The sequence below is a fragment of the Paenibacillus sp. J2R1T-4 genome (genome assembly GCF_059692235.1).
The window spans coordinates 632,991-690,661 of the sequence record NZ_JCAUBA010000001.1; the positions used below are offsets into that span (position 1 = coordinate 632,991).

General features: G+C 47.9%; 43 protein-coding genes (1 of these 43 only partly in view). 14 read left to right on the top strand and 29 right to left on the bottom strand.

Features of this window, described 5'->3' with window-relative positions:
* Positions 1 to 106 precede the first annotated feature (106 nt).
* Both AC58QD_RS03110 and AC58QD_RS03115 read right to left on the bottom strand, forming a co-directional pair.
* The gene (locus AC58QD_RS03110; protein ID WP_497329872.1) at positions 107 to 544 is read right to left on the bottom strand and encodes a hypothetical protein; all 438 of its coding nucleotides are present in this window, start codon (positions 542 to 544) and stop codon (positions 107 to 109) included.
* 213 nt (positions 545 to 757) lie between these two features.
* Positions 758 to 1,018 (bottom strand): YlbG family protein, encoded by a 261-nt coding sequence (locus tag AC58QD_RS03115; protein WP_497329874.1) that lies wholly within the window; start codon positions 1,016 to 1,018, stop codon positions 758 to 760.
* Between the two features lie 59 nt (positions 1,019 to 1,077).
* On the opposite strand from AC58QD_RS03115, the gene AC58QD_RS03120 reads away from it, so the two are divergent.
* On the top strand, positions 1,078 to 2,106 hold the full coding sequence (locus tag AC58QD_RS03120; RefSeq protein WP_497329876.1) for an asparaginase: 1,029 nt from the start codon (positions 1,078 to 1,080) through the stop codon (positions 2,104 to 2,106).
* A gap of 95 nt (positions 2,107 to 2,201) precedes the next feature.
* Here the strand turns inward: AC58QD_RS03120 and AC58QD_RS03125 are convergent, their stop codons facing one another.
* Genes AC58QD_RS03125 through AC58QD_RS03135 form a run of 3 tightly spaced genes read right to left on the bottom strand, consistent with a single transcriptional unit; the run spans position 2,202 to position 6,255 of the window.
* Positions 2,202 to 2,645 (bottom strand): YlbF/YmcA family competence regulator, encoded by a 444-nt coding sequence (locus AC58QD_RS03125; protein WP_497329878.1) that lies wholly within the window; start codon positions 2,643 to 2,645, stop codon positions 2,202 to 2,204.
* Between the two features lie 38 nt (positions 2,646 to 2,683).
* The gene (locus tag AC58QD_RS03130) at positions 2,684 to 4,495 is read right to left on the bottom strand and encodes a helicase-associated domain-containing protein (protein ID WP_497329880.1); all 1,812 of its coding nucleotides are present in this window, start codon (positions 4,493 to 4,495) and stop codon (positions 2,684 to 2,686) included.
* Positions 4,492 to 6,255, bottom strand: a complete 1,764-nt coding sequence (locus tag AC58QD_RS03135; protein ID WP_497329882.1) for a DNA repair helicase XPB — start codon at positions 6,253 to 6,255, stop codon at positions 4,492 to 4,494. The genes AC58QD_RS03130 and AC58QD_RS03135 overlap by 4 nt, the downstream gene beginning before the upstream one ends.
* Positions 6,256 to 6,393: 138 nt before the next feature.
* On the opposite strand from AC58QD_RS03135, the gene AC58QD_RS03140 reads away from it, so the two are divergent.
* On the top strand, positions 6,394 to 7,116 hold the full coding sequence (locus AC58QD_RS03140; RefSeq protein ID WP_497329884.1) for a thermonuclease family protein: 723 nt from the start codon (positions 6,394 to 6,396) through the stop codon (positions 7,114 to 7,116).
* Positions 7,117 to 7,224: 108 nt separating this feature from the next.
* Here AC58QD_RS03140 and AC58QD_RS03145 read toward each other — a convergent pair whose 3' ends face one another.
* Positions 7,225 to 7,662: a CBS domain-containing protein gene (locus AC58QD_RS03145; protein ID WP_497329886.1), complete on the bottom strand. Its 438-nt coding sequence runs from the start codon at positions 7,660 to 7,662 to the stop codon at positions 7,225 to 7,227.
* Between the two features lie 199 nt (positions 7,663 to 7,861).
* Between AC58QD_RS03145 and AC58QD_RS03150 the strand changes: the two genes are divergently transcribed.
* From AC58QD_RS03150 to AC58QD_RS03160, 3 genes are read left to right on the top strand one after another with little or no spacing between them, the layout of a single operon-like run.
* Positions 7,862 to 8,203: a YugN family protein gene (locus AC58QD_RS03150; RefSeq protein ID WP_497329888.1), complete on the top strand. Its 342-nt coding sequence runs from the start codon at positions 7,862 to 7,864 to the stop codon at positions 8,201 to 8,203.
* Between the two features lie 13 nt (positions 8,204 to 8,216).
* Entirely contained in the window at positions 8,217 to 9,401 is a 1,185-nt protein-coding gene (gene ftsW, locus AC58QD_RS03155) for a putative lipid II flippase FtsW (RefSeq protein WP_497329890.1), read from the top strand.
* Positions 9,402 to 9,414: 13 nt separating this feature from the next.
* On the top strand, positions 9,415 to 9,915 hold the full coding sequence (locus AC58QD_RS03160; protein ID WP_497329892.1) for a GNAT family N-acetyltransferase: 501 nt from the start codon (positions 9,415 to 9,417) through the stop codon (positions 9,913 to 9,915).
* A gap of 147 nt (positions 9,916 to 10,062) precedes the next feature.
* Here the strand turns inward: AC58QD_RS03160 and AC58QD_RS03165 are convergent, their stop codons facing one another.
* Entirely contained in the window at positions 10,063 to 10,443 is a 381-nt protein-coding gene (locus AC58QD_RS03165) for an Asp23/Gls24 family envelope stress response protein (protein ID WP_497329894.1), read from the bottom strand.
* 180 nt (positions 10,444 to 10,623) lie between these two features.
* Between AC58QD_RS03165 and cax the strand changes: the two genes are divergently transcribed.
* A complete protein-coding gene (gene cax, locus AC58QD_RS03170; RefSeq protein ID WP_497329896.1) occupies positions 10,624 to 11,673 on the top strand; it encodes a calcium/proton exchanger in 1,050 nt (349 codons plus the stop codon).
* A gap of 35 nt (positions 11,674 to 11,708) precedes the next feature.
* Here cax and AC58QD_RS03175 read toward each other — a convergent pair whose 3' ends face one another.
* The 5 genes from AC58QD_RS03175 to AC58QD_RS03195 all read right to left on the bottom strand — a co-directional run bounded on the left by AC58QD_RS03175 (position 11,709) and on the right by AC58QD_RS03195 (position 16,642).
* A complete protein-coding gene (locus tag AC58QD_RS03175; protein ID WP_497329898.1) occupies positions 11,709 to 12,002 on the bottom strand; it encodes an Fpa/YlaN family protein in 294 nt (97 codons plus the stop codon).
* Positions 12,003 to 12,237: 235 nt separating this feature from the next.
* Complete coding sequence (locus AC58QD_RS03180) at positions 12,238 to 12,486, bottom strand: HPr family phosphocarrier protein (RefSeq protein ID WP_497329900.1); 249 nt, start codon at positions 12,484 to 12,486, stop codon at positions 12,238 to 12,240.
* 99 nt (positions 12,487 to 12,585) lie between these two features.
* Positions 12,586 to 13,701, bottom strand: coding sequence for an aminopeptidase (locus tag AC58QD_RS03185; protein WP_497329902.1), 1,116 nt, complete (start codon positions 13,699 to 13,701; stop codon positions 12,586 to 12,588).
* A 118-nt stretch (positions 13,702 to 13,819) separates the two neighbouring features.
* Complete coding sequence (locus AC58QD_RS03190) at positions 13,820 to 14,698, bottom strand: hypothetical protein (RefSeq protein ID WP_497329904.1); 879 nt, start codon at positions 14,696 to 14,698, stop codon at positions 13,820 to 13,822.
* A 66-nt stretch (positions 14,699 to 14,764) separates the two neighbouring features.
* The gene (locus tag AC58QD_RS03195; RefSeq protein WP_497329906.1) at positions 14,765 to 16,642 is read right to left on the bottom strand and encodes a diguanylate cyclase; all 1,878 of its coding nucleotides are present in this window, start codon (positions 16,640 to 16,642) and stop codon (positions 14,765 to 14,767) included.
* A 397-nt stretch (positions 16,643 to 17,039) separates the two neighbouring features.
* On the opposite strand from AC58QD_RS03195, the gene rpsD reads away from it, so the two are divergent.
* The gene (gene rpsD / locus AC58QD_RS03200; protein ID WP_497329908.1) at positions 17,040 to 17,639 is read left to right on the top strand and encodes a 30S ribosomal protein S4; all 600 of its coding nucleotides are present in this window, start codon (positions 17,040 to 17,042) and stop codon (positions 17,637 to 17,639) included.
* Positions 17,640 to 17,705: 66 nt separating this feature from the next.
* Here the strand turns inward: rpsD and nagA are convergent, their stop codons facing one another.
* The 3 genes from nagA to AC58QD_RS03215 all read right to left on the bottom strand — a co-directional run bounded on the left by nagA (position 17,706) and on the right by AC58QD_RS03215 (position 34,883).
* Positions 17,706 to 18,881 (bottom strand): N-acetylglucosamine-6-phosphate deacetylase, encoded by a 1,176-nt coding sequence (gene nagA, locus AC58QD_RS03205; protein WP_497329910.1) that lies wholly within the window; start codon positions 18,879 to 18,881, stop codon positions 17,706 to 17,708.
* 235 nt (positions 18,882 to 19,116) lie between these two features.
* Positions 19,117 to 26,886: a fibronectin type III domain-containing protein gene (locus tag AC58QD_RS03210; RefSeq protein WP_497329912.1), complete on the bottom strand. Its 7,770-nt coding sequence runs from the start codon at positions 26,884 to 26,886 to the stop codon at positions 19,117 to 19,119.
* Between the two features lie 392 nt (positions 26,887 to 27,278).
* A complete protein-coding gene (locus AC58QD_RS03215) occupies positions 27,279 to 34,883 on the bottom strand; it encodes a fibronectin type III domain-containing protein (RefSeq protein ID WP_497329914.1) in 7,605 nt (2,534 codons plus the stop codon).
* A gap of 447 nt (positions 34,884 to 35,330) precedes the next feature.
* Between AC58QD_RS03215 and AC58QD_RS03220 the strand changes: the two genes are divergently transcribed.
* Complete coding sequence (locus AC58QD_RS03220) at positions 35,331 to 38,492, top strand: transglycosylase domain-containing protein (RefSeq protein WP_497329916.1); 3,162 nt, start codon at positions 35,331 to 35,333, stop codon at positions 38,490 to 38,492.
* Between the two features lie 64 nt (positions 38,493 to 38,556).
* Here AC58QD_RS03220 and acsA read toward each other — a convergent pair whose 3' ends face one another.
* Complete coding sequence (gene acsA / locus AC58QD_RS03225; RefSeq protein ID WP_497329918.1) at positions 38,557 to 40,284, bottom strand: acetate--CoA ligase; 1,728 nt, start codon at positions 40,282 to 40,284, stop codon at positions 38,557 to 38,559.
* Positions 40,285 to 40,535: 251 nt separating this feature from the next.
* Between acsA and AC58QD_RS03230 the strand changes: the two genes are divergently transcribed.
* On the top strand, positions 40,536 to 41,168 hold the full coding sequence (locus AC58QD_RS03230; RefSeq protein WP_497329920.1) for a GNAT family N-acetyltransferase: 633 nt from the start codon (positions 40,536 to 40,538) through the stop codon (positions 41,166 to 41,168).
* A 40-nt stretch (positions 41,169 to 41,208) separates the two neighbouring features.
* Positions 41,209 to 42,393 carry an acetoin utilization protein AcuC gene (locus AC58QD_RS03235; RefSeq protein WP_497329922.1) on the top strand — a complete coding sequence of 395 codons (1,185 nt, stop codon included), beginning with the start codon at positions 41,209 to 41,211 and terminating at the stop codon, positions 42,391 to 42,393.
* Between the two features lie 27 nt (positions 42,394 to 42,420).
* On the opposite strand, the gene AC58QD_RS03240 is transcribed toward AC58QD_RS03235, so the two are convergent.
* The 5 genes from AC58QD_RS03240 to AC58QD_RS03260 form a co-directional block, all read right to left on the bottom strand.
* Positions 42,421 to 43,122: a 5'-methylthioadenosine/adenosylhomocysteine nucleosidase gene (locus AC58QD_RS03240; protein WP_497329924.1), complete on the bottom strand. Its 702-nt coding sequence runs from the start codon at positions 43,120 to 43,122 to the stop codon at positions 42,421 to 42,423.
* 54 nt (positions 43,123 to 43,176) lie between these two features.
* Positions 43,177 to 44,181, bottom strand: coding sequence for a catabolite control protein A (ccpA, locus tag AC58QD_RS03245; protein ID WP_497329926.1), 1,005 nt, complete (start codon positions 44,179 to 44,181; stop codon positions 43,177 to 43,179).
* Positions 44,182 to 44,364: 183 nt separating this feature from the next.
* On the bottom strand, positions 44,365 to 44,709 hold the full coding sequence (ytxJ, locus tag AC58QD_RS03250; protein WP_497329928.1) for a bacillithiol system redox-active protein YtxJ: 345 nt from the start codon (positions 44,707 to 44,709) through the stop codon (positions 44,365 to 44,367).
* A gap of 118 nt (positions 44,710 to 44,827) precedes the next feature.
* Positions 44,828 to 45,247, bottom strand: coding sequence for a hypothetical protein (locus AC58QD_RS03255; protein ID WP_497329930.1), 420 nt, complete (start codon positions 45,245 to 45,247; stop codon positions 44,828 to 44,830).
* 110 nt (positions 45,248 to 45,357) lie between these two features.
* Positions 45,358 to 45,762, bottom strand: coding sequence for a VanZ family protein (locus AC58QD_RS03260; protein ID WP_497329932.1), 405 nt, complete (start codon positions 45,760 to 45,762; stop codon positions 45,358 to 45,360).
* A 145-nt stretch (positions 45,763 to 45,907) separates the two neighbouring features.
* Between AC58QD_RS03260 and AC58QD_RS03265 the strand changes: the two genes are divergently transcribed.
* A complete protein-coding gene (locus AC58QD_RS03265) occupies positions 45,908 to 46,432 on the top strand; it encodes a type 1 glutamine amidotransferase domain-containing protein (RefSeq protein ID WP_497329934.1) in 525 nt (174 codons plus the stop codon).
* A gap of 348 nt (positions 46,433 to 46,780) precedes the next feature.
* On the opposite strand, the gene AC58QD_RS03270 is transcribed toward AC58QD_RS03265, so the two are convergent.
* Genes AC58QD_RS03270 through AC58QD_RS03300 form a run of 7 tightly spaced genes read right to left on the bottom strand, consistent with a single transcriptional unit; the run spans position 46,781 to position 52,906 of the window.
* Positions 46,781 to 47,245, bottom strand: coding sequence for a DUF1905 domain-containing protein (locus AC58QD_RS03270; protein ID WP_497329936.1), 465 nt, complete (start codon positions 47,243 to 47,245; stop codon positions 46,781 to 46,783).
* A gap of 46 nt (positions 47,246 to 47,291) precedes the next feature.
* Positions 47,292 to 48,065, bottom strand: coding sequence for a DeoR/GlpR family DNA-binding transcription regulator (locus tag AC58QD_RS03275; RefSeq protein WP_497329938.1), 774 nt, complete (start codon positions 48,063 to 48,065; stop codon positions 47,292 to 47,294).
* A 4-nt stretch (positions 48,066 to 48,069) separates the two neighbouring features.
* Positions 48,070 to 49,110, bottom strand: coding sequence for an aldose 1-epimerase family protein (locus AC58QD_RS03280; protein ID WP_497329940.1), 1,041 nt, complete (start codon positions 49,108 to 49,110; stop codon positions 48,070 to 48,072).
* A gap of 15 nt (positions 49,111 to 49,125) precedes the next feature.
* Positions 49,126 to 49,659, bottom strand: coding sequence for a D-lyxose/D-mannose family sugar isomerase (locus AC58QD_RS03285; RefSeq protein ID WP_497329942.1), 534 nt, complete (start codon positions 49,657 to 49,659; stop codon positions 49,126 to 49,128).
* A gap of 9 nt (positions 49,660 to 49,668) precedes the next feature.
* On the bottom strand, positions 49,669 to 50,889 hold the full coding sequence (locus AC58QD_RS03290) for a carbohydrate kinase family protein (RefSeq protein ID WP_497329944.1): 1,221 nt from the start codon (positions 50,887 to 50,889) through the stop codon (positions 49,669 to 49,671).
* Positions 50,886 to 52,067, bottom strand: a complete 1,182-nt coding sequence (locus tag AC58QD_RS03295; protein ID WP_497329946.1) for a Gfo/Idh/MocA family protein — start codon at positions 52,065 to 52,067, stop codon at positions 50,886 to 50,888. The genes AC58QD_RS03290 and AC58QD_RS03295 overlap by 4 nt, the downstream gene beginning before the upstream one ends.
* A complete protein-coding gene (locus AC58QD_RS03300; protein WP_497329948.1) occupies positions 52,067 to 52,906 on the bottom strand; it encodes a class I fructose-bisphosphate aldolase in 840 nt (279 codons plus the stop codon). The genes AC58QD_RS03295 and AC58QD_RS03300 overlap by 1 nt, the downstream gene beginning before the upstream one ends.
* 121 nt (positions 52,907 to 53,027) lie before the next feature.
* Between AC58QD_RS03300 and AC58QD_RS03305 the strand changes: the two genes are divergently transcribed.
* Genes AC58QD_RS03305 through AC58QD_RS03315 form a run of 3 tightly spaced genes read left to right on the top strand, consistent with a single transcriptional unit; the run spans position 53,028 to position 57,144 of the window.
* Positions 53,028 to 54,191, top strand: coding sequence for a trans-sulfuration enzyme family protein (locus AC58QD_RS03305; RefSeq protein ID WP_497329950.1), 1,164 nt, complete (start codon positions 53,028 to 53,030; stop codon positions 54,189 to 54,191).
* A gap of 19 nt (positions 54,192 to 54,210) precedes the next feature.
* Positions 54,211 to 56,043, top strand: coding sequence for a cache domain-containing sensor histidine kinase (locus AC58QD_RS03310; protein WP_497329952.1), 1,833 nt, complete (start codon positions 54,211 to 54,213; stop codon positions 56,041 to 56,043).
* Between the two features lie 33 nt (positions 56,044 to 56,076).
* Positions 56,077 to 57,144 carry a response regulator transcription factor gene (locus tag AC58QD_RS03315; protein WP_497329954.1) on the top strand — a complete coding sequence of 356 codons (1,068 nt, stop codon included), beginning with the start codon at positions 56,077 to 56,079 and terminating at the stop codon, positions 57,142 to 57,144.
* Between the two features lie 83 nt (positions 57,145 to 57,227).
* On the opposite strand, the gene AC58QD_RS03320 is transcribed toward AC58QD_RS03315, so the two are convergent.
* Positions 57,228 to 57,671, bottom strand: partial view of a hypothetical protein gene (locus AC58QD_RS03320; protein WP_497329956.1) — the end only. 2,070 nt of this gene lie beyond the right edge of the window; 444 of the gene's 2,514 nt are visible here — the last part of the coding sequence; its start codon lies beyond the right edge, outside the window; the stop codon is at positions 57,228 to 57,230.

The window sequence follows — 57,671 nt, forward strand, 5'->3', positions numbered from 1 at the left end:
CGCCTATTAACCCCACAAAGTGACGTGGAGCCTGCTTCATCGTATTCCGAAAAACAAACTAAAAAAGACATGCATCAATATCTGCATGCCTTGGACCTCAGCAGTCTTACTTGCGTTTCCTGCTGTTCTTGATTAATGTCATTCTGCGTGAGTGTCTTAGCCAAGAATAATATGATTTCAAATCCCGCAATTCGATAACTTCAGACATTCGTCCGAGAAAGGTTACAACAATCATTTTGTGAAGCGGATTACCAGCAATATCGAATTCATTCTCGAGCACTGAGAATTCAGCTACCATGACCAAATCTTCATCTATAACAAATACATCCTTCTCATTTTTATAATACGGATGCACTTCTTCTTTTTTGAGTCGATCCCATAAAAAACTGCAAATATCTTCAAATCCTGTCTTTTCCGATTCCACACGATCGGCCCAGCGAACACGGGCGTGATTCGTGATGATAATGTCAGCCACTTTTTTGTCGCCTAATACGACATAAAATGGTTCATAAGTACTCCACCTATCCATCATTTTATCTTTCATTACTACCATCCCCCTTCTTGAAGATAGGTCCCTATCCCTATGTACAACTAAGTTAGTTTTATTTTACTCGATTTTTAATTATTTTCCAATTGTTAAATGCACCATTTTTTTATTATTATATAATATTGTGAATTGCGCGACTTTTAGAAGTATTTTCATAAAAAACAACCCCCGATCCGTTTGCATCGGGGGTGAGCAATTCGGTATACTTTCTTAGGTGTAAAGTTTCGACTTATCCGGAACATTACTATTATATTCTGTAGGAATCTCGTTGCGCATGGAACGCTCTACTTTTTTGACAAATGGGTATTTCTGTATCGCTTTTGTAGCTTCTTCTGCTTTATCAGCATTCATGTATATGACGACGTAATGCATTCTTTTAGAAGTATAGTGGATGGAACCGAATCGTTCCAAATGTTTGACTGATTTCAAATCGTTAACCCAAATAATAAGGCCGGTGCGTTCAGGGAACATCTTTACCCCTCCTATTCCTATTCATCGTACCGAGCAACGAGCCCAGGAGTGAGACTTCTATGTCAGACTGCGAATCCGCAAATCTCGTCCGCGTTACAAGAGGCGACTTAACTGAATCGACCCATCGCGGTCATATAGCGGTCGTCGACCGTCTCGGACAAATCGTGGTAGCTGCGGGAGACCCTGCAACTAAGACGTTTGCCCGTTCTTCCGCCAAACCATTACAAGCCATCCCAATTGTAGAGTCAGGCGCCGTAGAAGCGTTCGGGCTTGTCCCGGAAGATATTGCAATAATGTGCGCTTCTCATAACGGAGAAATGATTCATACCGAGACGATAGAGCGCTTTCTAGAAAAGCTTGGGTTAACCGAGGAAAGCCTTCTCTGTGGTCCCCATTATCCTTATTATGAGCCCATGGCCGATAAAATGAAAAAAAATGGTCAAAATCCTACAGCCATTCACAACAATTGCTCCGGCAAACATTCGGGTATGCTTGCATTAGCTCTGCGAATGGGAGCTGCCACAGCAAATTATATGTCGCCAGAGCATCCAGTCCAGCGATATATGCTCGAAGTAATCAGCACAATGAGCGGCGTGCCAATCGAGCGAATATCACTCGGAACAGATGGCTGCGGTGTGCCCGTATTCGGTCTTCCGCTCGCCTCTCTTGCGCGTGCTTACGCCGTTTTCGGCCAGCCTGAAGGCTTGTTGCCTGAAGCGCGAGCGTTAGCTTGCAGGACGGTGCTCGAAGCAATCCGCCGCGCACCGTTCTTCATTGCCGGCACCGGACGATTCGACACTCGTCTCCTTGAAGTAACCGGCGGCCGCCTCGTAGGCAAAATGGGTGCAGAAGGCGTATTCGCTGTCGCTTCACCAGAGCAGGGCTCAGCCCTTGCAGTAAAGATAGAAGACGGATCCATGCGCGCCCTCTATCCAACGGTTACAGAGGCATTACGCCAGCTTAATTGGTTAACTAGAAGTGAATTCGATCAACTTCGAGAATTCCACAAACCATTCGTGCGTAACTGGTCTGGTCACGAAGTTGGCACGATCATCCCCGAGTTCCAGTTAGCGGCAATCCATCACTAATTCATTTAATCCTAGCTTAAGGATGAACCTCACGGGAATCATTCTTAAGTTAGGATTTTTTACTCGCGTGCATCGCTTGCTTTCTTCCACAATTCTTACCCGCAGCTGCTGCAGCCACCAGACCCGCACCCTGATTTCGTAGGCAATGGGTTGTTGCTAGGCACCTTGATCGCTTCAGAAACAGAGTGAGCAATCGTCTCCGAGACACTGAACAGCAGCTCGTCTAATTTCGCTTCAGCAGCCTTGAATTGTCGAACCGCTTCAAATTCGTCCAGTTGGACTTCTGCTTCCTTCACTTTATCCAACGCAGCATGATAATCAGGATGGAAATGCCCGAAACGTTCCGTTTCTTCAAACTTCTCTTTCAGCTTGGCAAATTGCCTTACAGCAGATTGAATATCCTTATTTGATTCGACTTGCTGCTTCCAGTATGCATAATCTGCCGCTTCCGCGGAGCTGTTAATCATATCGCCTACTTCATAAGCTTGTGAGAGAAGTTCAGCTACATCGAGCGTTCCAACTTCAGTCAACGTTACCATTTGTATATCCTCCTTTAGCATTCCGAGGTAAATGCCCCTCAGCTTTCATCGTTTATCCCGGGAAGAACAAGCTGCATCTCCTCCCATTGATTGGGTGCCAGCATAATTTCGCCAGCCGGATTGAATCCGCAGACCAACCAACTATCCGACGTTCCTTCTATGCGCTCAGGCACCAGCAACCGAACTTCGCCTGCCTGTCTTATTCGTACGCATGCGCTCCACTCCAGCGCTTTGCGAATCATATCTATACGAGTAGCTGCATGGTAAGACCTTAATTCTTTGAGCCACATGTTGGGCACTTCTGCAAGTCCCGGATACAAATCCTCGGTTCGCGGAATAGACCGCTCAATATCATAATACTGCACAGACTCTCTAGAGTAAATAAGCCCTTGCGTAACATCTTCTCCTTCTTGTTGCTTCGGGACATCCCCACACTCGCTTATTGATGCTGGATCCCGATCAGATCTCGGTGGATTGCATTTATTTTTTCCATCGTTTTCCCATTGTGCGATCCATTGTCTCAAGCTATATTCGACTAACTCGGGCAACCCGAATTTGGCATGCTTCCTTAATAAAGCAATCATCTCTTCTCCGCACCAGCCGGCATCAAGCGACTGTTGAACCCGTTCCTTTGACAACCGATAACGGCTCACTGTACCTGCTTGCTCCAGTTCTCCTAGATGCTCCAACAGCCATAACACTTGATAAGGAACACCCGGTGGGACAATAATCTCAAAATCCGGTTGAACGAAAATTGTCTCCTCTTGCAGTGAATATAAGGAAGCTTGTAGGTGTGCCTCGGAAGAAGTCATTGGAGCACAGTATCTAGTCAGCAGTTGTCCATTACGATCATGACCTAGCTCCATGTACCCCAACAAAGATAAGGGTTCCAGCCATTCGGCAACGATTCGTTCCTGCTGCACTAGCTCCTTCCCCATACCTAGCTGAGTATTCACACTATTAATAATACCCATTACCGAGAACCATTGACCTGGCGCAATCTCTTCGGAAAATGTGATCCAGTGACGCATACCTGGTATAGCCGGCATGAGCGATGTGATTAATTGATCATATAGAACACGGTTCATCTCCGACTCCGCCAAAGATAACCAGTCGTGAAGCTTATGTTTATTAAGTACATATCCTTCTTTGCGAAGCTCTAACAGTCCCTGTCGCAAACTCCCATCGAGTACAGCAGCAAAAGAAAAAGAATAAGTATCATCCCAAGTATATCGGACATGAAGTAACCGGATCTCGTTCTCTTCTATATGCAGCAGTCGATTCAGTTTTATCAGGTTCCTTTTGACTATGACTCCCTTCCTTGTAACCGGTAAGCCCTCTCGATCACAATAGGCGAGCAAGGTTAACAAGCGCGCGGAGGGAAGCGATCTTTCAAGTGTCAATGATTTAACTTCAAATGTATCCAGCTCATTGTTTTGTTCCAAGCACTCAGGAAATAACAGCTTGAGCCAGATCTTATAGGTATCCGTTGGCAGCATATACAACTGCTCGCCCCAGGACTTCCTTAGCGAGAATACGATCCCTTTACGGCAAAGTCTCATAAGGCCTACCTTAAGAGCCGCACCGGATAATTGCAGCCGGCCTTGTTTCAGAAGCTTGGTATCATCGAAAGGCTCACTGGCAAAAGCAGCAGCTATTAGGCATAATGTATGCCGTTCTGTATCCCGCAATGTCACAAGTATGGCCTGTAATCCCTCAGGAGAACAGAGAAGATACTCGAGCTCGCGATTCACTAGGCTCGATGATTCGGGAATTGCAGACAGCCATTGCTTATGGATATCCTGGGACAGAGCTTCGGGCAATTTGTGAACGAACAAGCCAACATTCATTGAACGGCATCTCCATCTATATTGTATGGTGCAGCAACTAAACTATTTGCATCGCGGATCTCATATCGATAGCCTTGCTCTACCAGGAAGAGCTGCCGATGGATCGAGAACTCCTGCTCTTTGGATTCATCCGACACTAGGGTATAAAAGAACGCTTCATTATCCGCCTTAGGCCGCAGAATACGTCCCAAACGTTGGGCCTCCTCCTGCCTGGAACCAAAGCTGCCTGATACTTGAATAGCTACACGCGCATCCGGCAGGTCGATGGCGAAGTTGGCCACCTTGGATACGACTAGTGTCGAGATTTCCCCCTCATTAAACTGCGCGTATAGACGATCTCTTTCCTCGTGCGGCATTTGGCCGTAAATCATAGGAGCCTCCAATTGCTCGGCAATGATTTTCAACTGATCGATATATTGTCCGATTACTAATGTCGGCTGTCGATCATGGCGTGCTAACAGCTCGCGAATGACTTCTAACTTGTTCGGATTCTCTCCTGCAATGCGGGACTTGTTCTTATTCTCTGCAGCCGTATAAGCCTCCCGAACAGAATCAGGCATGGATACCCTAAGCTCCGTGCATTGCACCTTAGCAATCCAACCCTCTCGTTCCAAATCTTTCCAACCCGCTTCGTACAGCTTGGGACCTACAAGTGAGAAGACATCCTTCTCACAGCCATCTTCTCTTACAAGTGTAGCGGTTAGTCCAAGTCTGCGGGTCGCCTGTATTTCGGCAGTTACACGAAATACCGGAGCCGGGAGGAGATGAACCTCGTCGTATATAATAAGCCCCCAGTCCCGCTCGTTGAACAATTTCATATGGGCAAACAAATCTTCTTTACGCACGCGATGGGTCAGGATTTGATAGGTCGCAATCGTTACAGGGCGGACTTCTTTCCGCTCCCCATTGTACTCGCCTACCTCTTCCTCGGTCAGATCGGTTTTGCTCAATATTTCTCTGCGCCATTGACGGACAGAAGCTACATTGGTCGTTAAGATGAGTGTTGCACATTGCAGTTTAGTCATGGCCGCAATGCCTACGACCGTTTTCCCTGCTCCGCATGGTAATACTACAACACCGCTGCCGCCGTGCTTCTCACCCTCTGTACACATAGCATCTACTGCTTTACGCTGATAATCTCTCAGTCGGAATGTCCTAATTCGGTCAATCTGACTGCTGCCGGCAACCCCCTCGTCATGTTCTGTCGAATCCAACTCACATTCCAACAGCTTCATAGGCAATGCTTCTCCGTCATGATAGCCAGCCAAATCGCTTACAGGGTAACCCAGCTTAATAAGCTCTTGTTTGATAAACCCTCTATAAGCCGGTACAATCTCAATCGTATTAGCATCCATGACCCCAACGAAAAAAGCTCTCGTTGACGTATAATGAGCCAATTCATTAATAACTGCAGGATCATCGGACATAAGCACCATCTCCCCGCTTCGGCGGGCGATTAACCTCACTAGCCCGTAACGGCCGACATAATGCCGAACAAGATTTTGCACTTGTCCTGGAACTTCCCACTTGCTATTTATCCTAAGCACATAAAGGATCTGATCAGCAGACATTCCCGTTGAAGCTGCATTCCATAAGGACAACGGGGTTAGCCGATATGTATGCAAATTCTCAGGCGCTTTCACTAACTCTGCAAATCTCGCCAGCTCTGCACTCATAGACTTGAATAAGGGATGATTCACTTCTAATAGTAAGGTGGAATCACTTTGAATTAGGAGCGGTTGTTCCGGGTCGTATTTCATGAGTAATTGCCTCCCTATATGGTCTTCATACTTCCTATTATGAAAAGAAGCCGTTAGATTTAAACGCCCTTTCCGGAATCGATATATTTGTGAGTGAATCGCCGCTCGGTTATAATAAAGCCAAAAACGAGGTGTGCCATGGTAATCCGATTTCTTCCGATCGTGCTCTTCCTTGCCTTCCTGACCGGATGCTCCGCAACAACCTCAACCATTCCTGCAGCGGAATCAGACGCTCAAGTACAGTCAATCCAGACTGCTTATCCGCCATTGCGTAATGCGCCGTGGACTTCTGCGGTAGTAGAGCGAGTTGTTGACGGTGATACGTTCGAAACGACGGGCGGGCTGAAGGTACGATTGATCGGTGTGAATACACCTGAGATTACGAACGGGAAGTCAGAAGCATATGGACAAGAGGCCAAAAATTTCACGCAAGCTAAATTAGTCGGACAAACCATTTATATGTTCCAGGATGCTGGACCAAAGGACAAATACGGTCGGCTTCTCCGATATGTGTTTATCCATTCCGAACCCATCATGTTCAATGAGCTATTGGTAGCAGAGGGCTACGCCAATACGATGACCATCCCGCCCAATGTTTTATATGCCGAATCCTTTGCAGCAATCGAGAGGAAAGCCAGAAGTCAGAACAAAGGGCTGTGGGGATCAACCGCTTCTTACTCACCTGCTGCATCTCCGGATGCTTCATGTAAATCACCCAAGATTAAAGGAAACATCAATACGAAGGGTGACAAAATTTATCACCTTCCTGGTGGTAAATCATATGAGTTAACGAAAGCAGAAGCGATGTTTTGCACAGAAAAAGAAGCGGAAGCAGCCGGATTCAGAAAAGCGGCACAATAAAATAGGGCTCTTCCCACGTCAATCCCGATTTATTGCAGCTCTTCATTTCACGGCTAAAAACCCGTTCTCGATAGAGATCGAGACGGGCTGCTGGAACGTCCATTGTTACTACGAACCGATTGTTTGAGCTGCATGCTCGGAGATTTCGCTTAAGGCTTCGCCAGCTTCATTTACGAATATTTCACGCACAGCCAAGTCACCAATTGCGACAACACCAATTAACTTTCCATTCTCGACAACAGGAAGGCGGCGGACTTTGCGGTTGGCCATAAGCTTCGCAGCCTCATCAACCGACAGATCAGGAGAAGCTGTAGTAACATCAGTAGACAACACTTCTTTGACTGCACCGGAACCGGAATGCTTATCCGCATATCCACGTATGACGAGGTCGCGGTCTGTTACTACTCCAATAAGCTGATCTCCATCTACCACTGGGATAAATCCGATGTCATGTTGCTTCATCTTAACCGCTATTTCATAAATATTGTCCTTAGGCGTTACCGTAACACAATCAGTGCTCATAATATCACGAATTGTTTTTTGCATGGAACGTATTTCCTCCCTTATGCTTAAATTTGCAAGATACTTAAATTAAATTGCCCTCATCCTTAGCAGACCATGCATAGGGACAAGTGGTAAAAGCCGCCACGGAATGTTAAGAACTATGCCTCTTTATAGGGTTGCACAAGTTAGGGAAACATACTATCATGAATAAAGACAATTGAACTACAGGAGGGTTTTAAAGGTGATTATTGAAAATACAGGACTTCGTTCCTTAAAGAGTGATTTAAGACATCTAGACGATGTTACAACCAAATTAGGTTTCGTTCGTTGGCAATGGGAATACTACCGCGCTACATATGACTTGAAGATTGAAGAAAAAGGCGCGGAATACTTCCTGCGTGTGAACACGCGTACAGTGGAAGGGAAGCTGGAGTCCCCTCATGCCATTCTCACTGTCGAAGATGCCTATCTTGGCAGAGCTACATTCCCGCATGGGCTTGATTATGAATCACCAGTACCCGCCGGGGTCGTAAAAATCGCCGAACAGAAGCTAAGCGAATTGAAAAAGCAACTGTCGGAATAAGGGGCGCGCCTTCATGCAGCCATCGCGCAGAGGAACGCCGGATTTCCTGCTTCTGCTGCTTACTTTTTTACTAGTTGGGTTTGGTTTAGTGATGGTATTCAGTGCCAGCTCTGCTATAGCCATCTCCTCCGAGGAATACAATTATAACGCCTTTTATTTTGTTAAAAAACAAGCCATTTTTGCCGTTCTCGGCACACTTGGCATGTTTTTTCTTATGAACGTTCCAATGCTCAAGCTCCGCCTGCTCCTTAAGCCTTATTTCATAGTCGTTATGATCATGCTGGTTCTAGTTCCGTTCATAGGCAATGAAGTAAACGGCGCCAGAAGCTGGTTCCAATTCCCTGGTTTCGGGATACAGCCTTCCGAGTTCGCTAAACTAGCGGTCATCTTGTATCTGGCCGGATTGATTTATCGAAAAGGGGATAAAATCAAGCAGTTCCGCAATGGACTTGCTCCTTCTGTCATTATTGTCGGAGTGGTTGCCTTTCTCATTATGCTTCAGCCGGATTTTGGCTCGATGTTCATCCTCGTGCTTACTGCATCACTTGTCATCGTTGTGGGCGGAGCTAACATGAAGCATATTATGGGTGCGGTTGCCGTGATCGGAGTTGTCGTAATCGGCGGCCTGCTCGTCTATGTACTATCTGCAGAATCACTAGGTTACAAGATGGACCGTATTACTTGTTATCTGGATCCTTGGTCAGATGTGCAAGGTCCTTGCTATCAGATTGTACAGTCCATGTATGCATTCGGCCACGGAGACCTTACAGGCGCCGGGATTGGGCAGAGCATTCAGAAGCTGCACTACTTGCCGGAGGCTCACAATGATTTCATTTTTGCCATTATTGGCGAAGAGCTTGGGTTCATTGGAAGTGTGATTTTTCTTCTATTCTACCTCGCTTTTATATGGCGCGGGTTATTAGTAGCTTTGCGCAGCACAGACACATTCGGGAACTTGGTTGGAATCGGAATTGTGGGATTGATCGGTATCCAGGCTTTTGTTAATATGGGCGGGGTAACGGGAGCGATTCCAATGACCGGGGTGACACTGCCTTTCATTAGCGCAGGAGGGTCTTCACTTGTTGTGATGATGAGCAGTATCGGCATTCTGCTTAGTATTTCAAGAGAGTATAACAAATCCGACAGACAGGACAAGCCTGAAAAGGATAAAAAAAGAAATAACGTGTATAAACGGTAAGGAGCTGTATGGGGTGAATGTGAAGATCAGGGATGCGATTGAACAGGATTTACCGTCCATGCTAGCCATCTATAACCATGCAATCGTTAACTTACCCGCTACTTTTGATCTTGAAAAGCAGAACCTCGAAGAGAGAAAAGGCTGGTTTCAGCAATTCGGCGACTACTACCCGCTCCTTGTTGCGGAATTAGACGGCCGCATCGCAGGCTATTGCTGCCTCTCAGCTTTCCGGACGAAACCAGCTTATTCTCGAACCGCAGAGCTCTCCGTCTATTTGGATCCAGAGTTCCATGGACAAGGGATTGGTTCCCTGTTAATGGCAGAAATTCTGCATATAGCCAAAGCTAGAGACTTTCACGTCATCGTGGCTGGAATTACTGGCGGCAACGAGACAAGTGTTAAGCTTCATGACAAATTTGGCTTTGAATTCGTCGGCTGCTTCAAAGAAGTCGGTTACAAGTTCAATGCCTGGCAAGATGTTTGGTTCTATCAGAAAATCATTAAACAAGCATAAACGGCTATGCCGTCCTATAAGGCGGCGTTCGTTTGGCGAAGAAATATCAGAAAAGAATGCATTTTTTATACTTTCTGATATTTTGAAAAAAGAGCAGGAGCATCAGCGGTAACCCCGCCGGCTCCTGCTCTTTCATTGCTAGCTGACTTATCTAATCCTTGCGACAGCATCTTCTGCTTCGTCCTCTTTGAAAGCTACGCCTTCAACCTTTACATTCACTTCGACTACGTTCAAACCTGTCATATTCTCAACTGTTTCTTTTACGTTTTCCTGTAGGTTTCGGCATACGTCCTGTATTTTGGAGCCATAATGAAGAATAACACGCAGATCAATCGCCGCTTCTAACTGACCTACTTCTACGGATACGCCTTTTTGCACATTTTTCCCGCTTAACCGCTTGGCTAACCCTTCTGAGATCCCGCCCGACATGGCGGCTATACCTGGAGTTTCCAACGCGGCCAGTCCGGCTATAGTGGCGACTACATCGTCAGAAATGCGAATAATACCAGTTCCAATTTCTGCGGACATCCTGCCTCACTCCTTCCACAATATAACTTCATTGTAATTTGTCTGGACGAGGAAAGCAACTTCCTAGAAGTGAACGTTTAAACAAGAAAAGAGATCACTTTTCATTTTGTTTCAATTCCAGTATATTAGAGTAAGTTATATAGAATAGGCAATATTTTACATAAGAGGAGTGCGTTCAAAATGAGACAAAAGTTGTTTTTCACTATTCTAATCGCTAGCTTTGCATTCAGCGGGATTGCCCATTACACAGGCATGTCTGCCATGCTTCAGCTAACCGTTTGCTGTATAGCGATTATATTTGCGGCTGGGTTTCTGGGCAAAGCTACGGAAGGTGTAGCTCATTATGCGGGAGAGCGTATAGGCGGATTTCTCAACGCTACATTCGGCAACGCTGCAGAGCTTATCATTGCAATCTTTCTCGTAAGAGATGGATTGTTCGATATGGTAAAGGCCAGTATTACGGGTTCCATCATGGGGAACTTGCTGTTGGTATTAGGTTTAAGCGTTTTTTTCGGCGGACTGAAGTTCCGGACACAGCATTTTAACGTAATGATGGCGGGTCACAATGCATCCCTTATGCTTCTTGCTGTTATTGCTCTGTTCATTCCCGCTATCTTCGCGAGAAGCTTGACGACAAGTGAGACAGATACATTCAGTATTATCGTGGCTTGTATCCTGATCGTTGCCTACATCCTGTGGCTAATATTCTCCATGGTAACCCATAAGGATGAGCTGTCTAATCCGACCGAACAGCCTGATCATCATGATATTGCCTGGTCCAGAAACAAATCCATTCTTTTCTTGATCCTTGCGACCGTAATGGTAGGCTTTACGAGTGAATGGCTGGTCGGTACATTAGATGAGTTTACTCATCGATTCGGATTGTCCGAGCTGTTCGTAGGAGCATTCCTGATTGCAATCGTCGGTAATGCTGCTGAACATAGCGCCGCTGTCTTCCTTGCACTTAAGAATAAGATCGGTGCGGCTGTAGAAATTGCAGTAGGCAGCAGCTTGCAAATCGCCCTCTTTGTCGCCCCTGTATTGGTCCTTGTGAGCTTTTTCATGGGCAATACGATGAATATTGTGTTCACTACTTATGAACTCGCTGGAATAGGCGTTTCTGCGTTCATAGCGAAGTCTATTTCCAAGGACGGCTCGACCAACTGGTATGAGGGTGTGTTGCTCTTAATCGTCTACATTATCTTGGGTATTGCATTCTTCCTGGTGTAAATAACCGCAAGCAAAAAAGAGTAACCTCGTCGAGGTTACTCTTTTTTAGATAATGCTAAAGCTTCGTATAAATACGCCAACTTGCGCTCCAACTCGCTTAAGATGGTTCTCCCGGCTGACTCCGCCAGAAGCCCTGCTCTTACTGCAAAGTCAATCTCACGCGAAAGTCCATACATCTGTGTATCCAGCACCTCTTCATAGAGAGGACATCTACGATTGGTTAAAGATTCCATTTGGATCTGAATCAGCTTCTCAATTTGATCCGCATCTTCCTGGAGAAGGGTAATGGCTTTCTGATTCAAACTTAACATCATTTCCGATGACGACATCAAATCTCCCCCTTTATCGGAAGCTTATCCTAACCTTATATGCTTATGATAGTCGAAAACGCCATATTACACAAGAGAAGATGCCTCTACTCCAACTATGATTAACGTACATTCGATTGTAAATGCTTCCACAAATTTAATCGTTTACACGGAGCTCCGTAACGCGAAGAAAGACACTCTCTAAAAGATGAGAATGTCTTCCTGTTTTCCTTAATCGTACTACACTTACTGCAGCCTACTCGGATACCACTTCAACTGCTAAATTATGCTTTACAAATACGTCAAGAATGGCTTTCTTAGCCTCATCAGCATCTGGTCCATGAACATGGAGCTGGTAAGTTCCTGTATCCAACAAAGTGGTGAACAGGCCCAGGATACTCTTCACGTCAATGAATTTGTTCTCAAGTTGAAGCACGATGGAAGAACGAAATTTGTTAGCTGTCTGGGAAATTTCGACGATCGCATTGTTGTTCGCTGTTGACATGGCTGATCCCTCCATGGAAGTGGAAATGAATCCACTTATAGTATAGTTTCTTCTATGATAACTTGGAAGCACGTTCCATGCAATCATAGAATTTCTTTTTTACTTTAAATTTTCCGGATTCAGTCCCTCAAGTTCAGGAATAACGAATAATCCATCCTTACGAATGAGCACATCATCGAAGTACACTTCCCCGCCGCCATATTCGGGACGTTGAATTAATACGATATCCCAATGAATCGCCGATCGATTCCCATTGTCGCAGTCTTCGTAAGCTTGGCCGGGTGTAAAGTGCAGACTGCCTGCAATTTTCTCATCAAATAAGGTGTCTTTCATCGGTTTCAGAATATAGGGATTGAAGCCAAGACTGAATTCTCCGATATACCTTGCACCTTCGTCCGTATCAAGCACTTCGTTCAATCTGGCCGTATCATTGCTCGTCGCTTCCACAATTTTGCCGTTTTCGAAGCGGAACATGATATTCTCGAACGTGAAGCCGCCGTATACACTTGGTGTGTTGTAGGTAAGAACACCATTCACAGATTCACGAACGGGAGCTGAGAATACCTCGCCATCTGGAATATTGCGCTCTCCTGAACACTTACGCCCCGGAAGACCCGCAATGGAAAAAGAAAGATCAGTGCCAGGACTCACAATTCGCACTTTATCAGTGCGAGCCATTAAATCCGCAAGAGGGTTCATAGCCAAATCCATTTTGGCATAATCCAAATTACATACATCGAAATAAAAGTTTTCGAATGCCTCTGTGCTCATGTTAGCTAACTGCGCCATAGAAGGGCTCGGGTAACGCAGCACAACCCATTTGGTCTTCTTCACACGCTGCTCCAAATGTACGGGTTTGTAATAAATCCTTTGGTACATTTCATTCTTGCTGCCGGGCACATCGGACATCTCATTCACGTTATCGCCAGAGCGCACTGCGATATAGCCGTCCATCTGCGACATCCTGTTCAGGTCAAGCTCCTTCCACAGCTCCAAGTGCTCTGTGGTGATTGAATTAAGCATAGAACGAAGGATGGACTTGTCGCTAAGCTCAACAAAAGGATAGCCGCCTTGTGCATGCACTTCTTCTATCAAACATTTGACAAGTTCACGTTCGGAACCAATCATCTCGATTAAAATTTTTTCACCTGGCTTTACTTTAACGGAATAATTAACTAAGTTACGAGCTAATGTTGTTAAACGCGGATCTCTCATCGTCGCACACATCTCCTTCATAGGAATTGAACCTACTTATTTTAACATGGATTTGCTAGCTGTAAACTCCATGCGTTGTTTATCAATGAAGTATGCTCATTGTCCGTTTCACTCTTGTTCAATCTCCAAATGAATAAGTTACTTGTGTGGTTTCTTCTTTACTCTTGCCTCCAACGGTGTAATGAGAAGTGGTATTCACTTGCATAGTTTTGGGAAGATTAGACTGTCGGTCAACCCCTATCACGTAAGTAGATTCGGCAGTCAAGCTGTTGCGCATCTCCTCTAGCCTTGCCCGAGCACCTGCTAAGTTTTTCTCGACCTCTCCATGCATCGCGGATGTTTGTTTGTCTGTTAGCTGCAGCTTCTGCTGCAATTCTTGCAGCTTGCGAACGGGGTCGAGCAACTCAATCTGTTTACCTAGCTCTTTCTTGATCATCTCCGATACTTGTGCTTGATCAGGCACAACGGATAAGATTGAGCCGGAAGTAGCTGGATCTCTTGCTGCTGTAATCTGTTTGTGCATAGTATTCAACCGCTCCAGATGGGCCATGGGGTTCCAACGGATCAATTGATCTGCGCTTTCACTTGCCGCGGAGCTCTCCGTTACAATCCATTGGTCCTGAGAACGGTTGAATACCACTGAAACGTCGGAGCTAGCTCGCTCTCTGGATTGGACTGCTGTCTTTGGATCATTTGCATTTAGGTTCACTGCTCCCTCTTTATCGGAGACAACCTGCATCATTAAATGATTATGACCCGTAACCATACCCTTAAAGGTCACTCCTTGTTGAGAAGGTAGTCCATTGAGCGCATACTGGGTTGTCCCGGCAAAGGCAAAATTATCTTTACCCGATAACCCTGCTACTGTGTTATCGAACAATTTATCCGGATCTGCATTCTGCAGTCCGCACCCTGATGTCATACTAATCATAATTCCCATGCTCAAAGACAACCACATCATGATACCCGGTTGTTTGCAGAATCTTGTAGATGGCATAGAAAAATCCCCCTTGTCATAATCGCTTAGCGTTAGCGTTTCCCAAGGGGGTAAGGATATACTGCCCTAACCATGCATAATCTGATTCTTGCCGGAGTTCTTCGCTTTGTACAATGCCATGTCTGCCCTGTAGAAAAGAGTTTCTACGCTTAGCTTGGCTTCATTGAAGGACCAATCGGATACACCGCACGAAACCGTTACTTGAGGGTACGTTTCCTCGCTTACTTTTCGGCAGATGCGTTCAGCGACATGGATCGCTTGTTCGCGGTTCACTTTGGGGAAATAAATAGCAAGCTCTTCTCCTCCCCATCTCGCAGGTATGTCTCCATCTCGAATGCACGACTTGATGATCCGGCTTACTTGAATGAGCACATCATCGCCGATTTGATGACCGTGACGATCGTTCACTTTCTTGAAATTATCAATGTCGAGCAGGACAAGTGAACCGCATGCATCTTTCTTCTGAAAGGCACAAATTTGCTCGTCAAGGAAATGCCTCGTGTACAATCCAGTTAAATGATCCGTTGCTACCATTCGACGAACCTCGGCATGCAGGCTAGCATTGGTCAAGGCTAGTCCGATATGTCGGGAAAGAACCTGAAGCAATTTGTAGTTATTGTATGAGAAATAATTCGGCGTGCGGTGAGCCATCAAGATTGCTCCAACGGCTTCACCATGATTCAATATTGGACAACCCAGCAGTGAACGCGCTTCCGTTGCCTCCATCCATTCGGAGTTGATATCACAATTAGTCTTGTAATCGCCGAGCAGGACGGGCTCCTTGTTGTTGATCACAAGCCCGACGAAGCCGGAGTCAATGGAGAGGCGCTCATTCATGAAGTTCTCAGGATCGCTAACTCTTACAACAAGTTCATTTGTAGCATGATCCAAATCTATGATACACGCGAATTCAGCATGGAAAATCCGGGTCAACTCATCAACTGCATATTGGAATATATCCTGAAGTTTCAAGCTCTGATTCAGGCGATGTGTAATTTCATTTATTAATTGAAGCTCTTGAACTAGGCGCACCGTCTGGCCGAACAATTGCGCATTCTCGAACGCTGTGCCAGCGGTTTCGGTGAGAAGCCCAATGAAATCCAAGTCACTTGAAGGAATGGAACGCTCTTTAGGCAACAGGTGAAGCACGCCATAAACGCCCTGTTTACCCTTCAAAGGTACAGCCGCCGCACGGCTCCTCGTATTCGAACCGATACTATCATCAGCAATCACGATACAGCCTTCCATAAAGGCTCTCGTGCATAGATGATCACTTTCATACAGAGACAGCGGTTCCACAGGAATGTCTGGACACAGATGGTCCTGGGAAACATACAATTGTTTTTGCAATTGCGGGTATAACATCTCCAGACAAATGATCCATTCCGTTAAAATGGCATTTACATCATTCAATTCGTGAAGTTGCTTGGAGAGGTGGAATAAAGTACTTTGTCGTTCTGAAACTATATTCGCTCGGTTCAACGTCGTTGTTAGCCAAACATTTTCTTTCTGTACGCATTCAGCTTCCATTCTCGCAGTCAAGGCCGATGCCAAAATGCGCAGCATCAGCATGGAATCCGCTCTTGTTTGACTAGTTCTCATCACCAAAGTAACCGTCTGACGGCTGAACTCCATGATGATCTCTACGGATGGGAATTCAGAAAAGTCCTTTTGCGAGAGAAACTCAGGCTGCGGTTGGTCAGATATCCCATGAAGCTGCCTTTGCACAATAAGAGTTCCGTTAAGATCAAGAAGGGCGAACGATATATCAGTTTCAAGCGATTCAACGAGAAATTCATCCATGATTGAGTGAAAAGCTTCTGTCAATTGGGCTGTGCTGGAACTCGTTTCCCGGGACTCGCGATCAGCTGCTGAAGCAAACATTCCAATATCGGGATATAGCAAGCTTGGCGTCGATTCGGTCGGTATATGTTCTTCTCCCATGACAAACTCCTTCTAGTAAACTTCAATACTATAATAGTACACGTTCTGATCCTTCAATGCAGCATATATTATTCGTCAAAAAGCCCCACGAAGCGCCATTTCATTCGGTTTCTATTCCTTCGGAGAACATTACTTCTTGGGATCACTTGACACAGCCACCTGCTATCTTATAAAATTAGAAGTCGAGTGGAAACTGATTGTTCTGAGAATAATTACGGTGTCACCCTCACTGATTTTGTTGCTGACAGGACTGCGGCTGAACATTCCTGGCAGATGATTCCCTGGGGATCTGTAAACAAAATCGGGCACCCCGGAGCTTACTCGTTTCTAACTTATGACAAGCTTACAATTTGCAACCCAACCTATAAAATTCAATTAGTAGAAGGAGTATGAATACATGTCACGTTATACAGGTCCTAAATTTAAATTAAGCCGCCGTCTTGGTATTTCCCTGAGCGGTTCAGGTAAAGAATTGAAACGCGCATTCCCTCCAGGACAACACGGTCCAGGACAGCGCAAGAAATTGAGCGGGTACGGTGTTCAATTGCAAGAGAAGCAAAAGCTTCGCCATATGTATGGTTTAGGCGAGAAGCAATTCCGCAACTTGTTCGACAAAGCTTCCAAGCAACAAGGTATCTCCGGTGAGAACTTCATGACCTTGCTTGAGAGCCGTCTGGACAACCTGGTATACCGTTTTGGTCTATCCAACTCCCGCGCAGGCGCTCGTCAGCTTGTTGCACATGGTCACGTTACAGTCAACGGTAAGAAAGTGGATATCCCTTCCTACCTTGTTAGTACTGGCGATGTAATCGGTCTTCGTGAAAGAAGCCGTAACTTGTCAACAATCAAAGAAGCTTTGGCTAACCGCAATTTCTTGCCAGCTTACGTTGAATTCAACGAAGGCGCTATGGAAGGTAAATTCGTTCGTCTTCCAGATCGTTCTGAAATGCCTCAGGAAATTGACGAGAAACAAATCGTCGAGTTCTACAGCCGTTAATCGTAAATACAACAACCGTCCGGTGCATCTACATGCCGGACGGTTTTTTTCATGGAAATTAAATTTTCAACCATAAACCTTAGTTCCTTTGACATAAGTTGCTCGTACCTGCCATTCGTCGTTTATCAACACAAAATCGGCATCCGCACCGGTACGAAGCATCCCCTTTCTATCATGTTCCCCCACTTGACGGGCTGGCACGACTGTCGCGGACGGCAGTACTCGTTCAAGCGGCAGCCCTGTGAACTGCAGTGCATTCCTGAGCGCTGTTAACATATTCAGTGTACTGCCAGCCAAACTCGAACCATCGGTCAGTTCCACTGTCCCCCCTTCCATGCGAACGGGCATCCCTTCGATTTCGTAATCCCCATCAGGGCAACCTGCACAATATACGGCATCCGTAATCAGTGCGATGCGTTCAGTGCCCTTTAGCGCAAAAGCCATCTTAATGCCTTGTGGACCGACATGAAAGCCATCAGCAATTAGCTCGATCGTCAGCTCAGGCAACAATAGCCCTGCCCCCGTAGCGCCAACATCGCGAGAATGAAACGGACGCATCCCATTGAAATGATGGGTCATATGGCTCACCCCCCAATCGACCGCATGCTCCATTTCCGCGAAGATGGCATCCGTGTGCCCAGCCGAAACGGTAACCTTCTGATTGCAGAGGAAACGGATGACCTCTTCGGCTCCGTTAAGCTCCGGCGCGATCGTCACAAGGCGAATCCATCCACCTGCCGCTTCGAGAAAACTTTCCACCTCTGCCTTGTCTGGTGTTCTCAGCAGTGTCGGATTTTGCGCCCCGCCGCGAACCGGATTCAAATACGGTCCCTCCAGATGAATGCCGATCATCTGAGCACCCGTTGTACCATTGCTTTCGCTTTCGGCCATTTGCTTCATCGCCTGTAACGAATGAACCAGCTTCTCCGGTGTTGCAGACAAGGTGGTCGCCGCAAATGAAGTCGTGCCGAATTTCGCATGATAACAGCTCATGCCAAGCAGGTCTTCCTCTCCTTCCATAGCATCATAACCGCCGCCTCCATGCACATGGATGTCGACAAAACCAGGTAAAAGCTTACATCCCTGAGCGTCTATAATCTCAGCTCCCTCAGGCGGCTCGACTTCCTCTCCACCTACGGCTCCGATGCTTCCATCCGGCATAACTAGTAATCTTCCATTGGGAATATGCTCCCACGGTGTGTACATCTTGGCATTTATCCATAATACGGACTGACCATTCATTTACTTCTCCCCTTTATTTCAAATTGCCAAATGCCTGTCCATCATAACAACTTTAATGTTAGTGCGAACGGCCTTTCCTATATAGAGGACAATACTAAATTATACTGTGGAACTATTATCCTTCTCCCTTTAAACTGAAACACAATCAATAAGAAGGGGTCCATGCTACTCCAAAAGCTTAACGCCAGCTCAGCCATAAAAGGTTGATGCTGGCGTTAAGGTTTGTTATTAGTTGTTACTTTCCTGATTGATCATGAGGCACTGTGACCGTTACAGAAGTAACCGTTTGGTTGCCCGAGTTGTCGATTGCAGTGTAGGTAATCGTATAGATACGGCCTGTTCCGTTACCTAATCGCTCAGCGCGTAAACTAAAAGAAGTGGCCGGTGTGCCTAAATCTGCTTGTGTGTCACTTGGATCAATATCTTGTTCATTGCTCGTTATAGAGGTTAACACCACTGAAGCAATACCAGATATAGCATCACTCGAATTCAGTGTTGCATTAACTAGCACCATTTTCTTGTTTGCTGGCCATATAGATGTTCTATCTAATTGAACCGTTAACAATGGCGCCGTTTTGTCTACCTTGAACTGTACACTTTGGGTCTGTTCTACATTACCAGCTTGATCTGTACTGCGATAGGAGACTTGATAAACCCCATCACCGAATGTAGGAATGGAACCCGTATAGGTTATCCAAGCTCCGTTATTTACCTGGTATTCTGTGCTCAATACACCAGATAAATCGTTATATACAGCCAAGCTAACCGTTACATCCGAAGTATACCATCCATTGCTTCCATTAGGGACTGCTGGACTTACAGTTGCGATACTTACAGGTGCAGTCTTGTCGATATTACTTACCACATAGCTAGTTACATTGGATACATTTCCTGCAGCATCTTTTCCTCGAGCAAAGACCGTGTCATTAACTGAAACAAAGACAGGAGCAATGTACGAAGTCCAAGTGCCGTTTATACCCACTCTGTATTCTTTCACCAATGCATCTGTTGGATAGCCGATCGTTACGGTGACATCCAATTTGGTAGGTGTTGTAATATCTGCGGTTAATACAGCATCTGCCGGTGGTGTCTTATCGATATTGCTAACAACGTAGCTGGTAATATTGGACTGGTTGCCTGCAGCATCTGCTCCTCGTGCATACAAGGTACCATTAGCTGTAACGATCACAGGGCTAGTGTATGCTGTCCATGGGCCATTTGCATCAACGCGGTATTCTCTTATTGTTACATCAATCGGATATTTGATCGTAACGATGACATCCGTGTTGGTCGGTGCGGTAGTATTTGCAGTGTAAGTAGCATCTAAGCTTTTTTCGTCCGCTCCAATATCATATCCGTTGCCTATAGGACGCAGATTACCATCCATATCGGTTGGAACATCATTTGGCAAAGCGATACCGGTATCGATGGCTGCTTGTGCAGTGAACGGATTCAAGTGATAGTCACCATTCTCCGGATTGACGAGCATTGAGCTTGTGCCGTTCGTAATGTTGTTGCTTTCAATGGCCGTTCCGCCATGGCGTGGCTTAACCGGCTTATCTAACAGGTTGTTACGAACTTCCCCGCTGCTCTCCGGAAAACGGGATTCCACTGACCCTACGTTCGGTCCCGTGTTTAGGATTGTATTGTTGTACACCTTGAAGCCAGTCGCTTTGTTCATGTATACGCCAGCGTCCTTAGCACCATATACAACATTGTTGCGCATAATACCGCCGCGATGTTCGTAGGTCGTGTCGCCGTAGCGGAAATATTGCGGTGCTGTTCCACCACCGCCGAACGACATGGCGATGAAGCTGTTTTTAAACACATTGTTCTCAATGATTGTATCTATCGAGTTCCCTTTAGCAAAAATCGCATATCCTATTCCGTTGTTCGCACCTAGTGCGTTTTCGAACACATTACCGCGAACTACCCAGCCTTTGGCTGCAATCAAGTCAACTCCTTCCACACTGCTCCGCAGTCCGCTTATGGAATACCCGATCGATGAATTCTCGATCAATCCGTAATCGGAGTAAGGATGTTCAAGATTGTCGCTTGACGTCGCCTTGAAGCCGCCCTCACCGTTGTCCCACGTTTTCAAATGGTCAGCGTGGAAATAATCCGAGCCATTGTTAACCTGAATCGAATGATAGTACGAATCACGAATGGTTATATGTTTGAAAGTCACGTAATCCGAGTCGTTCACTTTGAAATTGATATCGAGCGATGCACTGTTGATTCCTGGACCCTTTACGACAGTGTCAGCAAAATCCGTCGTTGCGCCTTGAATCGTGATGTTGTTCTTGCCATTGATTTCAATGGAGGAAGTCTGATTGTAAGTGCCTGCGGCAAGAGTAATGATACGTCCGCCTACAGGGGCCTCATTGATGGCCTGCTGCAGCTGAGCTAAGGAGTTTACCGTCACACTGTCCTGAACAACAGGAGTAAAAGTAGTAGCACTCACCACGTTGGACAGAGCCGAATAGTTTCCAGCATCATCATATGTTTTGACAGCAAAATAATAGGTCGCATTTGTTTCCAGCTGATTCACCTGAAACTTCATCGCCAATCCGGGTTCCTTCTGAGCTAGCTCGTCTTCCGATTGCGTTGCAGACGCCCAGTTCGCCTCGGTGATCGGTGAGGTCGAATAACGCACGTCATAGCCAGCTGCTTTGCCCAAGTTCCCGTCATTGCCAGGTGCCGTCCAGCTCAGCTGCACGCTGCGTACGTTCGGCCCAACTGCCTGCAAATCAGCGATAGTCGAAGGTGGATTCGGGTCTGTAGCAGGTGTTGTCACGGGAAGCACGTTTGACAATGCGGAAGCATTGACTGCTTCGTCAAATGAACGAATCGCGAAGTAGTGAGTCATCCCCGGCTTCAGGCCGGATACATGAAGAGTCTGAACGGATCCTGATACTTGAGGCGCTGGTTCGTTCGGCAATTGCACCGCATCGTTCCAGTTGTCCTCAGTAATAGGTGCTGTATGATGCCTTATGTCGTAGGATGTAGCCGTTCCAACAGAACCGTCATCTCCCGGCGCAGACCAGGATAAAGATGTTGTCTTCCAAGTCGTATTGGCGCTGGACAGATTGGATACGGCAGAAGGCGCGCTGCTGTCTCCAGGATCTGCGTAAACCTCGATTTCTACTGGTGTATTAACCAGATTCACATCTTGGGTTACCCTCACATGTCCGTTTGCCCAAACCCGCACATACCGAGCGTTCAACGGCGAAGCCAGTACGATATTTTTACCCGAGCCGTCGCCCGGCTCCAAGTACTCGGCATCTGTACCTGCTCCAAGACCAGAACTATTGTTTGAATCGTTGTTGAACACGGTCGTTACGCCGGTTGCGAACGTCGGGTCATTCGACACTTGGACAATATGATCGCGTCCAGTACGATAAGTGGCCGCACTCGATCCCCAGTCGTTGCGGATATTGATCCGGCTGATGGGGTAAGACTGTGTCAGATCTACTTGAACCCACTTAGGACCGTCGTTCACGCTTATCAGCATATATTTGTCGTTCGTCTTGACACCATCCGTCAAGGTGGAAAGAGGTGCGTTATTAATAATATTCGTAGCATTTGTCGTAGTAGGTTTTCCTAACGCGACGTTTACCGTGGATTCCATGTCGACTTTCAAGACATTGGAAAGCGCAGATTCGTTATTCGCATTATCGCGAGTTTTCATCGCAAAGTAGTAGGTCTCTCCTGACGTTAGGCCAAGAACGGTGAACTGTTGTCGAGTTCCGGCGATTTGCGGTGTTGGTTCGCCCACGACTGGCGTGGCAGCGCTCCAGTTCGACTCGTTGATTGGTGTCAAAGAATAGCGGACATCATAAACACTAGCTGTGCGGTCGTTACCGTCGTCACCTGGCGCTGTCCAGCTTAGTTCAACGCTTCTGAGCGTTTTGAGGCCAGTTGCCATATCGGTGATGGCAGCAGGCGCAAATGTGTCCGATCCGCTTATAAGCAGATACGGTTTGTTATAAGGGTTTTCTGAGCTGTTCATTTCCACTCTTGCCCCTTGTCCGGTGGCATCGTGAATTTTAAATGTAACGATTTTGTCGGCCATCTGACTGTTGATGAATTCTGTAACGTCGAATTCATACCAGCCCGGCTGACTGAACGGGATCGTCCCCAGCGTGACTGCGCCAGTCTCGTCGGCTAAGGTAAGTTTATTGACTGTACTTTCCGACCAGTTATCATTCATTAAGCCTACTACGGTCATTACATTCGGCTTGTTTGGAAGAGTAGGCATAAATATTTTCAAGACCGCTCGTTCGGTGGTTGTACCGGTGAAGTTATTAAAATCAACTTTCATGTAATCCCAATAAATACTGTTTCCATTGTTTACGATAATAAGCAATGGGTTGTTACCGGATCTGTCACCCGAGTTCGCCACATATGCGTCGTCAGTCGGTGTAAACTCAGAACCTGAAGTTGCCAATGTCATGATAGAAGCAGTCGACAGCACAGACTGGTTGCCTTGATCGTCCACTGTCTTGATCCCCACATAGATTGTCGAACCAGCCGTGGGACCATCCAACAATAATGATTGTGAGGTTCCCGGTGCTTGAGGAATCGGCTCGTTCTCCCATTGAAATGCATTGTTCCAATTCGCCTCGGTAATCGGAGCGTTCGCATATCGAATGTCATAAGCGTAAGCCGTTCCCGTGTTACCATCATCACCAGATGCGTCCCATTTTAGAAGGAACGTGCGAGCCGTTGCATTGCTTGGGGTCAGATTGGCAACGGCTGCTGGTGGCGTCGTTTCACTCGGTACAAACTCATCTGCGCCGATATCCTGTGCGCTGCCGTACGGACGCGCATCGCCGTCCATATCCGTCGTTACCTGTGGCAAAGTCATGCCTGCATCCCTTGCGGCCGAACCATAGAACGGATGAAGGTGATAATTGCCATTCGCCGGATTAACCAACCAGCTGGCATTACCGTTCGTCAGGTTGTTGCTCTGCGTCGCAGTCGCGCCATCGCGGAGTTTAACGGTTGTGCTCAATAGATTGTTGCGAATTTCACCACTGCTCTGTGCGAAGCGGGGTTCTATCGAGCCCAGTCCAGGGCCAGTATTGAGAATAGTGTTGTTGTAGACCTTGAAGCCTGTTGCTTTGTTCATATAAATGCCTGTGTCGTCTGTGCCGTACACGACGTTGTTGCGAATTACTCCGCCGCGGTGCTCATAGGTCGGATCTTGATTACGGAAGAATGCAAGTCCCGAGCCACCACCACCGAACGAGATGGCAATAAAGTTATTTTTCAAAATGTTGTTCTCAATGATTGTATCCATTGAGTTTGCTTTGGCGAAAACCGCGTATCCGCCGCCGCCTTCTTTTCGTTTCGTGTTATCGAATGTGTTGCCTCGGATAACCCAACCTTTGGCAGCGATCAGGTCAACGCCTTCCACTGAGCTATGTATACCGCTTACGGTGTAACCGATCATTGAATTCTCAATGATCCCATAATCGTTATAGCCTAAGCCTGAGTTAACGTTGAATGTTGTCTTGAAGCCGCCTTCCCCATTGTCCCACGTCTTCAAATGATCAGCATGGAAGTAGTTGGAACCGTCATTAACTTGAATGGAATGGTAATAGGAGTCCTGAATAGTCAAATTCTTGAACGTTACATAATCAGAGTCGTTTACCTTGAAGTTGATGTCCATCACGGTACTGTTGATGCCCGGCCCTTTCACGACCGTATCATTGTAATCAGTCGTTGCACCCTGGATTGTGATGTTGTTTTTGCCAGTAATCGAAATAGTGGACGATTGATTGTAGGTTCCAGCAGCGAGTGTGATAATCCGACCACCTACAGGTGCATTGTTGATCGCCTGTTGAAGATCACTCAAGGACGATACCGTAACAGCGTCTGGTGTCGGCGCAACTATTGTAGCGCTGACGACATTAGACAGGTCTGAGACATTATCCACATCGTCTGTTGTTCGGATTGCAAAATAATAGGTTGAACCCAGATTCAGCTCTTTAACCTTAAATTGCATAGCAGACCCGACTGGCTTCTGCGGCAACTCATCTTGCGCCTGCTGTGCTGATGCCCAGTTCGCCGCTGTGATTGGAGACGTTGAATAACGGACGTCATATTTAGCAGCATCACCCAAATTCCCGTCATTGCCGGGAGCGGTCCATGTCAGCTTCGCCGACCGATTAATAGGCTGAAGCACTTGCAAGTCCGTTATGGCTGCAGGCGCTTGGGAATCAACTGCCGGTGTTGTTACCGACAATACATTTGACAGGGCCGATTGGCTAATGATGTCTTTCGTTTTCATTGCAAAATAATACGTTGTAGTTGGGCTCAATCCTGGGACTGTAAATGTCTGCAGGGTTCCAGCCTCCTGCGGCGCTGGTTCGTTGACAGCGCTAATGGCGCTGTTCCAGTTCGCCTCTGTAATCGCAGAGGTGGAATAGCGGATATCGTAAGAAAGTGCGGTGCCCGTGTTCCCGTCGTTGCCAGGCGCCGTCCAGCTCAGTTCCACCGCTTTCCATGTCGCTCTGGGGCTAGATAAGTTCGTTACATTCCCCGGAGGCGCCAAGTCTTTAGGATCCGCATATACCTCGATCTCAACAGGGGTATTAACTGTATTTAGCGAACCGTTGACACGGATGTGGCCGTTCGCCCAGTAACGGACATAGCGGCCGCTGACTGTATCCTTGAGGAATATGTCTTTCCCGCTTCCATCGGCCAGTTCCATATACTCATCATCTGTTCCAGCACCGAGAAGCGAACTATTGTCGCTGTCGTTATTGAATACAGTCGTGACACCGCTTGCAAAATCTGGATCGTCCGACACCTGGACTACGATGTCCCGTGCTTTTCGAAAAGTGCCACTCGCTCCCCAATCGTTGCGGAGGTTAATCCGGGCGATATCGTATGATTGCCCCAAATCAACTTGAGCCCATTTAGGTCCGTCCACAACGCTGTAAAGCGTATACTTGTCACGTGCCAGCACCCCGTCCGTTAGCGCGGACAGCGGCTGACCGCTCGTGGTTGCTGCGTTCGTAATTACCGGTTTCCCAAGCGCCATGTTCGCTACAGGTTTCGTAGAGACACTAGTAGCGGCGGATAAGTCAGACACTTTACCGTCGGCTCCTATCGTTTTCATTGCAAAATAAAGTGTCACACCTGACGGAAGCCCCTTAGCCGTCATCGTTTGTACGGAAGAAGCGGAGGCTGGAGCAGGTTCACCTACTAGACGTTTCACGACTAGTCCGTTATTCCAATTTGCGCTTGTGATCGGCGAAGTTGAATAACGAATATCGTAGCCAGTTATGGTTCCAGAACCGGGACTGTTCCAGGAAAGGACCGCGCTGTTTACGCTTGTGCTGTTCGCCGTCAAATTGACAGAAACCGGAAGCGAGGAGTTCGTCGAAGGGATGGCAGCATAAACTTCCAACTCTACGGGTGTATTGACCTTCTGAATCGACCCGTCCCCAAAACGTGTATGCCCATTCGCCCATGAACGCACGTAACGAGCGTTGATCGATGCGCTTAAGGCTATCGTTTTGCCGGTGCCGTCAGTCGGCTCCAAGTAGACGGCATCGGTACCTGCTCCTTGGCCGGCGGTGTTGTCAGCATCATTATTGAAAATCGTCGTGACGCCGCTTGAGAACGTCGGGTCATTGGACAGTTGAACGATGATGTCTCTTCCGTACCTCGGCGTCGACGCGTTATAATCGTTCATTACATTGACACGTGTGATGTCGATCGATTCGCCCAGATCTAGTTGAATCCACTTGGGGCCAGTAGCAGCATCGATTAGCAAATAATTGCTCGTTAGACGGTCGCCATCGATAGCTTTGTTTAGCGAAAGGGCGTTTAATACCATAGCGTTAGTTGACACCGTTGCCTGGCCGAGAGCGACGTTGGTTTCGGTTTCGATCGCGAATGCTTTTTGCCCGGGAGTAAACATAAATTGTGCCGATAACAAGGTCGTGAGAAGTAAATACACCCCTGATTTTTTCATAGTTGAAATCATATAAGACCTACCTTCCATCCAATTGTTTTCTTGTTGCCTAAGCGACTAAACCAATTGATAGCGAACTGATCGAGCTTTCATTTCCTCCTTCCTGTCCTTCTAAAGGATCTACGAAGCGCGTCTGACCGTCATTTCGTAATATGAAAGCGCTTCTATTCTTAAGGATGACACAGGCTTTGCCTGTTCACCATTAGAATGAATTGTCTTATGCTCGGTCATTTACATACAAAACAGTTGATTTTAGTAGGTTCGAACATAAAAAAAAGTCTGCCACGTTACCGTGGCAGAAAGGTTATTAGGGTTAATCTTTAACGATTATATAGGAGACTTCCGAGCATGCTTCAATCTCAGAGAATCCATATGACAAGGAAGTACAAATTACTGTAGATCTGTCACGGCTCATATACATTGAATTCATACACACTCCACCAAGCCGACCGCGTTCCCGTTTGCACCACTTTGATGTATTGTGCAGTTTGCATCGAGAAGGTTATGGTCTGGGAGGTACCGCTACCCGTCCCGGTTGCTACGGCGCTTCCCCAGTTCGTTCCGTCTGAGGAAACGTAAACCGCGTAACTGGCCGGGTAGTCGGTGCCGGAATCCAACTTAATCTTGTTGAAAGTTTGTGCTGAACCCATGTTAACTTGGATATATTGTCCAGGACTCTGTGAGCCGCTTGTCGTCCAACGGGACGTTGAACTTCCGTCCAAAGCTCTAGAAGGCGGAAACGTATTCGCAGAAGCTGTCGCAGTCCAGCCGGTCCTGTTCAAGGCTGCGCCGCTCGACGGAGTGGCTGATACTTGCGCGGAGTTCGCGCTTTCACTGCTTCCGGTTAGTGCGCTAATTACATAATAATACGTGATTCCGTTCGTCAATGGGGTATCCGTATAGGTGACTGCTGTCACACTTGATGCAATTGTCGAATAAGGGCCTCCACTTACAGTACTTCGCTTTACGTTGTAGCCTGTCGCACCAGTGGAAGCGGTCCAGCTTACCGTGGCTGATCCACTGCTGCCTGTTGCTGAGATGTTGGTCGGAGCCAAGGCAGGTACTGTTATGCTTACTTCAATTGAGTCTGGGCTTGAACCGTCGGAATTCACAGCAACAATTACATAATAATAAGTCGATCCAGCAGTTACGGAGCTATCTGTGTAATTGTTCGATGAAACATTAGACGCTAAGGTTGTATAAGAACCTCCACTGACCGCCGACCTCTTTACATTGTAACCAGTCGCACCAGAAGAGACATTCCAGCTCAATTGTACCGCTCCGTTGTATACACTTGCCGTTACGCTAGTCGGTGCCGCCGGGACCGTGCTTTTCTCGTCTGCACCGATGTCATAGGCTGTGCCCGTAGGACGCAACTGACCGTCCATATCGGTGGGGACATCCGTAGGCAATGCGTAGCCGGTATCGATAGCCGATTGAGCCGTTGCCGGATTTAGATGATAATTGCCATTGGCCGGGTCGATAAGATAGTTCGAGCTTGCATTGTCGATGTTGTTGCTTTGCGTGGCCGTTCCGCCGTCGCGAAGCTTGACTGTCTTATCCATCAGGTTGTTGCGTACATCCCCACTGCTTCCCGCGAAACGGGACTCGATTGCGCCTACGCTCACACCTGGCGCAATGCCTAGCAATGTGTTGTTATACACTTTGAAGCCATTGGCCTTGTTCATGTATACACCAGAATCCAACGTACCATATACAACGTTGTTGCGCATAATGCCGCCTCTGTGCTCGTAAGTCGTAACGCCGTTACGGAAATATTGGACCGCTGTGCCCCCGCCGCCGAACGACATAGCGATCGCACTGTTTTTGAACACGTTGTTCTCGACGATCGTATCCATCGAATTGCCTTTGGCAAAAAAGGCATAACCAGGGCTGTTATCGGCGCGCTTCGCGTTCTGGAATGTGTTTCCACGAATGACCCAGCCTTTGGCGGCAATCAAGTCGACGCCTTCTACACTTCCTCGCTGACCGCTCGTGGTATAACCGATCAACGAATTTTCGATCAAACCGTAATCCGTGTAAGGAAGCTCCAGATTGCCACTTGATGTTGCCTTGAAGCCGCCCTCACCGTTGTCCCACGTTTTCAAATGGTCGGCATGGAAATAATCCGAGCCGTAGTTGATTTGAATCGAATGGAAGTAAGAATCACTAATCGTCAAATGTTTGAACGTCACGTAATCCGAGTCATTCACTTTGAAATTGATATCGAGCGTTGAACTATTGATGCCTGGACCTGATACAACAGTGTCGGCGTAATTCGTCGTAGCGCCCTGAATCGTGATGTTGTTCTTGCCCGTGATCGCGATGGTGGAAGTCTGGTTATAAGTGCCTGCGGCAAGAGTAATAATCCGTCCACCAACAGGTGCATTATCGATGGCCAGTTGCAGCTGTGCTAAGGAAGTTACCGTTACGCTATCCGGAGTAGGCGTAAACGTAGTTGCGCTCACCACGTTAGATAAGGCGGAATAGTTCCCGGCATCATCAACCGTTTTGACAGCAAAGTAGTACGTCGTGTTCGTTCCCAGCTGATTCGCCTGATACTTCATCGCTAACCCGGAATCCTTCTGAGCCAGTTCATCTTCCGCTTGTGTTGCGGAAGCCCAGTTTGCTTCAGTGATCGGTGAAGTCGAGTAGCGGACATCATAGCTGGTTGCTTTGCCCAAGTTGCCGTCATTGCCCGGTGCCGTCCAAGTCAGCTGCACGCTGCGTATGTTCGGCGAAACGGCCTGCAAATCAATGATTGCCGAAGGCGGTGTCGGATCCGTAGCCGGGGTCTTCAAGGTGATCACATTGGACAAGGCGGACGCGTTAACCGCTTCGTCAAAAGAACGCATCGCGAAGTAGTACGTTGTCGCCGGTGTCAAGTTGGATACCCCGACCGACTGAACGGTTCCGGCTACTTGAGGGGCCGGTTCGTTCGAAAGCTGCACACCATCATTCCAATTGTTCACGGTAAGTGGTGCCGTATGATAACGAATGTCGTAGGACGATGCCGTCCCCACAGCCCCGTCATCTCCCGGCGCAGTCCACGATAAAGACGTCGTTTTCCAAGTCGTTTGACTACTGGACAGATTCGATACGGCCGAAGGCGCGATGCTGTCTCCAGGATCGGCGTAAACCTCAATTTCTACAGGCGTATTCACAAGATTGACGACTTGATTCACCCTTACATGTCCGTTAGCCGAAAACCGCACATATCGGGCATTAATTGGCGATGCGAGTACGATATTTTTGCCCGAACCGTCGCCAGGCTCCAGATACTCGGCATCCGTACCTGCTCCGAGACCCGAGCTGTTATCCGTATCGTTGTTGAACACGGTCGTAACACCGGTTGCGAACGTTGGGTCATTCGACACTTGGACGACATGATCGCGTCCGGTCCGATAGGTGGTCGAATCCGCCCCCCAGTCGTTGCGGACATTGATCCGACTAACGGGGTAAGCCTGGGTTAAATCAACCTGAACCCACTTGGGTCCGTCAGCGACGTTAATCAGTGCATATTCATCCCTCTCTTTGACCCCATCTGTCAGGATGGAAAGGGAAGCGCCATTCGTAACAGTACCGTTAGTCGTGACTGATTTGCCCAGCGCAACGTTGATCGTGGTTTCCATGTCGACTTGAATGACGTTGGAAAGTGTAGATTCGTTATTCGCGTTATCGCGAGTTTTCATCGCAAAGTAGTAAGTCGCCCTAGGCGTCAGATCAAGAACAGTGAACTGTTGCCCCGTTCCGGCGGATTGCGGTGAAGGCTCGCCCACTATAGGCGTGGCGGCGCTCCAGTTCGACTCGTTAATAGGCGTCGCAGCGTATCGAACGTCGTACACGCTTGCTGTCCGGACATTACCGTCATCGCCGGGCGCTGTCCAGTTCAGTTCTACACTGCTGAGCGTCCTCTCACCGGCTGCCAGATTGCTAATAGCTGCAGGGGCCGAAATATCCGCTGCGCTCACGAACAGTAATGGCTTATTATAGGCGTTTTCCGAGGTGTTGATAGAAACGCTTCCCCCTTGTGCGAGGGGATCATGCAATTTGAAACTAACGATTTTATCGGTCATCTGACTGTTGATAAAATCCGTGATGTCTAATTCGTACCACCCCGACTGGTTCAACGGGATCATCCCCACCTGAACTGCACCGGTCTCGTCGGGTACGATGGTTTTTGTGACCGTGCTTTCCGTCCAAGAATCGTCCAACAATCCTGTTACGGTCAGCTGATGTGGTTTGCTAGGATTATTAGGGACATATAGCTTCAATACCGCTTGTTCTGCGGTTGTACCGGAGTAGCCGGTAAAATCCGCCTTCACATAACTCCAATAAGTGCTGTTTCCGTTGTTTAGGATAGTAAGCGTTGGACCGGTGCTTGACCTGACACCCGAGTTCGCGACATATACATCATCTGTCGGTGTAAACTCCGAACCCGAAGTTGCCAATGTTGTGATCGAAGCGACATTCGACAGCGCGGAGAGGTTGCCTTGGTCGTCCGCTGTCTTCATCGCCACATAGATGGTAGAACCGGCCGTTGGGCCAACCAACGTTAGGGATTGCGAGGTTCCATTGACTTGCGGAACCGGTTCGTTTTCGACATTCTGAGCACTGTCCCAATTCGCATCCGTTATTGCCGCATTCGCATAACGAAGGTCATAGGCATAAGCTGTGCCTGAGTTGCCATCATCACCAGGTGCGTCCCACGTCAGTAGGACCGTGCGAGCCGTTGCGTTGCTGGCGGATAGATTGGCCACAGCTGCAGGAGGCGTCGTTTCGGATGGTACAAATTCGTCAGCGCCTAGATCTGGAGCGCTTCCGTAGGGACGTGCATCACCATCCATATCCGTTGGTACCTCTGTCAAAGTCATGCCAATATCTCTTGCGCCCGAGCCAAAATACGGATGGAGATGATAATCACCATTGGCCGCATCTACAAACCAGCTTAGAGTTGCATTCGACACATTGTTGCTCTGTGTTGCTGTTGCGCCGTTGCGAAGCTTAACGGCTGAGCTCATCAGGTTGTTCCGAATCTCACCACTGGTCTCTGCGAAGCGAGGCTCGATCGAGCCGAGGCCGGGACCGATATTGAGAAGCGTGTTGTTATAGATCTTAAAGCCTGTCGCTTTGTTCAAATATATTCCGGCATCATCGGTACCGTATATCACATTGTTGCGCATAATGCCGCCGCGATGCTCATAGGTCGAATCTTGATTCCGGAAGAACGAAAGTCCCGAGCCGCCACCGCCGAACGACAGGGCGATAAAATTGTTTACGAATACATTGTTCTCAATGATTGTATCAATGGAGTTGGCTTTCGCGAAAACCCCGTATCCACCACCACCTTCGGCACGTTTCGTGTTTTCGATATGGTTGCCCCGGATTATCCATCCTTTGGCTGCGATCAAGTCAATGCCTTCCACAGAGCTATGAATACCGCTTACGGTGTAACCGATCATTGAATTCTCAATGAGTCCGTAATCGTTATAGCCTAAGCCTGAATTGACATTGAATGTCGTCTTGAAGCCGCCTTCCCCGTTGTCCCATGTTTTCAAATGATCGGCATGGAAATAATTTGAACCGTCATTCACTTGAATGGAATGGTAATACGAGTCTTGGATTGTTAAATGCTTAAATGTGACATAATCAGAGTTGTTCACCTTGAAGTTTATGTCCATTGAGCTGCTGGTGATGCCCGGCCCTTTCACGACTGTATCGTTATAATCAGTCGTTGCGCCTTGGATCGTGATGTTGTTCTTGCCAGTAATGTTAATCGTGGACGTCTGGTTGTAAGTCCCAGCAGCAAGCGTAATGATCCGACCGTCTGCAGGTGCATTATTGATTGCCAGCTGAAGATCGCTCAAGGACGATACCGTGACAGCGTCCGGTGTCGGCGTAACAACCGTCGCGCTGACAACATTGGACAAGCCTGAGACGTTACCCGATTCGTCGGATGTTCGGACCGCAAAGTAATAGGTTGTATTCAAGGTCAGCTCTTTCACCTTGAATTGCATCGCTGATCCGGGGGGCAACTGCTTTAACTCGTCCTCCGCCTGCTGAGCAGATGCCCAGTTGGCTTCTGTAATCGCAGAAGTGGAGTAGCGAACATCGTATGACTGCGCTGTGCCCCAATTTCCGTCATTGCCGGGAGCTGTCCATGTCAGCTTCACAGACCGATTCATCGGCTGCACGGCTTGCAGGTTAGTAATGGCCGCTGGTGCCGCGGTGTCTGATGCCAGTGTAGTGACGGACACTACATTCGACAGGGATGAAGTGTTTACGATGTCCTTCGTCTTCATGGCAAAATAATACGTTGTGCTTGGGTTTAACCCTGCCACACCATATGACTGCGAGGTTCCGGCCACTTGTGGAGCTGGCTCACCAGTAACTTGCAAAGCACTGGCCCAATTCGCCTCAGTAATCGCAGAGGTGGAATAGCGGATATCATAAGACAACGCTGTGCCCGTATTCCCGTCATTGCCCGGGGCAGTCCAACTGAGTTCGACCGTTTTCCACGTGGTATACGTATTGGCCAAATTCGATACGGCCGCAGGAGCCGTCGGATCCTGAGGATCAGCATATACCTCGATCTCGACAGGTGTATTGACTGAATTCACCGAACCGTTAGTACGGACATGGCCGTTCGCCCAGTAACGGACGTAGCGGGCGCTGATCGTATCGGCGAGGAGGATATCTTTGCCGCTTCCGTCGGCCAGTTCCATAAATTCCGAATCTGTCCCTGTTCCGAGACTCGAACTGTTGTCGCCGTCGTTATTGAATACCGTCGTGACACCGCTCGCAAAAGAAGAATCGTTGGAAACCTGGACAATGATGTCCTTTCCGTAACGATAAGTCCCGCTTACGCCCCAATCGTTACGAATATTAATTCGGGCGATGTCATAAGATTGCCCCAAATCGACTTGAGTCCATTTCGGTCCATCCGCTACGCTAATGAGCACATACTTGTCACGTGCCGTCACTCCGTCCGTTATCGCGGACAGCGGCTGCCCACTCGTGCTGACTGCGTTAGTCGTGCTTGTTTTCCCAAGCGCAATGTTCGCAACTGGTTTCGTCGAGGCGTTAGCAACAGTGGACAGGTTAGACACCTGACCGTCGGCTCCAATCGTCTTCATCGCAAAATAAACCGTTGCACCTGACGGCAGTCCCTTCACAGTCATGTTTTGCACGGTAGAAGCTGTGGCTGGTGCCGGTTCCCCTACTACCCGCTTCACAACCAATCCGTTATTCCAATTTGCGCTTGTAATGGGTGAAGTCGAATAACGGATGTCGTAGCCGGCTATGTTTGCCGGACCGGGACTATTCCAGGAGAGGACCGCATTATTTACGGTCGAGCTGCTCGCCGTCAAATTGACTGAGATCGGATGCGAGGCGTTCGTGGCAGGAATGGCAGCATACACCTCCAGCTCTACAGGCGTATTGACCGTTTGAATCGACCCATCCGCTGTGCGGGTATGCCCGTTGGCCCATGAACGCACGTATCGGGAGCTTATCGGAGTGCTTAACGTTATCGTTTTGCCGCTGCCGTCCGTTGGCTCTAGATAAACAGAATCAGTTCCCGCCCCCTGACCTGCAGTATTATCAGCATCGTTGTTGAAGATAGTCGTGACGCCGCTTGCGAAGGTGGGGTCATTGGACAGTTGGATGATGATGTCTCTTCCTGACCTCGTCGCCGCCGAGTTATTATCGTTCAATACATTGACACGAGTAACGGCGATTGACTCGCCCAGATCGAGCTGAACCCACTTGGGTCCGTTGGAAGCATCGATAAGCACATAATTGCTCGTCTGACGGTCGCCGTCGACCAACAAGTTGAGCGATTTGGCGTTCGTGACAACACCGTTCGTTGTCACTGTCGCATTGCCTGCTGCGACGTTAACTTCGGTCTCGTCCGCAAACGCTTTAGGGCCGGGAGTAAGCAAAAACTGTGCCGATAGCAAGGCGGTGAGGAGTAAATACGTCCCAGATTTTTTTACAACAGAAATCATACTGACACTTCCTTTCCATTCAATTGGTCTTCCAATTGCCACAGAGACTGCTATCATTGGATTCCGTGCTGCTTGAGCTTTAATTTTCCTCCTTTCCTGTCATTCGAATATGTTCGCCGAAGCGCGTCTGACCGTCCACTCTGATATGAAAGCGCTTCTATTCACAAGAATGTCACAGACCACGCCTATTCACCACTAGAAGGAATTGACTTATTCTGAGTCATTTCAATACAAAAACTGATTATCTTAGTTCGCCTTAATAGGTTCGTAAACAGAAAAAAGCCTGCCACGTTAACCGTGGCAAGAGCTATTCATCCGCCTATCGAATACTATAATACTCTGCAATACCTGCGGGCAAAATAAGACCGTTCACTGCCTTTATGTTATAATAGAGTGTGGGCCAGTTTATTTTATTATGATTCATCTTATAGAAGCAGGAGGTCTATCATGCAAGAAGATACAACAAGAAAGCCATCCTTTTTTGAAACGCATCCCAAAACCCGTAAAACGCTATTATTCACCTTATCTACTCTCAAATGGACATTCGTATTAGGTATGCTTTGTGTTATCCTTGGGGCTGGTGCAGCTTTCGGTTATGTGAGCGCATTAGTCAAAGACGATCCCGTCCGCAGCAAGGAATACATATTAGAGAAGATGGACGAGAACGCACTGACCGGTTTCGTCTATTTCAACGACGGTACCCAGATAGGGCAACTCCGCGCCGAAGAAGACCGACGGATGATAAGTACTGGCGACCTGCCCGCTACTGTGCGTGATGCAGTCGTTTCTATTGAAGATTACCGCTTTTATGAGCATTATGGGATAGATATGAACGGTTTGTTCCGGGCGGTCTCACAAAAAGTGACCAATGCTGACGTGCAGACAGGCGGAAGTACGATTACTCAGCAATTAGCTCGACGCGTGTTTCTGAATCTCGATAAGAGCGATAACCGCAAAGCCAAGGAGATCTTTCTTTCTTTACGGCTGGAACGCCTCATGTCCAAAGAACAGATTCTACTCGCCTACTTGAACAAAATTCCATTTGGAAACGGCTCGAACGGATCTAATCTGTCCGGGATTAAAGCAGCTTCAAAAGGAATATTCAATATCGAAGATTTGAACCAACTGAATGTAGCTCAGGCTGCCTACTTGGCTGGATTGCCTCAGTTGCCGAGCTTGTACTCCGCGTTCACCAGCAGAGGAAAGTTCGATAAATCCGGTTTTGACAAGGCAAATACTCGTAAGGAACTTGTTCTCAAGCGAATGTACGAAACTGGCAAGCTGACCCAAGCCCAATACAACGAAGCGTTGCAATTTGATGTTCTAGCTTCTCTGGCTCAGCCTTCGGAGAAAGCGTATGATACTTATCCGTACTTAATGCTTGAAGCGGAGCGCAAGGCATCGGAAATTCTGCTTAACCTTAACACTCCGAATCTGAAAACCGAGACGAAGGCTGAGAAGGAAATTTACGCAGAAGCGCTAAAAGAAGCTCGTGAGCAGATGATGCGCAATGGCTATAAAATCTACACGACGATCGATAAAGTGATCTATGAGCAGATGCATCTGATTTCAGAAAATCCGAAGAACTTCACCCCGGATGATAAGGACAAAGGCATTGAGCAAATCGCCGGCATCATGATTGACAACAAAACAGGCGCTATCCTCGGCATGATTGAGGGTCGTGACTTCTTCGTGGAGCAGTTAAACTTGGCTACCCAAATGTTGCGTCAACCTGGTTCAACCATCAAACCGATTGCAGCATATGTTCCAGCGATAGAGAAAGGTACGATTCAACCTGCGACCATAATCGATGATGTCCCATTAATACTAAAAGACTGGGTGAAGAAGTTCCACTTGCCGGAAAACTGGGATAATAAATTCCATGGCTTAATTACAGCTCGTACCGCCTTTAATCAATCCTACAACATTCCAGCGATCAAGCTTTTCCTTGAAGATGTAGGCATTAGTACGGCCTGGGATTATGCTAAGCGCATGGGGATCAATTCCATTACCAAAGAAGATTACAACGCACAGACGGGTGTTATCGGCGGATTGTCGGTAGGGGTTTCTGTTGAAGAAATGACGAATGCCTACTCGACTATTGCTAATAAAGGCATTTTCAATGACGCCTACATGATCAGTAAAATAACGGATGCGGACGGCAAGGTTATTTTCGAGCATCAGCTGAAGCCAACGGCTGTATTCTCGGAGGAAACCGCCTTTCTGATGACGGATATGATGCGGACGGTTATCACATCGGGTACAGCCACAGACATCATGAGAGATTTCAAGTATTACAAACAATTTCCAACTGTAGGTAAAACCGGTTCCACTCAAAATGATGGCGATGCCTGGTTCATGGGCTATACTCCGGACATTACGGTTGGAGTGTGGGCTGGATATGACATGCAAAAGGATTCTTTGAAGAAGACGGGTTGCAGCATTACAGTTGAGCCTGGCTGCGGTACGCACCGCGCGAAGAAAATATGGTCCAAGGTCATGAACGCAACGGTAGAGAATAAGCCAGAGCTGTTCGTAACCCCTACTTTTACAAAGCCGGCCTCGATTGTTGAAATGACAGTTTCGGGATACTCAGGCAAGCTTCCTAATGACATGACGATCAGTACGGGCAAATTAAACAAAGATATATTCAACAAAAAGTTCGTGCCTACGGAAGAAGATAATGTTCTGATTAATCAGAAATTCGTCAGCTTCGACGGCGGAGTATATTTACCTAAACCAGAAACGCCAGCCGATATGGTTCGAGAGAATGTGGTCATTCGCCGCCCGAAACCGATATCGCAAATTATTAAGGAGATCGAAGCCGCTCTCCCGCAGATGCCTGAAGAGAACCGAAAGGATATATCTCACTTCTACCCGACCGACTATGAGGATGATGCTGCTTATATGATTGATCCTCGAGTTGATGACGGCGCGAAGCCGAATGCACCTACTGGGACAGCCTTGCGAAGAAATGCGGATGGCACGAATGAAATCGTGTTCCAACCAGCAACAAATCCAGATATTGTGGGATATCGGTTGTACCGATCCACCGACCGATCCGGATTCCAAAGAGTACCTGGCAGCGTAGTCCTTATTGGTCAGGAAGCAAGGTTGGTCGACAAGCAAGCAACACAATGGCTTGTGGGGTACTATGTAACCTCCGTAGACGTTGCGGGTAAGGAATCCTCACCGAGCCGAGTAGTGTATTCAGACGGCAATACTGCTGATATTGTGCCGATCGATAATATAGGAATGCCGAATGGCTCGGGTACGAGTACCGGGAGCGGGACAACGGGTGCGCCGACACCCAATCCTTCGGGACAGACGGGTAATAAGCCCGTCCCTGCTGCACCGCGTAATCTGACGCTCAAGCCGACCGCAGCTGGACTTGAGATTGCTTGGACGGCCAATTCTGCATCCGATTCGGTGAATCGCTACGATATTTATTACAGCAATAAAGAGGCAGGCCCCTATGAGAAGCTGCAATCGTCCAATACGAACAAGGTGAACTATTATGCCATTCTATATGATGGATGGTATCGAGTATCCGCTTCGAATAGTAATGGTGAGTCATTGCCATCCAAAGCCGTTCAGTATAAAAAATAAGCAACACAAAGAAGATCGTCCAGCATCCACTGCCGGACGATCTTCTTTGTTTATTGCTCAATTATTAATCTTCAATCGTTGACAAGTCGCCTGTCGGAAGACCAAGCTCCCACGCCTTCAATACGCGGCGCATGATCTTACCGCTGCGAGTCTTAGGCAGCTTATCCTTGAACTCGATCTCGCGAGGCGCAGCATGAGCAGACAGCCCTTCCTTGACGAACTTGGAGATCTCAGCCTTCAGTTCATCCGATGGCGTGAAGCCCTCACGCAGCGAGATGAACGCCTTGATTACTTCGCCGCGAAGCGGATCCGGCTTGCCGATTACGCCCGCCTCAGCAACGGCAGGATGCTCGACGAGCTTGCTCTCGACTTCGAACGGTCCTACGCGCTCACCAGCGGTGTTGATCACATCGTCAACGCGGCCTTGGAACCAGAAGTATCCGTCTTCGTCTACATACGCTGAGTCTCCGGATACGTACCAGCCCTCGAGCTGGAAGTATTCCGCATACTTCGAAGGGTTATTCCAGACCTTGCGCATCATCGAAGGCCATGGCGTCTTGATCGCCAGGTTGCCCATTCGATATGGAGGCAGCACATTGCCGCTGTCATCAACGATCGCCGCGTCTACACCAGGAATCGGACGGCCCATTGAGCCAGGCTTGATCGCCATCGACGGATAGTTGCAAATCAACTGGCCGCCTGTCTCTGTCATCCACCAAGTATCGTGAATCCGTTGGTTGTATACTTTCATCCCCCAACGAACTACTTCAGGGTTAAGCGGCTCGCCTACGCTCAGAACGTGACGAACGGAAGAAAGATCATACTGAGCCACTACATCGTCGCCCGCGCCCATCAGCATGCGGAATGCCGTTGGAGCACTGTACCAGACGGTGACTCCGTAGCGTTGCAGCGTGCTGTACCAGTCCTGCGGACTGAAACGTCCGCCGCGGATGACGTTCGTCGCGCCGTTCAGCCATGGTGCGAAGATCCCGTAAGAGGTCCCCGTTACCCAGCCCGGGTCTGCGGTACACCAGTACACATCGTTCTCCTGCAAGTCGAGTACGACGCGACCTGTATAATAATGCTGAATCATTGCATTCTGCACATGGTATACGCCTTTAGGCTTGCCAGTGGAGCCGGACGTATAGTGAAGGATAAGTCCATCCTCACGATCCAGCCATTCGATATCGAGCGATTCCGAAGCTTCACTCATTTCTTGTTGAAAGTTGACTTGACCTGGAGTAGAAGCATCCACATCGGAGCCGACTAGGATCACATGTTTTAAGTTAGGTAATTCACTAACCGGTACGCGGGACAACTGCGACGGTGTAGTGATGATGGCAACTGCCTCGCTATCGGCCAGACGGTCGCGAACAGCGGTTTCCATGAATGCTTCGAACAGAGGTCCAACGATAGCGCCGACTTTGAGCGATCCGAGCAAAGCGAAATATAATTCCGGTGTGCGCGGCATGAAGATGAAGATACGATCTCCTTTGCCGATTCCGAGCTTGCGAAGCACGTTACCGAATTTGTTCGAATTCGCTTTCATTTGCGCAAACGTATATTGCTCATCACGGTTCGCATCACTGTAATATAGCGCCACCTTGTCACGGCGATCCGATTCCGCATGGCGGTCAATCGCCTCATAGGCCATGTTCACTTTGCCTGTTGTGTACCAAGAGAACTGCTTCTCTACTTCTTCCCAATTGAAGACATTACGCGCTTCCTCATAGCTTGATAAATTTGCATTTTGTGCTGTTGGTTGGATCAACTCTTCTGTTTCCCCTTGCATCCCCATTCTCCTCCTCTGTTTAACAAACCCTAGAACTATCATTGGTTCAAGCGCTTTCATTACGAGTAGAAAATCTTTGATTCTTAAGTAGAGAAATCAGCATAATAAATTTGGACAATTTGTGGCATGTCTATTATAGCATAATCGCTTTTATTCGACTATTTCCTTTTCATTTTCTAATAAATTTGCTATAAGTAGCTTATTAGATGTTGTTTGGGACGGCGCGATGCGCCCGAGAGGAGATGCCCGCCATGGAACACATCAAAATCTATCACGCCGAGCAAATCGTACATGAGAACAACACGATCGTTGTGGAAGGCCCTGTTTCCGGTGATTTTCTGCGTACTCTGCAAATGCATCCGGATCTGGACGCGTTTCGCAGACCCAAAGATCAACATGAAGCACTGGTTGAAATTGCTGAGCTGCCTGAAGGCAGAATCGTGATTGCACGTCTGAATGAAATTATCTTGGGATATGTCACGTTCCACTACCCGGATGAGATGGAGCGATGGTCTGAAGCTAAGATGGACGATCTTGTTGAGCTTGGAGCCATCGAAGTAGCGGATGACTACCGTACGCTTGGTCTAGGCAAGAAATTAATTAAATTGGCCTTCATGGAAGATCAGTTGGAGAATATGATTGTCTTTACAACGGAGTACTATTGGCATTGGGATTTGAAGGGCGAACTGTCAAATGTATGGGACTACAGACGAATGATGGAGCAACTGATGAAATCTGTTGATATGATCTGGTTTGCGACCGATGATCCGGAAATATGTTCCCATCCGGCCAACTGCCTTATGGTTCGCATTGGCAAGCTTGTGCCGCAGGAATCCAAAGAACGCTTCGACGGCATTCGTTTTCGCCAGAGGTTTATGGTATGAGTTGTCATTCCTATATCGAGAAAGGAACCAGGAGACGGCTATGAGCAAAGATGCGGTTTTTGTGTATCACGATGAGACTCAGAACTATAGCTTTAATGATACCCATCCGTTCAATCAGAAGCGGATCATCCTGACGATGGACATGCTCCGCAAAGCAGGCGCTCTGACAGACTCTTGTATTATCTCTCACGGTCAAGCATCAGAAGCCGATCTGCTGCTTACGCATGCCCCGGCTTATGTAGATGCTGTGAAAGCGCTTAGCGTGCCCCATCCTGCACCAGAAGCTGTAAAAGCCGCTGCGAAATACGGTTTGGACACGGAAGATACTCCGTACTTCGAGAATATGCACGAGGCCACAAGCCTCATTGTAGGAGGATCTATCGCTGCTGCGGATGTGGTTATGTCCGGGCAGGCCCAGCATGCGTTCTTCCCTGGGGGCGGCTTGCATCACGCGATGCCAAGCACAGGAGCAGGCTTCTGTGTCTATAACGACGCCGCTGTCGCGATCGCTCATATCCGGCGCAAATATGGAGCGCGTGTCTTGTACCTAGATACAGACGTTCACCATGGCGACGGAGTACAGTGGGCCTTTTATTCAGATCCCGAAGTATGCACCCTCTCGATCCATGAGACAGGGAAATATTTGTTCCCTGGTACTGGCGCCGTTAATGAGCGGGGAGCCGATGACGGCTTCGGTTATTCATTCAACGTTCCGTTAGAGCCCTACACCGAAGACGATTCCTGGATGGAAAGCTTTCATGAGATTCTGGACGGTGTTGTCCGCTTCTTCAAGCCAGACATTATCGTAAGTCAGACAGGGTGTGACGCACATGCCTTCGATCCGCTCGCTCATATCCATTGCAGTATGCGAATATACCGGGAGATGCCGCAATTCATTCATCGATTGGCCCATGAATATTGTGATGGCCGTTGGGTGGCGCTTGGCGGAGGCGGATACGACATCTGGCGTGTCGTCCCGCGTGCGTGGAGCTTACTGTGGATGAACATGACCGACCACTCTCTTCTTGAGCGTCTGGATCGCGACCCATCACTCCAACTCCCTGCGGCTTGGAATCAAGCGTGGTCCGCAGAAAGCCCTGTCCCATTGCCGGACACTTGGCTGGACCGTGTCGAGGACTGGGATCCGATTCCAAGACGCAGTCTGATCGAAGAGAAGAACCGCAAGACGATTGAAATCGCCAAGCTGTATCTGCCTAAATCATAACAGCTATCCTAACTATCGAATCCTAACTTACAGATGTTTCATCATTTCTTCGATAATGTTGCAAGAATGTCTTGCAGCTAATACCGTGAATTCGGCGAAGTTCACATCAGCCGATCCATCCGCTTTATCGGACATCGCTCGTATGATCACAAATGGGGTTCCGTTCATAACGCACACTTGCGCAACGGCGGCCCCCTCCATCTCCGTGCAGGCTCCCTGCATTTCCTTGTGCAATGTAGTCACCGTGTCTCGTCTGGCAATGAATTGATCGCCGGACAGGACACGGCCTTTTACCGTACGCCCCTCGAAGCCCACTCCACTTGCTTCATAAGCGATCTCCACTAACTTCGGATCTGCAACGAAGACGGATGGGTCGTGGAACGGAATCGTGCCGCGCGGGAAACCTAATGCGGTAACATCCACATCGTGCTGCTGACAGTCTGTAGAAATTACGATGTCCCCAATGTTGAGCTGAGGGTCCAGCGCTCCTGCTACTCCCGTAAACAGAATGGCATCCACCTCGAACGTATCGATTAATAGCTGGGTACAGACAGCTGCGTTGACCTTACCTACACCAGACTTACAGAGCACGACCTGCTTATTGCAGAAGCTTCCTTCCATAAAGCGGATGCCGGCTTTCTCCACCACCTTTAAACCTTCCATCCGCTCTTCAATTAATTGTATTTCTTCAACCATTGCTCCGATTAAACCAATTTTATTCCATGTCATGTCTTCTGTTTCTCCTTTATCCAATGTACCAAAATAGGCAAAAAAAGAGGCTCATTATAAATGAGCCACCGATTTCCGTTGAATAATCTCATGCGGTAATATGACTCTTGAAATCTCTACCGCTTCCTTGTTCATCAGCTTCGTCAACAATCGCATGGAGACTGCTCCAATATCGTACATAGGCTGCGCCACAGTGGATAATTGCGGCCGCACCATCGAAGCCATACGAGTATTGTCTACACTGATAATCGACACATCCTCAGGCACACGCAAGCCATGGTCTTGAGCGGAATGAATGGCGCCAATGGCCATCTCGTCCGTTGCCGAGAATATCGCAGTAGGTCTCTCCGACAATTCCAGGAAATACTTCATCACTTCGACTCCGGATTCGTAACGGTAATTACCGATTCGCACCAAATCATCTTGAACCGTTATTCCTGACTCTTCTAATGCTTTCTTATAGCCTTGGTAACGAGCGAATCCATTAGCAGGGTCCTGCAAAGTCCCGCTGATCATACCAATTCTCCGGTGACCGTTGCTGATGAGCTGCTTAACCGCATCATAAGCTGCTGCTTCGTGATCAATATCAACGGAAGGGATATTGGCATTATCCGTAGTCGTTCCGCAAAGCACGATCGGTACAGAGGATGTCTTGAAAGCTTGGATATGCTCGTCCGTCACAGTACCACCCATGAACAGAAGACCGTCCACTTGCTTCTCGAGAAGCGTATTAATAACTCGGATTTCCTTATCCTTCTTCTTATCAGCGTTACAAAGGATAATATTGTAGTGATACATGTTGGCGATATCCTCAATGCCGCGGGCTACCTCAGAAAAAATCGAGTTCGATATGTCTGGAATAACTACTCCGACCGTAGTCGTCTTTTTGCTCGCCAATCCTCTTGCCACCGCATTCGGCCGATAACCCAACCGCTCGATCGCTTCAAATACTTTCTTCCGCGTCTGCGGTTTGACGTTCGGGTTGTTATTCACAACGCGGGACACGGTCGCCATCGAGACGCCGGCTTCTCTTGCAACATCATAAATTGTTACGGTCACGTTAATCTTCTCCAATATGTGTAATAGGTTCTCAAGAATAGTCTCAGCACTACTAATCTCACGTGTACAGGCTTTAGCTAAATGATACTTCAAAGCCGAATGTAAAGCAATGAAAACCAATACATTTACAAGTCATTTCCAATTTTAATGCTTTTCTATCCTTACTTAAGTCCATTTGGTGCTTTAATTTCCTAACAGTTCATTCAGCTTACCTTCTGTGATATGCCAGTGGGACGTATGAGCGACCGCTTTTCCCTGCTTGACTACAATCAATTGCGGGGACTCATGCTTCACATCTAATGTTTCTGCGATCAGATTGGATACGGGTCTGTCCTCTACTACTAGTACGACTGCATATTCCACATCACTGTTAGGTGATTGATCCAGATAAGCATTCCATTGATCATGAGCTGCTGAGCTGATTGGGCAACGTGTGCTATGCTTCAGTACACAAACCGGCTGTTCTTTGCTCGTCTGCAAAAGCTGCAACCATTGCTTCTCGGACTCCAATTGAATAACTTCGACCATTTGCATAACCGCCTTTCGTGCATCTAGAATACTATTACTATCGATACTAACAAAAATCGAAAAAAAAAGCTAACACGCGTCAGCTTATTCAGAAGTTATGTGGTTAAAATAGACGGAGTCAAGAAAAATCATAAGTCGTCATCACATGATTGGTAATCTGCGATAGCCGATGTCGCACATCCTCCATCCACTCACGATCGTCTAGCGATTGGGCGAGAAGCAACAGATCAAGAAGTTCGTTAATGCGTTCTTCAATTATGCGTTCCACCGCGCTATGTATGTTTTCCTTATTCGTAACCTTGTGCATAAGGTGGGCCAGTTCCGACAATTCGTTGAAAAATACTTGTTTCTTCTCCGGGTCATGTCCAAGCGTCTTGATAAATCCGGTTAGCTCCGGTTTCACCGCTGGGAACACCTCGGTTCGCTGACAAGCATCGCAAGAATAAATCGGGACATTCTCTATCTCTACCTTATTCTGAAAAATGACGGTGCGCAATCGAATACCCATCGTCTCTCCGCACTTGCACTGCTTATGCAAATCATTCACTCCTTCTCCGCAGCAAAGAAAATGCACTCTTTTTCCGCTTTGAAGTTATATATTCTACTTCTCCAAGCTTTATCCTTCCAGAGTCGGGATAGTATTTTTTGCTAGGAAAGGAACCGTTTTCTTATATGCTTATTCAACACAGGAAGACTAAGTACTAACATAGCTATGGCCGCTCCGATCGCATCGTTGCGCAAATCCTTGATATCCGGCATACGCCCTGGGACAAAGGATTGATGGTACTCATCGGAAAGTCCATATAGAACACATAACACCACAACTGCTGCTTTACCCAATGGATGTATGGAAAAGGGCAGCAACGCCCAAAAGAACGTAAGCGCTAATAAAAAATAGGCTAGAAAATGACCTGCATCGAAACTTTGCAAAGCTGGAAACCATTTCTGAAAATACGGCAGCAATGTACCGAGATCATCCCCGGTTTGACCAGATAAATAATAAATAATAGCCATGCAGACAACAGCAGGCGCCCACCTGATAAACAGCTTCATTCCCCGTCCAACTCCCTTGTGTTCAATAACAAAAGTCCAACTTTCATTATGACGATTCGACGGGAAAAATCAATGCCATTACAAATATGGTACAATAATAAGGTTGAGTTATGTAAGTACTATTTCCAGAAGGAGGTATTCATCCATGCGATTAGCCGGTAAAAAGGTCATTTGTTTGGTAGACGAGGAATTCGAGGACTTGGAGCTGTGGTATCCGATTTATCGTGTTCGTGAAGAAGGTGCCGTTGTTCATCTGGTCGGCAATGAGAAAGGAAAGACTTACATCGGGAAGTACGGTGTGCCTGCACAATCGGACCTGTCCTTCGATGATGTGAATAGCGCTGATTACGATGGAATCCTGGTTCCTGGAGGTTGGGCGCCGGACAAGCTTAGACGTTACCCTAAAGTGCTGGAAGCCGTCAAGGAAATGGATGGGGCTGGCAAACCTATCGGGCAAATTTGCCACGCCGGATGGGTTCTCGTCTCAGCCAAGATATTGCAAGGACGCAAAGTCACTTCAACACCAGGTATTCGTGATGATATGGAGAATGCCGGGGCCACTTGGTACGATGAAGCTGTCGTTGTGGACGGCAATATTATCTCCTCCCGTCGTCCACCAGACCTGCCTCCATACGCCAAGGCGTTCTGTGATGTGCTAGCATCCAGATAGGGAAGAGATCATGTGCTCGTTGAACCTTGCGTAGAAATAGTTGCTCATTGCGCAACTATTTCTATTAGGCATATGAATTCCTCGTATTTAGTTGCTTGTACAGCAATTAAATACGAGGTATTTTGGTTTCCCGGAGTTTTGGTCCATTTAGTTGCGGTTTGAGCAATTAAATGGACCATTGTACTGGTTCGGGATCAAATAGTTGCTTTTTGAGCAACTATTTGTTCTTCAGATGATCACGTTGCTCAACAACCTCCACGCAACTCACAAAGGCCGTCCGGAAGGCATCGTAACAACCTTCAGGACAGCCGCAGGTGCGCTGACTTAACTATCATAGTTACCTCACCTTTACTTCAACCGAATCCCCTGCTGAAGCTTCACGATCGCTTTCTCGATCCGGCTAGCCCGCGTCTCGGCCTTCTTGGCCTCCTCGATCCAGTTGATATACTCCTTCTTGTGCGAGTAAGCCATTTTGTCAAAGGCTAGTCGGGCAGCGTCGTCAAGATCAAGGGCCGATTGGAAATCATCCGGCGCAATGACCTCTCTCGCTTCCGTATCGACCTCCATCGTCACTTGTATGGTATCTCCTAGGGTGACACCTGCCTGGTCCCGAATGTCTTTATTCACGACCATGTAGTGAGATCCATCACCATTAGGCATCAAGGAGCTGCGATAAGAAACTCCGTTGACTGTCCCTTTCACCCGCACTTGGGACTTGGTGCCGAACTTCTCCTCCACGCTAAAAGGCACTTGCATAAAAGTCCAACTGCCAACGGCTTCCGGCCGTTCAAGCACGGCTTGAAATACAAGCATGGACCGTCCCCTCCTTCGTCCTGTGGAAACTTATCCAGATACAGATTCATCCTGCTGCTTGTCCGGCTATCAATAGCTCCACATTCGCTTCTCGGCACGCCTCTACAATCACTGTAGGCGGCTGCTGATCCGTAATGATTCTATGAACTTGAGAAAGACCTGCGAAGGAGGACAAGGACTGGATCCCGAATTTGGTGTGATCCAGCACCATATTCACCTCAGCTGCTTTGGTCATCACGATCCGCTTCAACTCCGCTTCGAATACATTGGAGTTACTGAAGCCATGCTCGAGCGTGAAGCCGGAGGCTCCCAAGAACACCCGATCAAAAGCCATCTTGGATATCGTCTCTTCCGCGAACGGGCCGACAAGGGAAGATGTCGCTTCCCTCATGATCCCTCCGACCACAATGGTCTGAACCTGCTTGCCGTTCAACTCCGCAGCCACGTTCAAGGCATTGGTTACAATGGTCATATCACCGCCCCGTCCTATGCAGCGTGCAATCTGGAGTGTCGTTGTGCCGGCATCGATGAATACAGCCTCTCCTGGCACAATGAGGTTCGCAGCCGCTTGACCAATCGCTGATTTCTCATCCATCAGCACACGGGATCGCTCACCTAGCGGCATATCTATAGCTGTAGACGGTATAGCTCCGCCTAACGTGCGATACAAAAGCGTCATTTGCTCGAGCTTCTCTAAATCGCGCCGGATCGTCATCTCAGTCACATCAAACTGTCGGCTGAGCGATGTTATTTTGACTTCTCCATCCGCAGTAAGCATATCAAGAATGCGTTCTTGCCTTTCATTCAATCTTGGTTTCATTAGCCTATGCTCCTAGCAAGTTAATCTCCAAGTCAAGCTCATACGTAACCGAGCAGCCTGCCTCTAGCATTACAAGTGAGCCGTTCGCCCTTTCTTCGGCGCGTCCTCCCACATGACAGTTGGCTGGTTCAATACCAAGTACATGCGTACCCGCTCCTGGCATGTGCCACTGGACTAGTCTGGGGAGATGCTCCGTAGACCAAGATAAGCGAGCTTGCACGCCTTGCTCAGCGCCGGGAAAGTCAGGGGTTTCTATTACCGCTGTTGCTCTGCCCGATTCATCAGAACGGACCTCATGATAATAAACCCGTTCCGAATAAGTCGGGTCTGGTGATGTCCAACGGTCATAGCCTTCCACCGGAGTATGCGCCTCTCTGCCAGCTATTCGAGCAGTTGGCATGTGGATGCGAGTGGATTCGTTCATAAGAGGAAAGCCAAAATTGAAGTGATATAACATCATATGCGGGCAAGCCTTGAACCCGGGGTTCTCCACTGTATCGCGAATCGTAAGGTGATTCTCACCTAATCGGCTGCTTATTTCGCGAATTAAACGCAATTGCTCGCCAAAAATGAACGTTTCCTCCACGACGCCCGATACAGTCATCACATACTCGTCCCCATCCCAAGCTCCATTAACGGATACGTGTCTGGCTGGAGTATGGTGAACACGGCCATGAAGTCCAAACGCATGCCCCTGGTCTACATTCGGTGACCCAGCCTGAGACAGTCCGCATGTCATCAACAGACCGCCTGCAGCTGTACGAAGCCATTCCGCTCCGCTAGCATTGAAGTAAGCAGGATGTACATCTCCATTCGGTGATTGCCAGCTTATGGGTACACCCCGAAATTCCGCAAGTGAAATATCAAGTCCACGCGAGGCGCTGATATAATAGGCTAAGCCTGCGCCAGTGCGGATTTGGATTTGTTCGTTGCCTGCTTCAGTTCCCTCAAGCAGCTGCAATCTGCGAATACCGCCGATCTGTTCCAGCCGCCCAACTCTGGCTTCCAGCTCTCTGCGTGTCCATACTCTTCCGTTCCAACGCACCGTTTAATCCTCCTTTTAGCCGAGTCTGCGAATATTGGGATCTGTAAAGATGTCGGATTCATCTCGACTTGTGCTGGAGAACTCCGATACGATTGCACCTTCACTTCCGGCTTGAAACCAATGCAGTGTATTAGGCTGAATTGTGAACTGTTCACCTGGCAGCAGTTCAATCTCGTGAAACACGGTATAATAAGCTTCGCTTCCGGATGGCACAATTCCTTGTATAGGCGAGGTAGGCTCTCCTTCAATATATAACAATACCTTGCCTGAGCGGCAGCGGAACGTTTCCATTTTACCAGGATCGCTCCCTACTGGCGGATGTTTATGCTCAGGACAAGTTTGACCCGGGAAAAGAACAAGATCTTTGGCGCAATAACGGTCCGTGTTGACATAAGTAATAAGCTCCAGACCTTGATTCATCAGATCATCCAAGCCAAACCCTGCAATTTCTATACTCGCCTTCTCTGCTTCAGTAAGCACGATTCCAGCCTCATCGAACATCCGAAGAGTTATTTCCTGCGCTTCCTTAACTTGTTCAGGAGTTACCATAAGCTCGCTTCACCCTTTCTTCCACTTATAATACAACCCGCTTTGTTGATCTTGCCGCCAAGCAGGATCCCGCTCGAGCCAGCTGTTATCTCTTTGCTGCCACCCGGAAGCCATTCTCTGCTCAACTTGATCCCAGGAAGGAACTCCGCTTGTGGCATCAGGCTGCTCCACATTGCAAGCGCCGACAGCAACTGCGCTCAGAATAATACGTTCCATCGGCAGCCCTTGCAGCAATCCTGCTAGAAATCCAGCAATTGTACAGTCACCTGCACCGGTAGTTCCAATCACATCGACAGAATAACAAGGCGCAAGCAGCTCGTGACCGCCCCAGTCTATTCCAGCACCATCTGTCCAACAAGCTCCCATGGCTGCAAGACGTGAAACATCTGAGGTCGTTTTTACATAGAGCCCATGCTCCCCTAATTTGATACCGACAATAGCAACACCCATAAGCAATAATCGGTCAGCCAACTGGGAGAGCAGCAAGCTGTCTACCCCGACCCCTGCTTCTACGTTCGCCGAGCTGCGCTCTTTCTCTAAACGAGAATACTGCTCACGATCTAGCATATAGAGGAGCTCTTCATAGCTGGGCAAAAATACATCCACATGCGGCAGCACAAGCTCCAGGAATGAGATCCAGTCTATGCGGCCCGCGGTTGAATCCGGATCTGGCTTTGCCATATCCAGCGATGTAGTAATTCCAAGCTCCTTCACTCGCTGGAACATCTCAGCCATTTCTTCGCCGCCGTTCGAATACATACGCTTCATCAGAGGAGGATAGCCAAAATGAAACAAACGTGTCTCCGCAATGTCATGATAGCGAATATCATCAGCTGAGAATGTGTCATTTGCCCCGGAGCAGTGAAGGAATATTCGATCCACTCCCGGAGGGCTGATGACAATGGTATAAGAAGTCATTTCACTAGATGATACAATCAGGTCCGATGACAGACCTTGTTCTTGCTCTTCCAAGAGCTTGGCAACCGCTCCACCGAACAAGTCATCCCCGATCTTACCCATAAGCCGGACCGATACTCCCAGACGGTGAAGCGCTATGCCTGTATTGGGCACAGCGCCTCCCGTAGACGTAACGGCCGGTCCTATGTTAATTAGCTTACCGGGAACGAACAGCTGTCCTACTTCGTTCGAGGTAACTTGATGCTCCATTTGTGGAATTACATCCAGGCATATAACTCCGGCAATTACTGCCTCCGCGGTACGCGGTTTCATTGGGAATCCCCCCAAGATAAAGTGACGGTACTATTGTCTCGCTGTGATTCAAGTGCTGCTGTGAACAGCTTGTGGCTGTCAGCCGCTTCACCTGGTGTAGCACAGTGAAAAGACTGCTGCATCTGTTCTCCGTTAACAATCTCGTCGCAGAATGCTGCCCACATCTGTAGAATAGAATCGGAGAAGCCGAATTCGAATATACCTCCTGTAATTGTAGCATAAGCGGACTTATACGGCGCATCAACTACATGCCAAGCTTGCTCGCCCCCCGGTTTGTAGGGAAGGGATGCAACTTGCTTCGGATTCTTCGTTGTATATTCGGCCGAGAAATCTGTACCCGTAATACGAATAAACCATGTGTTAGCATGTCCGGGGGCAATCCGCTTCATCGACAACACCATAGGGAATTGCTGATCCTCTGTCTTCACATCACAGGCCAGAATCGCATTATCCCATGTTTCGCATGGTACGCTGCCGCCTTTCCCATCTGGGCGCTCATCCATTATCTTGGACAGCAGAGCACGGACGGAGCTTGGTTTCCAACCGAATCGCATGGGCAGATGGACCACATGCATGCCGAGGTCGCCCATGCAGCCATATTCACCATTGGAAGCTACTCTTCTTTTCCAATTGATCGGCTTGGTAGGGTCGAGATCGCTGCTGTGCCAGAAGCCTGCTTCCACTTCTATGATGCGGCCGAACCGATTCTCCTGAACCCATTTGGATATTTGCATCGCACCAGGGAAAAAAGGAAATTCGGAAGAGCAGCGGACAAGCACATCCGGGCGCTGCTGAATAGCCTGTTGAATGCGCTCATTGGCTTCCATGTCTATACCGAAAGGTTTCTCGGCCAATAGATGCTTGCCGGAGGCAATAATGTCTGCATATAACTCTGCATGCAAATGATGAGGTACCGCGCAATAGATAGCGTCGATATCAGGTGAAGCTAACAGCTCCTTATAATCAGTTGTCGTTTGGGTTACACTGGGCACATGATCAGTGAACCAAGCCGCAGCTTCCGGATTGGCATCACAAACTGCGACGATTACAGGCTGAAAGTTGACGTTCTGCAGATGGCACCATCTGGCTGCTGCACTGGCGAACTCTTTGCCCATTAACCCGCAGCCAATAACCCCAAAGCGGACCTGGCGTTTATCCTTAGTACTCGAAGTCACCATTATGCCCCTCCGTTCAAAATACTCAAGGCCTGCTCCACAGAAGCGCCTCGATGTACAATGGCCATAAATGCTTCCGTCATCTTGCTAGGGTTCGGGTGTTGAACAACATTGCGGCCATATACGATGCCAGCCGCCCCTAATTGGATTAGTGCGTGAGTACGTGCTAAAATCACTTCATCAGGAGCGCGGCCGCCTCCGCGCGGCAGCACGGGCAGTCCGCCGGCAGCCTGGATCACCTGGTCGTAGTTCTCGATCGGATCACAAGGGTCCGCTTTAATAATATCCGCCCCAAGCTCAACGGCTTGACGAACCAATGGAACGATCTTCTTAATATCGCCGTCCACCATATAAGCTCCCCCTTTTTCATTGGGCAGCATAACGAGCGGTTCGACCATAAGCGGCATTCCATATTTCTCGCAATCCGGTTTCAGCTTGCATACATTCTCGATACATTGATGATAAAGATCAGGTTGGTTCGGAATAAGGAAGACATTCACGACGATACAGGCTGCATCAAGCTGGACCGCTTGCTCAACAGGGTTATGGATCAGTTGACTGAACACATGGCTTGGAAGGGTAGCGCCATATACATTAGCGACATCGGAACGAAGAACGAGAGAAGGCTTGTGTTTGCCTGGAATGCGCTGTAGATGCCTTGCCTGGCCTACGCTTAGTTGAATGGCATCCGGATTGGCGTCGACGATCGTCTCCACTGCCTTCTGCATATTTTCAATACCGGATAAAAAGGAATATTCATTGAAAAATCCGTGATCGATTGCAACATCGAAGCATTTGCCGTCTGACGCGAACAGGCGATTCATTCTTGCACTTACTGACATAAAAAACACCCTTTCGAAATGTTGGATAATAACATATAATGTTACTTAATAACATTTCGATTATAACAAGCAGTTGTTTAAGTGTCTACCCTAATCTACTTTATTAAAAAGGAGCAAAACCATGACATCTAAGAAACAATCCGACTACAACTGGACCAAAGAGGATATATGCGCACACTTGGGAGACGATTATGACCGTTATCTCGGAGCCATTGTGCCTCCTATATTCCAGAACTCCTTATTCACGCGAAAAACTACCGATCACGGGTATGTATATACACGGGTAAGCAACCCCACAACAGAAGTTGCCGAGCAGAAAATCGCCGCATTAGAAGAAGGTCAATCCGCCAAGTGTTTCTCCTCCGGTATGGGTGCAATCTCTGCTGCCATTATGTATTGGATGTCGAAGGACAGTCATGTCGTATGTATTCGCAGCGCTTATGGACCTACGAGAGAGTTTCTTAGCTCCTACTTGCAATCATTCGGGGTCGATGTCACGTTCGTGAAATCGGGCAGCACTTCAGAAATCGAACAAGCTATACGCCCAAATACGAAGTTGATCTTTCTGGAGAGCCCCTCTTCTCATCTGTTCGAAATGCAAGATTTGCAGGCTGTAGCCGCTCTGGCCAAATCTCATGGTATTGCAACCATTATCGATAACACATGGGCCACACCGCTCTATCAAAACCCGCTCAAGTACGGAATAGATATGGTCGTGCATTCGGCTTCCAAGTATTTGGGAGGTCACAGTGATATCATTGGCGGAGTGCTTATTGGACAAGCAGATATGATGGAAACAATCATGCATCGAGAACGTGCATTGTTCGGTTCGAACATGGATCCTCATCAATCCTGGCTACTGACACGCGGCTTACGCACCCTTCCTGTGCGCATGAGGCAGCATCAAGAAAGCGCCATGCAAGTTGCTGCCTTTCTGGAAAGTCATCCCTTAGTAGAACGTGTCCTTTATCCAGGGCTTGAAAGCCATCCGCAATATGAACTGGGTAAACGGCAGATGACTGGATACAGCGGTCTAATGAGCTTCGTCCCAAAAGGAACCGACCAAGCCATTATGGATATGATACGCAGTCTGCGATACTTCGAGCTCGGCCCAAGCTGGGGCGGTTTTGAGAGCTTAATTAATACGCCAGGGGTTGGAATAAACGAAGAAATGAGCGTAATGACCGGAATTCCGCAAGGCTTAGTCAGAATCTCGGTCGGACTTGAGCAGCCTCAATCGTTGATGGAAGATCTCGATCAGGCCCTGCTGACGCTGCGTCATTAAACAGCCTATGAGTGCCTGGTTGTCACGCGTATACCGCTCTATTGCTGCCTTGTCCATCAACGCCAAGATCAATATCATTATTATCGCTTTCCTATGCGTTCCCTTTCTATTGTTGGGACTGATCTGGTTTCAGAAGTCAAACGAAACGATTAAAGAGAATGCCCGCAAAGTGAATCAGGAATTGGTCAGGCAAACGACTTCTCAATTAGACGCTTATTTCACCGATCTAGAACGATCTACATTCCCTATGGTTTCTAATCCCGTTATTCAAGATTTCATGAAGCTGGATCCGGATGACTACTTGGAATTAAATGGATACAAAGCCCAGATAGAGCGAAATTTGCTGCCAAATTTACTTTTCGGCCGAACTGATATATACGGATTCGCTATCGTTTCTCAGAAAGGAGTATTTGCGAATTACGTCAATACGGATCGGGAACGCGCTGCCAAACTGCTCAAGCTGGATAATTTGAAGGATCAGGAAACGTATAAGGTCATGGGCCTTACTTTCGATCAGTCAAATCCGATTATTACGGTCATACGCAAGTTCTGGGATACTCAGCGTTACGAGACGACCGGTTTTCTTATGTTTGATTTGAGCGTGAATCAGGTTAACCGCATCGTGCAAAATATTAAGCTGGGGGAAACGGGAAAAATCTCCCTGATCGACTCTAACGGATTATATGTGTATCACACCAATCCTGAGCTTCTATACAAGCCTATATCACAAGAAGATCAAGAGTATTACGGAGGATTCCCAGAGGGATATTTCTTCAAAGGCACTGGTGATAATGAATTGTTAACTGTTTTTCATCGCTCGCCTTTAAATGGCTGGATTATGGTGTCTGAAGTGCCATTAAAAGAGCTGGCAGGTGAATTGATCGCCACTCGCAACTTGTCCATCTGGGTAGGGATCGTGTTAATTTTGTTCGTTCTGGCGATGTTGAGCGGATTCTCCTTCTATTTATCAAGATCGTTATTATTGCTGCAACGGCTCATGCACAGGGCTGAGAACGGGGATCTGAACGTAAAGGCACCAGAACGAAGAGATGATGAGATCGGCAAATTGAATCGAAGCTTTAATAAAATGGTCAGTGAAATTCGTCGATTGATCGAAGTTGTGCATACTTCAGAGCTTAAGGAAAAAGAGCTTCAGCTCCAGCAACGGGAGGCGGTTATGCTCGCCCTGCAGTCTCAGATCAATCCCCATTTTCTGTACAATACGCTCGAGGTAATTAACTCTCATGCTCTTGTAGAAGGGGTTATCCCCATAAGCAATATGACTACGGCCCTCTCCGATCTATTCCGATATAGTGTAGGTAGTCCGAATGAGATCGTTACACTAAAGGAAGAAATCGAACACTTGCGAAGCTATTTCGAGATTCAGAAGGAGCGCTATCGTTCTCTCATAGTAGAGCTCGATACGGATGATCAACAGACAGCTCGCGTGAAGGCGGCAAGGCTGCTTATCCAACCGATTGTTGAGAATGCCTTCATTCACGGGTATGAGCGTCAAAAGCTGCGTCCCGCTTATATCGGGATCCACGGTGAGCTAAATGCGGATGCCTATATAGTGACCGTAAAGGATCACGGCGGAGGAATGTCTCCCGAACAAGTGGATGCAATGAATTTGATATTCAACAGCAGAGATTCCGATACGGATCATCTGGATTCGAGTAAGGATATGAATGCCAATGCGGGCTCTCCAGGTCTTACCAAGAGAGGAATCGGGATGTGGAATGTGCATCACCGGATTCGCTTGCTGTTCGGCGCCCCATATGGTTTGGAAATTACACAATCGAACTCGTCAGGCACAACCATTCAAATTATGCTGCCCACGGAAAGCAGATAAACGAACGACTTCATAGTGCTAGCAGGAGGACCTATGTATACAATCGTATTAGCCGATGATGAGTATATGATCAAACGCAGTTTGTGCAAATTGATCGAGCAGAGCGGGTATCCTTACCAGGTGGTTGGTGAGGCTGAGGATGGACAAGAAGCGATGGCGCTTGTTGATCAATGGTCTCCTGACCTGCTCATCACCGATATTCGGATGCCAGTTATGGATGGACTTGAATGTATGGAAGCTGTAAAAGCGAGCAAGAAATCTACGCAGATTGTCATCTTGTCAGGCTATGATGATTTCGGTTATGCACAAAAGGCATTGCGGATGGGGGCCTTCGATTATTTGTTGAAGCCGATTAAACCCGCCATGTTTCAAAGCATGCTGGAGCGGTTGACTGAAAAGCTAGAGGAGTCACAACGAGCGGCTTCCAAGAGAAGCGAATGGCTGCTCTATAGTAAAAGCCACCTAAGCGCGCTTACGAATCAGCTCTGGGTGCTCAATTCAGAGGCAGTGAAGGAAACCTTGGAGACTATCCATTCCGATTTTATCTCGGACAACCCTACTGCCGGTGAGCTAATGGAGCGATATGCGGATCTGATTACCCTGCTGACAGGAGAACTGGAGAGCCTGCAGCTTGAGCCTATGAAGAAGGGTATATTGGCCTCCGAAGAAACTCCTGTTAAGTGGCCTGACGGGTCTCAGGAGCAGTTGCAGGCCGTCTGCAGCTTACTCGACGAATGGATCGAAGAGCTGCGCTCGACTAGGAAGTGGGGCACTCACCATCACCTCCACAGGGCGGTGGAATATATGAAGGACCATTATGCAGATGCCGATATTGATCTGCAGCGAGTGGCTGAGGTATCTGAAGTATCTCCCTCTTACTTCAGCCGTGTATTCAAACAGGAGATAGGGGTCAGCTTCGTGCTCTACTTGACCCAGCTTCGATTGGAAAAGGCGAAGGAGCTGCTCGCTGACGCACGCTTCAAAACATACGAAATCGCCTTGCAGATCGGTTATGAGGACTACCCTCATTTTGCCAAAGTGTTCAAGAAACATACGGGCGTCTCTCCTACCGATTACCGGAAACGGCTTGGGGTGAAGTAAGCCAGGCCCGTGAAATGGATGCCGCTGACAGAATGAAGAAACCCGCTTGCAGCAATAATAGCTGAAGCGGGTTTCTCTGTGTTCTAATTCATCCAGGTAGCGCCTGAAGAAACAACGATTTGCTCTGTAGCTCCTGTATATTGATCACGGATTGAGATCGTTGCATCTATATCAGATCGATTGACAATAACGAGACGTTTGCCAGTGGAGATCACTTCAAGCTGCGAAGCTGAGATATCTTGAATCGCTAACTGATATTGGCTGATCCAATAACCGCTTCGATACGCTTCGATACGTCTGGACCACGTACTCTGTCCTTTGCTGATGGCATAGCTTCCCTCGTAAACATGGAATGTACCCGTCTTCAAGGGGATACTAGCCGCAACATGCACGTCATCATCGGCGAAAGATGCAAAAACTAACGTTCCGTCTACATCGAGCAGTTCGATGTCTGAATGGCCGCTGTTCCATCTGGAAGTGTGGGAGTGGCTTTCCACCGTCTGCTCCAGAGACTGATTGGGAAGAGA

Bases quoted from the DNA above. Each gene is read 5' to 3' on its own strand.
- ftsW (WP_497329890.1), top strand. From the start codon at position 8,217: ATGCAGCCATCGCGCAGAGGAACGCCGGATTTCCTGCTTCTGCTGCTT.
- cax (WP_497329896.1), top strand. From the start codon at position 10,624: ATGAGACAAAAGTTGTTTTTCACTATTCTAATCGCTAGCTTTGCATTC.
- AC58QD_RS03220 (WP_497329916.1), top strand. From the start codon at position 35,331: ATGCAAGAAGATACAACAAGAAAGCCATCCTTTTTTGAAACGCATCCC.
- AC58QD_RS03265 (WP_497329934.1), top strand. From the start codon at position 45,908: ATGCGATTAGCCGGTAAAAAGGTCATTTGTTTGGTAGACGAGGAATTC.
- AC58QD_RS03275 (WP_497329938.1), bottom strand. From the start codon at position 48,065: ATGAAACCAAGATTGAATGAAAGGCAAGAACGCATTCTTGATATGCTT.
- AC58QD_RS03285 (WP_497329942.1), bottom strand. From the start codon at position 49,659: ATGGTAACTCCTGAACAAGTTAAGGAAGCGCAGGAAATAACTCTTCGG.
- AC58QD_RS03315 (WP_497329954.1), top strand. From the start codon at position 56,077: ATGTATACAATCGTATTAGCCGATGATGAGTATATGATCAAACGCAGT.
- AC58QD_RS03300 (WP_497329948.1), bottom strand. From the start codon at position 52,906: ATGTCAGTAAGTGCAAGAATGAATCGCCTGTTCGCGTCAGACGGCAAA.
- AC58QD_RS03215 (WP_497329914.1), bottom strand. From the start codon at position 34,883: ATGATTTCTGTTGTAAAAAAATCTGGGACGTATTTACTCCTCACCGCC.
- ytxJ (WP_497329928.1), bottom strand. From the start codon at position 44,709: ATGGTCGAAGTTATTCAATTGGAGTCCGAGAAGCAATGGTTGCAGCTT.
- rpsD (WP_497329908.1), top strand. From the start codon at position 17,040: ATGTCACGTTATACAGGTCCTAAATTTAAATTAAGCCGCCGTCTTGGT.
- nagA (WP_497329910.1), bottom strand. From the start codon at position 18,881: ATGAATGGTCAGTCCGTATTATGGATAAATGCCAAGATGTACACACCG.
- AC58QD_RS03230 (WP_497329920.1), top strand. From the start codon at position 40,536: ATGGAACACATCAAAATCTATCACGCCGAGCAAATCGTACATGAGAAC.
- AC58QD_RS03190 (WP_497329904.1), bottom strand. From the start codon at position 14,698: ATGCCATCTACAAGATTCTGCAAACAACCGGGTATCATGATGTGGTTG.
- AC58QD_RS03175 (WP_497329898.1), bottom strand. From the start codon at position 12,002: ATGTCGTCATCGGAAATGATGTTAAGTTTGAATCAGAAAGCCATTACC.
- AC58QD_RS03195 (WP_497329906.1), bottom strand. From the start codon at position 16,642: ATGGGAGAAGAACATATACCGACCGAATCGACGCCAAGCTTGCTATAT.
- AC58QD_RS03290 (WP_497329944.1), bottom strand. From the start codon at position 50,889: ATGAAACCGCGTACCGCGGAGGCAGTAATTGCCGGAGTTATATGCCTG.
- AC58QD_RS03110 (WP_497329872.1), bottom strand. From the start codon at position 544: ATGAAAGATAAAATGATGGATAGGTGGAGTACTTATGAACCATTTTAT.
- AC58QD_RS03235 (WP_497329922.1), top strand. From the start codon at position 41,209: ATGAGCAAAGATGCGGTTTTTGTGTATCACGATGAGACTCAGAACTAT.
- AC58QD_RS03130 (WP_497329880.1), bottom strand. From the start codon at position 4,495: ATGAATGTTGGCTTGTTCGTTCACAAATTGCCCGAAGCTCTGTCCCAG.
- AC58QD_RS03115 (WP_497329874.1), bottom strand. From the start codon at position 1,018: ATGTTCCCTGAACGCACCGGCCTTATTATTTGGGTTAACGATTTGAAA.
- AC58QD_RS03305 (WP_497329950.1), top strand. From the start codon at position 53,028: ATGACATCTAAGAAACAATCCGACTACAACTGGACCAAAGAGGATATA.
- AC58QD_RS03260 (WP_497329932.1), bottom strand. From the start codon at position 45,762: ATGAAGCTGTTTATCAGGTGGGCGCCTGCTGTTGTCTGCATGGCTATT.
- AC58QD_RS03125 (WP_497329878.1), bottom strand. From the start codon at position 2,645: ATGGTAACGTTGACTGAAGTTGGAACGCTCGATGTAGCTGAACTTCTC.
- AC58QD_RS03135 (WP_497329882.1), bottom strand. From the start codon at position 6,255: ATGAAATACGACCCGGAACAACCGCTCCTAATTCAAAGTGATTCCACC.
- AC58QD_RS03165 (WP_497329894.1), bottom strand. From the start codon at position 10,443: ATGTCCGCAGAAATTGGAACTGGTATTATTCGCATTTCTGACGATGTA.
- AC58QD_RS03140 (WP_497329884.1), top strand. From the start codon at position 6,394: ATGGTAATCCGATTTCTTCCGATCGTGCTCTTCCTTGCCTTCCTGACC.
- AC58QD_RS03185 (WP_497329902.1), bottom strand. From the start codon at position 13,701: ATGAGAGATCCGCGTTTAACAACATTAGCTCGTAACTTAGTTAATTAT.
- acsA (WP_497329918.1), bottom strand. From the start codon at position 40,284: ATGCAAGGGGAAACAGAAGAGTTGATCCAACCAACAGCACAAAATGCA.
- AC58QD_RS03270 (WP_497329936.1), bottom strand. From the start codon at position 47,245: ATGCTTGTATTTCAAGCCGTGCTTGAACGGCCGGAAGCCGTTGGCAGT.
- AC58QD_RS03145 (WP_497329886.1), bottom strand. From the start codon at position 7,662: ATGCAAAAAACAATTCGTGATATTATGAGCACTGATTGTGTTACGGTA.
- AC58QD_RS03295 (WP_497329946.1), bottom strand. From the start codon at position 52,067: ATGGTGACTTCGAGTACTAAGGATAAACGCCAGGTCCGCTTTGGGGTT.
- AC58QD_RS03180 (WP_497329900.1), bottom strand. From the start codon at position 12,486: ATGTCAACAGCGAACAACAATGCGATCGTCGAAATTTCCCAGACAGCT.
- AC58QD_RS03240 (WP_497329924.1), bottom strand. From the start codon at position 43,122: ATGACATGGAATAAAATTGGTTTAATCGGAGCAATGGTTGAAGAAATA.
- AC58QD_RS03120 (WP_497329876.1), top strand. From the start codon at position 1,078: ATGTCAGACTGCGAATCCGCAAATCTCGTCCGCGTTACAAGAGGCGAC.
- AC58QD_RS03210 (WP_497329912.1), bottom strand. From the start codon at position 26,886: ATGATTTCAACTATGAAAAAATCAGGGGTGTATTTACTTCTCACGACC.